This is a genomic window from Kiritimatiellia bacterium (assembly GCA_018001225.1).
In the GTDB taxonomy this organism is placed as follows: Bacteria; Verrucomicrobiota; Kiritimatiellia; order CAIQIC01; family JAGNIJ01; genus JAGNIJ01.
The window spans coordinates 1-57,671 of sequence record JAGNIJ010000005.1 but is presented as its reverse complement, the minus strand read 5'-3'; the positions used below and the strand labels follow the sequence as shown (position 1 = coordinate 57,671).

The 57,671-nt window shown below is 68.0% G+C and carries 46 protein-coding genes (1 of these 46 running past the window's edge); 18 read left to right on the top strand and 28 right to left on the bottom strand.

The features are described 5' to 3' along the window. Both KA248_03020 and KA248_03015 read left to right on the top strand, forming a co-directional pair. A protein-coding gene (locus KA248_03020) for a YihY family inner membrane protein (protein MBP7828871.1) crosses the window boundary here: on the top strand, nucleotides 1–1,005 show its 3' portion. Its footprint begins 324 nt before the window's first position; the window shows 1,005 of its 1,329 coding nt (coding positions 325–1,329); its start codon lies beyond the left edge, outside the window; its stop codon occupies nucleotides 1,003–1,005. A gap of 169 nt (nucleotides 1,006–1,174) precedes the next feature. Beyond that, nucleotides 1,175–3,115: an ATP-dependent helicase gene (locus tag KA248_03015; protein MBP7828870.1), complete on the top strand. Its 1,941-nt coding sequence runs from the start codon at nucleotides 1,175–1,177 to the stop codon at nucleotides 3,113–3,115. Between the two features lie 353 nt (nucleotides 3,116–3,468). On the opposite strand, the gene KA248_03010 is transcribed toward KA248_03015, so the two are convergent. Next, nucleotides 3,469–4,386 (bottom strand): hypothetical protein, encoded by a 918-nt coding sequence (locus tag KA248_03010; GenBank protein MBP7828869.1) that lies wholly within the window; start codon nucleotides 4,384–4,386, stop codon nucleotides 3,469–3,471. A 363-nt stretch (nucleotides 4,387–4,749) separates the two neighbouring features. Between KA248_03010 and KA248_03005 the strand changes: the two genes are divergently transcribed. Continuing rightward, nucleotides 4,750–12,363, top strand: coding sequence for a hypothetical protein (locus tag KA248_03005; protein MBP7828868.1), 7,614 nt, complete (start codon nucleotides 4,750–4,752; stop codon nucleotides 12,361–12,363). Nucleotides 12,364–12,378: 15 nt separating this feature from the next. On the opposite strand, the gene KA248_03000 is transcribed toward KA248_03005, so the two are convergent. Continuing rightward, the gene (locus KA248_03000; GenBank protein ID MBP7828867.1) at nucleotides 12,379–15,033 is read right to left on the bottom strand and encodes a hypothetical protein; all 2,655 of its coding nucleotides are present in this window, start codon (nucleotides 15,031–15,033) and stop codon (nucleotides 12,379–12,381) included. A gap of 135 nt (nucleotides 15,034–15,168) precedes the next feature. On the opposite strand from KA248_03000, the gene KA248_02995 reads away from it, so the two are divergent. Then, on the top strand, nucleotides 15,169–16,773 hold the full coding sequence (locus tag KA248_02995) for a CTP synthase (protein ID MBP7828866.1): 1,605 nt from the start codon (nucleotides 15,169–15,171) through the stop codon (nucleotides 16,771–16,773). A 103-nt stretch (nucleotides 16,774–16,876) separates the two neighbouring features. After that, complete coding sequence (gene carA, locus KA248_02990; GenBank protein ID MBP7828865.1) at nucleotides 16,877–18,043, top strand: glutamine-hydrolyzing carbamoyl-phosphate synthase small subunit; 1,167 nt, start codon at nucleotides 16,877–16,879, stop codon at nucleotides 18,041–18,043. A 42-nt stretch (nucleotides 18,044–18,085) separates the two neighbouring features. Here carA and KA248_02985 read toward each other — a convergent pair whose 3' ends face one another. Then, nucleotides 18,086–19,195 carry a trypsin-like peptidase domain-containing protein gene (locus KA248_02985; GenBank protein MBP7828864.1) on the bottom strand — a complete coding sequence of 370 codons (1,110 nt, stop codon included), beginning with the start codon at nucleotides 19,193–19,195 and terminating at the stop codon, nucleotides 18,086–18,088. A gap of 97 nt (nucleotides 19,196–19,292) precedes the next feature. Here KA248_02985 and KA248_02980 point away from each other — a divergent pair, with 97 nt between their 5' ends. From KA248_02980 to KA248_02950, 7 genes are all read left to right on the top strand, one after another. After that, complete coding sequence (locus KA248_02980; protein ID MBP7828863.1) at nucleotides 19,293–20,303, top strand: glycosyltransferase; 1,011 nt, start codon at nucleotides 19,293–19,295, stop codon at nucleotides 20,301–20,303. A 120-nt stretch (nucleotides 20,304–20,423) separates the two neighbouring features. After that, nucleotides 20,424–21,197, top strand: coding sequence for a glucose-1-phosphate cytidylyltransferase (gene rfbF, locus KA248_02975; GenBank protein ID MBP7828862.1), 774 nt, complete (start codon nucleotides 20,424–20,426; stop codon nucleotides 21,195–21,197). A 13-nt stretch (nucleotides 21,198–21,210) separates the two neighbouring features. After that, a complete protein-coding gene (locus KA248_02970; protein ID MBP7828861.1) occupies nucleotides 21,211–22,269 on the top strand; it encodes an SDR family oxidoreductase in 1,059 nt (352 codons plus the stop codon). Beyond that, nucleotides 22,262–22,711: a dTDP-4-dehydrorhamnose 3,5-epimerase family protein gene (locus KA248_02965; GenBank protein ID MBP7828860.1), complete on the top strand. Its 450-nt coding sequence runs from the start codon at nucleotides 22,262–22,264 to the stop codon at nucleotides 22,709–22,711. The genes KA248_02970 and KA248_02965 overlap by 8 nt, the downstream gene beginning before the upstream one ends. A 13-nt stretch (nucleotides 22,712–22,724) precedes the next feature. Beyond that, on the top strand, nucleotides 22,725–23,678 hold the full coding sequence (locus KA248_02960) for an SDR family oxidoreductase (GenBank protein ID MBP7828859.1): 954 nt from the start codon (nucleotides 22,725–22,727) through the stop codon (nucleotides 23,676–23,678). Further along, a complete protein-coding gene (locus tag KA248_02955) occupies nucleotides 23,675–24,544 on the top strand; it encodes a glycosyltransferase (protein MBP7828858.1) in 870 nt (289 codons plus the stop codon). The genes KA248_02960 and KA248_02955 overlap by 4 nt, the downstream gene beginning before the upstream one ends. A 50-nt stretch (nucleotides 24,545–24,594) precedes the next feature. After that, nucleotides 24,595–28,077, top strand: a complete 3,483-nt coding sequence (locus KA248_02950; GenBank protein MBP7828857.1) for a prolyl oligopeptidase family serine peptidase — start codon at nucleotides 24,595–24,597, stop codon at nucleotides 28,075–28,077. Here KA248_02950 and KA248_02945 read toward each other — a convergent pair. Genes KA248_02945 through KA248_02935 form a run of 3 tightly spaced genes read right to left on the bottom strand, consistent with a single transcriptional unit; the run spans nucleotide 28,071 to nucleotide 31,773 of the window. Beyond that, nucleotides 28,071–29,081, bottom strand: a complete 1,011-nt coding sequence (locus tag KA248_02945; GenBank protein ID MBP7828856.1) for a glycogen-binding domain-containing protein — start codon at nucleotides 29,079–29,081, stop codon at nucleotides 28,071–28,073. The genes KA248_02950 and KA248_02945 overlap by 7 nt on opposite strands. After that, on the bottom strand, nucleotides 29,078–29,758 hold the full coding sequence (locus KA248_02940) for a response regulator transcription factor (protein ID MBP7828855.1): 681 nt from the start codon (nucleotides 29,756–29,758) through the stop codon (nucleotides 29,078–29,080). Before KA248_02940 ends, KA248_02945 begins: the two co-directional genes overlap by 4 nt. After that, nucleotides 29,755–31,773 (bottom strand): HAMP domain-containing histidine kinase, encoded by a 2,019-nt coding sequence (locus KA248_02935; GenBank protein MBP7828854.1) that lies wholly within the window; start codon nucleotides 31,771–31,773, stop codon nucleotides 29,755–29,757. Before KA248_02935 ends, KA248_02940 begins: the two co-directional genes overlap by 4 nt. A 92-nt stretch (nucleotides 31,774–31,865) precedes the next feature. Between KA248_02935 and KA248_02930 the strand changes: the two genes are divergently transcribed. Continuing rightward, the gene (locus tag KA248_02930; protein ID MBP7828853.1) at nucleotides 31,866–34,262 is read left to right on the top strand and encodes a metallophosphoesterase; all 2,397 of its coding nucleotides are present in this window, start codon (nucleotides 31,866–31,868) and stop codon (nucleotides 34,260–34,262) included. A gap of 109 nt (nucleotides 34,263–34,371) precedes the next feature. Next, complete coding sequence (locus KA248_02925; GenBank protein MBP7828852.1) at nucleotides 34,372–35,034, top strand: hypothetical protein; 663 nt, start codon at nucleotides 34,372–34,374, stop codon at nucleotides 35,032–35,034. 65 nt (nucleotides 35,035–35,099) lie between these two features. Here the strand turns inward: KA248_02925 and KA248_02920 are convergent, their stop codons facing one another. From KA248_02920 to KA248_02895, 6 genes are all read right to left on the bottom strand, one after another. Beyond that, a complete protein-coding gene (locus KA248_02920) occupies nucleotides 35,100–36,386 on the bottom strand; it encodes an insulinase family protein (protein ID MBP7828851.1) in 1,287 nt (428 codons plus the stop codon). Continuing rightward, on the bottom strand, nucleotides 36,377–37,102 hold the full coding sequence (gene hisA / locus KA248_02915; protein ID MBP7828850.1) for a 1-(5-phosphoribosyl)-5-[(5-phosphoribosylamino)methylideneamino]imidazole-4-carboxamide isomerase: 726 nt from the start codon (nucleotides 37,100–37,102) through the stop codon (nucleotides 36,377–36,379). Before hisA ends, KA248_02920 begins: the two co-directional genes overlap by 10 nt. After that, nucleotides 37,099–37,719: an imidazole glycerol phosphate synthase subunit HisH gene (gene hisH / locus KA248_02910; protein ID MBP7828849.1), complete on the bottom strand. Its 621-nt coding sequence runs from the start codon at nucleotides 37,717–37,719 to the stop codon at nucleotides 37,099–37,101. Before hisH ends, hisA begins: the two co-directional genes overlap by 4 nt. Before the next feature lie 92 nt (nucleotides 37,720–37,811). Beyond that, entirely contained in the window at nucleotides 37,812–38,402 is a 591-nt protein-coding gene (gene hisB / locus KA248_02905; protein ID MBP7828848.1) for an imidazoleglycerol-phosphate dehydratase HisB, read from the bottom strand. 92 nt (nucleotides 38,403–38,494) lie between these two features. Then, the gene (locus tag KA248_02900) at nucleotides 38,495–40,525 is read right to left on the bottom strand and encodes a cache domain-containing protein (GenBank protein MBP7828847.1); all 2,031 of its coding nucleotides are present in this window, start codon (nucleotides 40,523–40,525) and stop codon (nucleotides 38,495–38,497) included. Then, nucleotides 40,522–41,229: an AAA family ATPase gene (locus KA248_02895; GenBank protein ID MBP7828846.1), complete on the bottom strand. Its 708-nt coding sequence runs from the start codon at nucleotides 41,227–41,229 to the stop codon at nucleotides 40,522–40,524. The genes KA248_02900 and KA248_02895 overlap by 4 nt, the downstream gene beginning before the upstream one ends. A 225-nt stretch (nucleotides 41,230–41,454) precedes the next feature. Here KA248_02895 and KA248_02890 point away from each other — a divergent pair, with 225 nt between their 5' ends. Beyond that, nucleotides 41,455–42,456, top strand: a complete 1,002-nt coding sequence (locus KA248_02890) for an SGNH/GDSL hydrolase family protein (protein MBP7828845.1) — start codon at nucleotides 41,455–41,457, stop codon at nucleotides 42,454–42,456. A 34-nt stretch (nucleotides 42,457–42,490) separates the two neighbouring features. On the opposite strand, the gene KA248_02885 is transcribed toward KA248_02890, so the two are convergent. Continuing rightward, nucleotides 42,491–43,717 carry a hypothetical protein gene (locus KA248_02885; GenBank protein ID MBP7828844.1) on the bottom strand — a complete coding sequence of 409 codons (1,227 nt, stop codon included), beginning with the start codon at nucleotides 43,715–43,717 and terminating at the stop codon, nucleotides 42,491–42,493. A 62-nt stretch (nucleotides 43,718–43,779) separates the two neighbouring features. After that, a complete protein-coding gene (locus KA248_02880) occupies nucleotides 43,780–46,791 on the bottom strand; it encodes a hypothetical protein (protein ID MBP7828843.1) in 3,012 nt (1,003 codons plus the stop codon). A gap of 103 nt (nucleotides 46,792–46,894) precedes the next feature. Between KA248_02880 and tsaE the strand changes: the two genes are divergently transcribed. Both tsaE and tsaB read left to right on the top strand, forming a co-directional pair. Next, the gene (gene tsaE, locus KA248_02875) at nucleotides 46,895–47,335 is read left to right on the top strand and encodes a tRNA (adenosine(37)-N6)-threonylcarbamoyltransferase complex ATPase subunit type 1 TsaE (GenBank protein ID MBP7828842.1); all 441 of its coding nucleotides are present in this window, start codon (nucleotides 46,895–46,897) and stop codon (nucleotides 47,333–47,335) included. Next, nucleotides 47,332–48,042, top strand: a complete 711-nt coding sequence (gene tsaB / locus KA248_02870; GenBank protein ID MBP7828841.1) for a tRNA (adenosine(37)-N6)-threonylcarbamoyltransferase complex dimerization subunit type 1 TsaB — start codon at nucleotides 47,332–47,334, stop codon at nucleotides 48,040–48,042. The genes tsaE and tsaB overlap by 4 nt, the downstream gene beginning before the upstream one ends. Here tsaB and KA248_02865 read toward each other — a convergent pair. The 14 genes from KA248_02865 to rpmE all read right to left on the bottom strand — a co-directional run bounded on the left by KA248_02865 (nucleotide 47,987) and on the right by rpmE (nucleotide 56,780). After that, the gene (locus KA248_02865) at nucleotides 47,987–48,997 is read right to left on the bottom strand and encodes a lytic transglycosylase domain-containing protein (GenBank protein ID MBP7828840.1); all 1,011 of its coding nucleotides are present in this window, start codon (nucleotides 48,995–48,997) and stop codon (nucleotides 47,987–47,989) included. The two genes, tsaB and KA248_02865, sit on opposite strands and share 56 nt — an antisense overlap. A 43-nt stretch (nucleotides 48,998–49,040) precedes the next feature. Further along, nucleotides 49,041–49,427 (bottom strand): type II toxin-antitoxin system VapC family toxin, encoded by a 387-nt coding sequence (locus KA248_02860; protein MBP7828839.1) that lies wholly within the window; start codon nucleotides 49,425–49,427, stop codon nucleotides 49,041–49,043. After that, the gene (locus KA248_02855; protein ID MBP7828838.1) at nucleotides 49,424–49,678 is read right to left on the bottom strand and encodes a hypothetical protein; all 255 of its coding nucleotides are present in this window, start codon (nucleotides 49,676–49,678) and stop codon (nucleotides 49,424–49,426) included. The genes KA248_02860 and KA248_02855 overlap by 4 nt, the downstream gene beginning before the upstream one ends. 86 nt (nucleotides 49,679–49,764) lie before the next feature. Further along, nucleotides 49,765–50,193, bottom strand: coding sequence for a YraN family protein (locus tag KA248_02850; protein ID MBP7828837.1), 429 nt, complete (start codon nucleotides 50,191–50,193; stop codon nucleotides 49,765–49,767). Between the two features lie 118 nt (nucleotides 50,194–50,311). Further along, nucleotides 50,312–50,974: a ribonuclease HII gene (locus tag KA248_02845; protein MBP7828836.1), complete on the bottom strand. Its 663-nt coding sequence runs from the start codon at nucleotides 50,972–50,974 to the stop codon at nucleotides 50,312–50,314. 19 nt (nucleotides 50,975–50,993) lie between these two features. Next, the gene (gene rplS / locus KA248_02840; GenBank protein ID MBP7828835.1) at nucleotides 50,994–51,347 is read right to left on the bottom strand and encodes a 50S ribosomal protein L19; all 354 of its coding nucleotides are present in this window, start codon (nucleotides 51,345–51,347) and stop codon (nucleotides 50,994–50,996) included. Next, on the bottom strand, nucleotides 51,344–52,060 hold the full coding sequence (gene trmD, locus KA248_02835; GenBank protein ID MBP7828834.1) for a tRNA (guanosine(37)-N1)-methyltransferase TrmD: 717 nt from the start codon (nucleotides 52,058–52,060) through the stop codon (nucleotides 51,344–51,346). The genes rplS and trmD overlap by 4 nt, the downstream gene beginning before the upstream one ends. Nucleotides 52,061–52,066: 6 nt before the next feature. Further along, on the bottom strand, nucleotides 52,067–52,297 hold the full coding sequence (locus tag KA248_02830; protein ID MBP7828833.1) for a KH domain-containing protein: 231 nt from the start codon (nucleotides 52,295–52,297) through the stop codon (nucleotides 52,067–52,069). A 10-nt stretch (nucleotides 52,298–52,307) separates the two neighbouring features. After that, a complete protein-coding gene (rpsP, locus tag KA248_02825; protein ID MBP7828832.1) occupies nucleotides 52,308–52,574 on the bottom strand; it encodes a 30S ribosomal protein S16 in 267 nt (88 codons plus the stop codon). A gap of 75 nt (nucleotides 52,575–52,649) precedes the next feature. Beyond that, a complete protein-coding gene (gene ffh / locus KA248_02820) occupies nucleotides 52,650–53,978 on the bottom strand; it encodes a signal recognition particle protein (GenBank protein ID MBP7828831.1) in 1,329 nt (442 codons plus the stop codon). A 24-nt stretch (nucleotides 53,979–54,002) separates the two neighbouring features. Beyond that, entirely contained in the window at nucleotides 54,003–54,455 is a 453-nt protein-coding gene (locus KA248_02815; protein ID MBP7828830.1) for a hypothetical protein, read from the bottom strand. Next, the gene (gene prmC / locus KA248_02810; protein MBP7828829.1) at nucleotides 54,452–55,315 is read right to left on the bottom strand and encodes a peptide chain release factor N(5)-glutamine methyltransferase; all 864 of its coding nucleotides are present in this window, start codon (nucleotides 55,313–55,315) and stop codon (nucleotides 54,452–54,454) included. Before prmC ends, KA248_02815 begins: the two co-directional genes overlap by 4 nt. Before the next feature lie 15 nt (nucleotides 55,316–55,330). After that, nucleotides 55,331–56,413 (bottom strand): peptide chain release factor 1, encoded by a 1,083-nt coding sequence (gene prfA, locus KA248_02805; protein ID MBP7828828.1) that lies wholly within the window; start codon nucleotides 56,411–56,413, stop codon nucleotides 55,331–55,333. A gap of 160 nt (nucleotides 56,414–56,573) precedes the next feature. Next, nucleotides 56,574–56,780 carry a 50S ribosomal protein L31 gene (gene rpmE, locus KA248_02800; protein ID MBP7828827.1) on the bottom strand — a complete coding sequence of 69 codons (207 nt, stop codon included), beginning with the start codon at nucleotides 56,778–56,780 and terminating at the stop codon, nucleotides 56,574–56,576. Nucleotides 56,781–56,999: 219 nt separating this feature from the next. Here rpmE and KA248_02795 point away from each other — a divergent pair, with 219 nt between their 5' ends. Continuing rightward, nucleotides 57,000–57,626, top strand: coding sequence for a peptidyl-prolyl cis-trans isomerase (locus tag KA248_02795; protein ID MBP7828826.1), 627 nt, complete (start codon nucleotides 57,000–57,002; stop codon nucleotides 57,624–57,626). Nucleotides 57,627–57,671: the final 45 nt, after the last annotated feature.

Genomic DNA, 57,671 nt, shown 5'->3' with positions numbered 1-57,671 from the left:
GACAACATGCGGAACATCGCGAACGCCACCAACTTCGCGGCCATGGGCTGGGTCGGCCTGGTCGTCGTCCTGTTCACGTCCCTGCTCGTGCTGGGCAGCATGGAGATCTCGTTCAACCGCATCTGGGGCGTGCGGGTTAATCGCGGCGTGCTCCGCCAGGTGGCCAACTATGTCAGCATCCTGGTGCTGGTCCCTCTGCTGATCGCGGGCGTGGGGACGGCCGAGGCCAGCCTGCGGGGAGGGTTGCTGCGTCTTCCCCCGCCGTTCAGCGCCATGGCCGGATGGGTGCTCGGGCTGGCCTCGGTGCTGACCACGTGGCTGACCTTCTGGTTCATGTACGTCCACCTCCCGAACACCAAGGTAAGGACCCTGCCGGCGCTCATCAGCAGCCTGGTCGGCGCCGTGCTGTGGCTGGTCTGGCAGAAGGCCTACATCTCCCTCCAGGTCGGCGTGGCCCGCTACAACGCGATCTACGGCACGTTCGCGTCGGTCCCGATCTTTCTCGCGTGGCTGTACACGAGCTGGGTGATCATCCTGCTCGGGGCCGAGCTCGCCTTCGCCCTCCAGAACTCCGCGACCTACCAGATCGAGCGGGCCGCCGAGAACGCCAGCTCCAACGCGCGGCTGATCATCGGGCTGTCCGTCCTCCTCCGGGCCGCCCAGGCGCTGGCCGGCCAGGCCGCCCGCTTCGAGACGGCCGCCTTCGGCAAGGAGCAGCGCGTGCCCGTCCGCCTGCTGAACGACATCGTCCGGCTGCTCGTGCGCAACGGCTTCCTGGCGGAGACCACTGACAAGCCCGGCAGCTACGTCCTGCTCCGGGCGGCCGACGCCATCCGGGTCAAGGAGGTCGTGGACGTTATTCTCCAGGACGGGGCGCGCCCCGAGGCGCTGGGCCTGGCGCACCGCCATCCGGCCATCGAGAAAGTCCTGGCCCAGGTCGAGTCCGGCATGGACCAGGGACTGCAGAGCATGACGCTCCGCGAGTGCCTCAACCCCGCGGCGTGAAGGCCGCGGGGGAAATCCGGAATCCGAATGTCGAAATCCGAAACAAGGATCGAAACCCGAATGCTCGAATTGGGAAATAATGTTTTTTGGACGTTTTCCGCCATTGAAACATTCGGATTTGTTTCGGATTTCGATATTCGGCATTCGAATTTTCCGCTGGAGGCGGACCATGCCTCCCATTGATTTCGAGAAAGACCTGAATGCCGAGCAGCGCGCCGCGGCCCTCGCGCCGGACGGGCCGGTGCTGATCATCGCCGCCGCCGGCACGGGCAAGACCCGCGCATTGACCTACCGCGTCGCCCACCTCGTCGAGCGCGGCGTAGATCCGCGACGCGTACTGCTGCTGACGTTCACCAACCGGGCGGCGCGGGAGATGCTCGACCGCGCCCGCCTGCTCGTCGGCGAGGGCGTCGGAGGCCTGTGGGGCGGCACCTTCCACCACATGGCCAACCGCATGCTCCGCCGGCACGCCGGCGCGCTCGGGTACCAGCTCGACTACACCATCCTCGACCAGGACGACGCCCGCGGCCTCGTCCGCGAGGCCGCCGGCGCGCTCGACCTGCTCGGCAAGCACTTCCCCAAGCCCGACGTCCTCTTGAGCGTCTTCAGCCTTGCCGCCAACAAGGAGAAGACCGTCACGGACGTCGCCGGGACCTGGTTCAAGAACCATCCCATCGAGATCAACGACGTCGTGAGGGTCCATGAATCCTATGTGAAGCGCAAGCGGGCGCTCCAGGCCATGGATTTCGACGACCTCCTCGTCAACGGGCTGCGGCTCTTCCGGGAACAGCCGGACGTCCTGGCCCGCTACCAGGAACATTTCCTGCACATCCTCGTGGACGAGTACCAGGACACCAACCTGATCCAGGCCGAGTGGGTGGACCGGCTCGCCGAACCCCGCCGCAACCTCCTCGTGGTCGGCGACGACTTCCAGAGCATCTACTCCTGGCGCGGCGCGGACTTCCAGAACTTCCTGCGCTTCCCGAAGCGCTATCCGGAGGCGACGGTCATCCGGCTGGAGACCAATTACCGCAGCGTGCCGGGCGTCCTCGAGGTCGCCAACGCCTGCATCGCGGGAAACCCGGAGCAGTTCCAAAAGACCCTGCGCGCGGTGCGCACGGAGGACACCCGGCCCGTCCTCGTCCGCATGTACGGCGGCGAGGAACAGGCGCGCTACATTGTCGAGGCGCTCAAGCGCCTGCGCCGCGGCGGCGTGCGCATGGACCGCGTCGCGATCCTCTACCGCGCTCACTTCCACGCCATGGAACTGCAAATGGAACTCGCCCGCGAGAAGATCGCGTACACGATCACGTCCGGCGTCCGGTTCTTCGAGCAGGCCCACGTGAAGGACGTCTGCAGCCTGCTGCGCCTGCTGGTCAATCCCGGCGACGAATTGGCCTTCCAGCGGCTGATGGGCCTGCTGCCCAAAATCGGGCAGAAAACGGCCGCACGGATCTGGGAATTCCTCGGCAAGCGCTGCGACCTGCGCGACCCCGCCCAGACCGCGCGGCTGCGGGAGAAGCTGCCCGCGGCCGCGCGCGAAACATGGAAACAGATCGAGCCCCTGGCCGCGGCCTACGTCGAGGAGCATCTCGACGAAGATCCGGGCGAGGTTCTGCACCAGTTCATCGAGGCCTTCTACGACGACTATGCCGTCGAGACCTTCGACAACGCCGAACGGCGCCTGGAGGACCTGGAGGCGCTGATCGACTACACCACCAAGTTCGAGAGCGCCGAGGCGTTCTTGAGCGAGACGGCGCTGATGACCAACCTCGACGCCGAGGCGGACAATGTCCAGGGCGAGCCGGAGAACTCGATCAAGTTGAGCACGATCCACCAGGCCAAGGGCCTGGAGTGGGACGTCGTCTTCATCCAGTGGCTCGCCGAGAACATGTTCCCCTCCGCGCGTGCGATGGAGGATGCCGGCGGCCTATCCGAGGAGCGCCGCCTCTTCTACGTCGCCACGACCCGCGCCCGCGACCAACTCTTCCTCTGTGTCCCCGAGATGCGCCGCACCCGCGACGGCGGGGCCATGTTCTACGCCCCGTCCCGCTTCGTCCGCGAGCTTCCCCCGGGGCTGGTGAAGGAAGAGCACGTGGGGTTTATCTGACGGGGTCGCCAAAACCCAAGGGGACAGAGGGAACCCAAGGGGGAGAACCCAAGGGGGACAGAGAATCTGGAGAACCCAAGGGGACAGAGAATCTGGGGTATAGCGGACAGAAGAAGGGACAGAGAAATCGGAGGCCGGGAACCCGGGAACGGAACAGAGAAGGCCCGCGACGAGACAGGAAGAGAAGGTTAGCCTAAGCTGGCCACAAAAAGCAAAGAAGTCTAGCGTGAAGTCAGGATCGTGCCCGCAGCCGGAGATACAGGCGCTTCTAGATGCAAGGTTCCCGCCTCCGGCGAATGAGCCGGCCGCTTGCGCCAAGCCGCATCGACTACGGATCCATGCTTCCTGTCCGGTCAACCGGAGCGAGCCCATCTGATCTGCGGCCATACAAACAGGAGCGCCTCATCGCCTTCTCCGGAATGCGCTATACGCGGTGGCGTACTGTCCCGGCGAGCACATCTCATAACCTCACGCACAAACAACTCCGAGCCAATCACCAGTCCACTGGTCCAGTGACGAACCCGGCGCCAGATCGTTAGAGAGAACGAGCGCTTTTCATGCTCGCGGTCGGCTTTTTCAGCCAAGGCCCGATCCAAGTGATCCCTTATCTCTGCCAGGCGCTCCAGACCGAACAATCTACTGAGCATGGGCACCATGACGGTCAAAACGTTCTCTTCGAAAGGATGGCATCCCGTCTGGTGCCAGATGCCATGGGAACAGAAGCGATAATCCGCGACCGTCTCTACTATCCCGGCACGTACTGGGTTGTTTTCGATGTAGGTCCAGCAGGACCAAACTGCGAGGCCACTTTCCAGAATCGTGTTCTTGAATCGGTCAGCCCATAGGGAGCCACGCCTGCGAGGAGCACGGGTGCGATTATACCAGGCCGTGAAAAGATGCTGGAGATGGCGCATGAACCAACTGATATCCCGACAACGGGCTTGCCACTGGCGACATGCGGAACCGTGAGGCTCTATAGTGCGCGTCCCGTCATGAAAAGCGCCATAGCGCTGGCATGTTTCTTCAGGCCCGGGTTCTTCTGTTGGGGCGTATAGAAGAAGGTGAAAGTGATTGGACATGATCTGGTAGGCAGCGACGCGAACAGTGTACAACTTGCTTACCCGGATCAGGATGCGAACAAACATCTCCTTTTCAGCATCGCCCAGGGGGCGATCGAGCGATGAACCGGCAACGCGATTGAAGCAATGATGCCAAGTATCCGAACTATCCCTTCTGATTCGTGTTTTTCTCATACCTTCCGCTTCTTTCACTTGGCCATATCGTTCAGCCCCAATCATAGAAAGGAACGAACACGCTCCTTTTCCGCAAGAAAGTTGAAACGCTGCTCACTTTTCTATCCCCTAACCTCGTCCCCCAACCTCTCTGTCCCCAGGCCTTTCTTTCTCTGTCCCCAGTCCTTCTGTCCCCAGTCCTTCTGTCCAGTCCTTTTTTTAATGCCACAATTATATTGTATCTGATTGGCGTAAAATATGTTCTGACACTTTTTTGCTATAATTTAATCGATTTAGTAAAACGCTTAACAATATTCTTGCGGTGGCGTATTATTAAACTCATTAGAGGGAGTGGCTGGCGCTCACGTCCGCTCTTCTTCGTTCACCAAGGGATAGGCAAGAATGAGCCGCAACACATTGCTTAGATGGATGGTAGCCGGGTTGGGCGCGCTGCTTCTGGCGGCCAATGCGCGGGCCGAGGTGATGGTCCAGTGGTTCAATACGACCTGGCGCGAGATGATCGAGAAGATCCCGCTGATGGCGGAAATCGGCTACGGCTCCATCTATGTCCCCGTGCCCAACAAGGGCGGGAGCCAGTGGTCCGTCGGCTACGACCTGCAGGATCGTTTCGACCTCGGCGACCAGGACCAGAACGGAACCATCGCAACGAAATACGGCACGAAGCATGAACTGGTCCGGCTGGTGGAGATGGCCCACCGCTTCGGTATTCGGGTCTATTTCGACAACGTGATGAACCATAATTCGTTCGGCGTGCCGGGCTACGACGAGAACACGCCGATCACGCTCTACCCGGACATGCTGCCGGAAGATTTCCACCTGATCCAGACGGGCACCCACTTCTGGAGAAAGTCCGGCGCCATCCAGCAGGTTCACTACGACACCGGCGACCACGGGGCCATCCAGCATTACACGTTGAGCGACCTGACCGACATCTCCAACGAGTCCGGCAACTGGGACATCCCCGGCCCTGACCTGTCGTTCGTCCGCCAGCCTGCGGAGCCGGACAAGTACCCGGACCTGACCGACCCAGACAATTACATCCAGGACGCCGACGGAAACCGGGTATACAAGTACAGCATCACCAACCGCTTGTCCGGCGACCCGGTCAGCGAGGACGTGAACGCCTACCTCATCCGCGCCGCGCGCTGGACCATGCACGAGACGAAGTGCGACGGGTTCCGGTTCGACGCCGCCAAGCATGTGATCCCGGACTTCTTCGGCGAGTGGAAGGGCGTCGGAAACTGGGGCAGCTACCTCGGCTACTGCGGGGCGATCCAGGCGGAGTTCGACATCCTGCACGGCTTCAACGACGGCGACACGCGCAACTCGCTGTTCGACGAGGACGCCCCGCGGGACGACGCGATGCTCTTCGGCGAGGTCGTGCCGCACAGCAATATCGATCTCTACGACTGGGTCCGGCGCGGGATGCGGTTGCTGGACTTCGACTACGAGGGCACCGCGTCGCACACGCTGGACGGGTGGGGCAACGAGAAGTACGCGGGCAACCTGCAGAGCATGGGCCGGCTGGGGCCCGACTACGGCGTGATGCAGCCCATGAACCACGACCACCCGCAGTTCGCGGACATGGACATGTTGAGCACCTGGATGATCCTGCGCGACGGCATCGCGCTGGTCTACACGGACGGTAACAACCATTCGCTGCCGGACCAGTGGGGCCGCGTGTTCCCCGAGCACGGCCAGGGAAATTTCCTGGGGCAGTACCAGAACCCGAACGTGATCGACCGGCTGCCGATGCTGATGGACACCCCGGGCCCGGAGAGCGAGATCTCCCGCGCCATCTGGATCCACCAGCAGTTCGCGCGCGGCTGGGACGACAACAAGTGGTCCAGCGACGACGTGGTCGTGAACCAGAAGGTCTACTCGCATAACTACAAGGGCACGAGCTACAACAACAACGAGGGCGCGGTCCTGCTGGTCGCCATCAACAACGACAAGTACAGCGGCCAGACGCACTACGTGAATCCCTTCACGCACTTCCGGCCGGGCACGCTGCTCTACAACTACGCCACTCGGCACAGCGGCTGGGACCAGGACGAGTGGGTCCGCGTCGGGACAGATTGGAAGGTCAACTTGCGCGTGCCGCCGGGGCACTACGCCGCCTACAGCATCATGGTCCCGGGCCGCACCGCCGTGGAGCCCTCGTCGCCCATCCTGATCGAGCAGCCCGCCGGCACGCTGGTGGACCTGATCCCGGTGATCCGGGTGGACGGGCTGCACGGCGACGAGGACTGGGACGACGACGGGATCCCGAACGACGAGGACCCGGGCTACATCCAGCGCGTCGCCGGCAGCGACCCGATCCGTTTCGTCTCGCGCTCGGACGGCCTGACCGTGTCCGCGATGATCCGGCTGGACGAGGGGATGGATGTCAACGGCGACGGGCTCGACAACCCGAAGGGCCAGGCGACGGACGTGTACCTCGGCTACGAGCCGATGACGTTCCGGTTCCGGCGGCTGGGCGAGACGTACTTCGGCATCTGGGATGCGCTGGTCAGCGACATGGATTCCACGGAGGGGAACGAGGCCGATTTCTGGGTTCGCCACAACTACGAGTCCGAATACGAGGTCACCAACGTGGCCGCGACCGCCTTCGACGAGGGCTACCACATGGTCCGGACGCGGCTGTTCCGCAAGCGGCTCGGCGGGCCGAACGACGGGTGCGACCTGTACAACACCTTCACCAAGACCTTCTACGTGGACCGTTTCGCGCCGACGGGCGTGTTCGGCTACCCGCGGACGGGCGAGACGTTCTGGAGCCGCGAGTACGGCATGGCGTTCCGCACCGACGACACGGTGACGAAGGTGCTGGTCCACATCGACGACAGCGACCCGGCCAACGACGACGCCGTCACCGGCCTGCCCAACGGCAACGGCACGAGCACCAACGGCGTGGACCCGGCCTGGGAGCCGGCCGTCGCCTCCGTGCCCAATCCCGGCGACTCGCACCTCGCGCAGTACGCGACCAATTATCCGAAGGAATGGCGCTTCACGTACCGCGACATCCCGTCCAGCGGCAGCGCGACGATCCAGGCGAAGCTGCACGAGGATTCGTCGGCCGCCGATCCCACCCGGATCACCACGCTGACCTCCACCCACGCCTGCCGCGCCCCCGACGCGCGGTTGCACATCGCGTGGCCGCCGCACGGCAGCACAATCAGCTTCACCGACTACGAGATCGTCGTGCAGTTCACGGATTGCCGGGATGGCGGCGCGGTGTGCCTCTCGACCAATCCCGCTAATTTCTCGGTGCTGATCGACAACTCGTTCCAGCCGCGCGCGGGCTACGTCCTGCGCGACAACCAGGGCGGGGACGGGTTCGGCGAACTCCGGCTGGCCTGGAGCAACTTCAGCGCGGGCACGCACACGATCCTGGCGTTGTACGAGGACGACGACTACGAACTGCAGGCCAGCGCGGAGGTGCGGACGACCGTCGAGCGCAGCCTGGCGCGGTTCATCGAGCCCCCGCCGCTGGACCTCAACGGCAATCCGTACACGATCGTCGCGCCGTACCCGCCGCCGCCCTTTGACACGACGATCATCGCGGAAACCAGCCCCGACGTCCGGAGCCTGCGCGTGGAGATCGACGGCGGGACGTGGGGCGGCGCCGCGACGCTGGTCTCCAGCAACGCGACGGCGAAGAGCTGGAGCTTCGCGTGGAACGGCCTGGGCGTAGAGGACGAGGGCGCGCACGCGCTCGCGCTCTACGGCGACACCGACGGCAACCCGGCCAGCGACGAGGTCGAGGCGCACCAGACCACGCACCTCGACTTCCGCCAGACCGTGGAGGAGGACGACGCGGACGACGACGATGACGACGGCGGGCTGACCGACTGGGAGGAGACCGTCGCCTACGACCTCTTCACCGACAAGCCGCTGGCCACGGACTGGAACAACGGCGACGTGCACCGGTACTACTTTGCGGGACGCACGGACGCCCTTTCGCCCGACACCGACGACGACGGCCTGCCCGACGGGCTCGAACTGGGCCTCGCGAGCCCGCTGAACCCGGCGGCGACCGACCTGGCCGCCGATACGGACGGCGACGGGTTCAAGAACTTCCTGGCCGATCTCGATCCGCCGCTCTTCAACACGGACGACAACAGCGGGCACCCGAACCACGTCGCGGGCGGCGACCGGCTGATGCGCATCGCCGGGAGCACCACCGACCCGCTGGAGGCGGATTCCGACGGGGACGGCCTGTACGACGGCATCGAGGACGCCAACCGCAACGGCCGCGTGGATGCGGGCGAGACCGATCCCAACAATCCCGACACGGACGGCGACGGCAAGCTGGACGGCACGGAGGACGTCAGCCATGACGGGCTGGTCGCCGGGGACGTCAACAGCAACCGCGTGTACGACGCCGGCGAGGCGTGGCTGGAGACCGATCCGCTGAACGCGGACACCGACGGGGACGGCCTGCCGGACGGCTGGGAGAACCGGTCCTGCCTCTCCGCGCTGGACAGCGGCACGGATGATCTCTCGACCCCGGCGGCCGGCGACGGGACCGTGGACTTCGGGCCCTCGGGCAACCCGGACCTCGACGCGTTGAGCAACCTGCAGGAATACACAGGCGGCACCGATCCCTGCTACGCGGACAACGGCCAGGCGCAGCCGGGCGACAAGATCACGATCGGCGCGGGCAAGTCGCTCGGCACGCTGGCCGGGGTGGACGTGTCCGAGCAGTTCATGGACTGGACGGCCGATGACTGCCACACGCTGGACGAGGTGCACGGCGCCGGCAACCTGCGGGAGCGCGGCGACGTGTATTTCTGGGATGACGACTACGACATCAGCCGCGATCTCGTGGCGTTCTATTCACGCGACGGGCGCGACCTGGGCGAATTCTACTTTCGGCTGGATTTCCACGACCTCCAGTACCAGGCCGAGGAAGGCCACATGGATTTCTACATCGTCATCGACACCGGCAACACGTCCACCGGCGAAAAAGCCCTGCCGGACAGCGTCAACTGCGCCAGCGACATGGGCTGGGAACTGGTCGTGGCCGTGTACGAGACAGGGATCGCCAACGTGCTCGTGGACCAGGATCCGCTGCTGAACACGGTGAACAGCTGGGACGACCTGTCGGCCCACGGCGTGGTTTCGCGGCCGGACTTCATCCGCGGCGTCAGCTTCCGCGCCGACTACGACGCGGTGGAACTGGCCATCGACCGCGCCGCGCTGATCGAGGCCGGCTGGAACGGCATCAGCGAGTTGAACTACCAGGTCTACACCACGCGCGACGGCACGCAGGACAGCCCGCGCGGGCCGGGCGACGTCGGCGGCACGAGCGACCTCGCGGACGCGATCCTCGACGACGAGCGCGGCAGCGACGACGGCGTGCTGAACGGCTGGATCTCGCAGGGCTGGAAAGCCAACCGCGCCAAGCTGGCGGTGCTGCTCCACGGCAACCAGCCCGCCGTGCCCTCCTCGGAGATCCAGAAGCAGATCCGCAGCGGCACGGGCGATTCGGCGGCGGGCTACTTCCGGGCGCTGGATGCAAACGAGTTCTTCGGCCTGCCGCTGAACCTGCGCATCTCCGGACAGTTGGCATCGACGATCGAGTGGGCCGCGAGCGATAGCGAGCCGCAGAAGGACGGGCCGGCGTTCAACGCGCGCATCCGGCGGCTGGTCCGCGAGGGGCAGGCCGCGCTGCTGGCGGGACCGTACGCGGAACAGGCGCTGCCATTCTTCAGCTCGGTTCTGAACCAGGCGTCGCTGGAACTGGGGAACCAGGCGCTGAACGCGATCTACGGCACGTCCTTCCCGAACTGGTGGGACGTGCATTTCTACCCCGAGCGCATGATGGACGGGCCCACGCTGACGCAGCTGGCCGGGCTCGGCGCCTATTTCGGGGTCGTGGACCAGTACACGCACCTCTACAACTGGTTCGGCCGCGAGGCCGCGCTCAAAGAGGAGGGCTTCAAGCTCAACGAGGTCAACGGGGTCAAGCTCTTCGCCATCAACCAGCAGGCGGCCGACGACATCTTCGTCCGGCACGACGGCGGCTTGAGCCTGGGCCTGCGCGGACTGCTCTCGAAGAAGGCCAACGAGTGGTGGGCGCGGGAGCAGGCGGTGGTGATGTTCAGCCTCTGGGAGAACTTCGGCAACGCCACCAACGCGGCGGCGTACGACCGCAACCTGGACTGGATCGCCAACCACCCGTGGATCCAGGTCGTCACGCTGGAGCAGATCGCGAAGGGCGAGGTCGACATCACGGGCGACGGGACGGGCGATCACTGGCCCACGGTCGGGCGCGGCAGCGGCCTGGCCTTGAGCCCGCAGGCCAACGACTACGTGCACTTCTCCAGCGGCTCGGACTTCATGAGCTGGTATAACGGCAGCGCCAACGAGGAATCGCTGCGCGACCGGAAGTTCACGGTCGAGGGCGCCGCGCAGACGGTCAAGACATTCGGGGACGCGGACACGGCGGGGACGATCCTCGGGGACGCGTGGGCCGCGGTGGCCGGCGCCGGGACCAGCCGCGAGGGGCTGCTCGGGCGGATGGCACTGTTCCAGGGCCTGTGGGAGACCGCGTTCCACAATGAAGACGAATCCGATCGCAGCCGGTGGAGCTACGGGGCCTACAAGCATCCGGACTCCAACTACGACACGCTCGCCGGCTTCGCGCTGACGGCGCAGGCGCAGGCGCGGCTGGGCGCGCTGTACGGGCGGGTGGCGCAGTGGGCGGCGGCCCTGCCGGCCGGCGCGACCAACACGGCCGAGGACGTCGACCTCGACGGCGAGAGCGAGTACCTGCTGTACAACCAGCGCGTGTTCACCGTGTTCGAGGACAACGGCGGGCGGATGATCGCCGCGTTCGTGCGCGACCCCGCCAGCGGGCGCGTCTTCCAGGGCATCGGCAACACGCTGGCCTATGCCGAGGGCGAGAGCGAGGACGAGGGCGTCAGCAACCTCGACGGCTCGGGGAATCCGCTGGCCAGGCGCACCTCCGCGCTAAAGGACTGGTGGGCCGCCGGGCCGAACACCAACGGCTACGTCAACGGCCTCTACGCCGCTACCGCCGTGGCCGGCGGCTGGCGCCTGACGTCGGCCGACGGGAAGATCCAAAAGACCGTGACGCTGGCCTCGGCCACGGCCACGACGTTCGAGGTGCAGTACCAGGTGCAGCCCTCGATCACGACGCTCTACGTGCGCCACGGCCTGGCGCCGAACCTGTACAGCCTGGCGCTGAACGGGCAGAAGTACCTGTCCGGCCCGGCCGACGCCGGCGGGCGGTTGACCCTGGCGCAGGACGACCGCGTGGACACGGTGGCCGTGTCGATGGGCTACGCCGACGCAGGGCACGGCGCGGCGTACAACCCGGCGGCGGTGGATCACGGCGGCGCGTTCGCCTCGCGCAACATGCGCAACCAGACCCAGGTCCAGCAGATCGAGTTGTCCGGCAGCGGCACGTTTGCCTTCGACATCCGGCTCTCGGCCGGGCGGACCGACACCGACGGGGACGGCACACCGAACGAGACCGATACCGACGACGACGACGACGGATATTCGGATGTGATCGAATTGTACGTGGACGCGCTCACCGGCGAGCGGCAGTCCGATCCGTGGGATGCGGGATCCATGCCGCCCGACCTCGACGGCGACGGGATCACGGACGCGCTGGACGCGGACCGCGACGGCGACGGCATCCCGGACGAAGAGGAACTCCTCGCCGGCACGGATCCGCGTGACGCCGGGTCCCTGCTTGCGCTGCACACGATCCTGCGCGCAGCCGGAGGCCATGTACGAATCGAGTGGCCGACCATCGGCGGCAAGCGGTACACCGTGGGCTATGCGCGGAACGTCCCCGGCCAGGGTCTGACCTGGTACGACATCCCCGAGGCCTCGTTCCAGGTCTGGGAAACGGACGTGGCCGACGACGAGGCGCACACCGAGGGCTTCACCGATGACGGCACCTTCACGGGCACCCCCGCGCCGGTGGCCTACCGGGTCAAGGCGCATGCGGACTGAAGCGCGGACCGCGCCTTAGGGCGGGGGCGGCGCGAAGGGCGCGGCCACGCGGTAGAACTTCAGCCGGTCCGCCGACGCGCCGAAGTCCATCTGCGCGTTGGCCGGCCCCATCACATACCCGCCGAAGGCTTGCCAGGCGATGTTGGTGTCGTTCAACCGGTTGGTTGTCGACTGCGCCTCGTACACCACCCCGGTCTCGGCGGCCCATAGAATCCGCGCCGTGGTGCCGCTTCGGACGAGGTTGGTGATGACGATGTCCACGGTGGGGCCGGGTTGGTAGATGGTGATCCAGTAATCCTCCACCTCGCCGTCGGAGGCCAGTCCCGTCGGCAGTAATCCGCCCATGCTGCTGAAACGCAGGCGGACGGCTGTCTGGCCCACGCCGACCGCCGCCGGCACGGCGGCCGTCACGATGTTGGCGCCCTGGGCCAGGGCATAGCTCGCGCAGATCTGCTCGCCGGCATCCGACCAGTCGCCGTCAAAGGCGAAGTCGATCCAGGCATCCAGGTAGCCGTTGGTAGAGGCCGTGACGAGGAGCAGGTTGGTGCGCCCCATGACGAAAGACCCCGAGGGGACCATGCCGTCCTCGTCGTCCAGGTTGCTCAAGTCATCGCCATCGGCGTTCCCGGAGGGCATACCGTCGGGATCCAGGTCGGGCGAAACCACGCCCAGCCAGTACGCGGAAGGAACCCGATGCCGCGCGCCGTCATTCGCCAGGAGGGTCGGATAGGACAAGCGGGCGTCGCCGAAATCGAGGGCCTCCAGGCGCACCTCGTAATCCTCGACTTCGCCGTTGGTCTCCGCGCCCGTGAACGCCGGCAGGACCGGGGCGTGCGTCGTGAAGCGCCAACGGGAATGCGGGCCGCCGGCCACGAGGGCCGGCGGCAGAGGGACAGTCACGGGCAGCAGGTTGATCCCGGCGCCCAGCGGCCGGTTGACGAACACCTGCTCGCCCGGGTCCAGCCAGCTCATGTTGCTGTTCCAGTCGATCCAGGCGTTGAGATAGCCCGGGACGGAGGCGACCACGCTCACCGTGGCCGTCGCGCCGGCGACAAACACCGCGGGCAGCGTCACCCCGTCCTCGTCGTCCAGCCCCGCCGGCGGGTTCAGGTCGTCGCCGTCCGCGTTGAGGGTCGGCTGGCCGTCCGGCTCGGTATCCACGAGCGCGCCCATGAACACGCCGGGGATGACGGCATGGCGCGCGCCGTTCTGGACGAAGCGGGTCGGATAACCCGCGCCGATACCGCCGCCGTCCCATGCATCGCCGTAATCGAGGCCTTCCTCGAGTTCCTCCTGAAGGGTCACCTGGTAATCCTCCACCTCACCGTCGCTGACCAGGCCGGTGTAGCTCATCGTAATCTGCTGGGTCGTAAACCGGAACCGGGTAAAAGTCGTCCCGGGCGAGGCAGCGGCCGGAATGCTGAAAGACAGGAAGTTGACGCCCACGGTCACGGCCTGGACCGCCAGGATCTGCTCGCCGGCGTCGGCCCAATCGCCGTCGATGTTGAAATCCATCCAGGCCGACACGTAGCCGCCGGTGGAGACGGTGACGTCCGCCTGGCCGGCTTTGCCGATGATCAACGACTTCGGGAACACCACGCCGTCCTCGTCGTCGAGGTTGCTGTTGTCGTCGCCGGTCGCGGTCGAGTCCGGCTGACCGTCGGACTCGCCGTCGATCAGCAGGCCCATTTGAATGCCCGCGACGATGACATGCCTCGCGCCGTCGTTCGCCAGCAGGGTCTCGTAAGTCGGGTCGGGCGCGTCGCCGAAGTCGAGCTGCTCCTCGGGGGTTTCCTCCGCGTTGTGGAACACGGACACGTCGCTGCTTCGGAGCGGCGGCTCCGGGTTGGCTCCCGAGTCCAGTGCGATTTCGTCGATCCAGGTGCTGATCTTCAACGAGGTCGCGCGGTTGGCCAGCACGTCCAGTTGTTGGTCAAAGGACTGTTGAAGCACGGGATAGCGGGTATCCAGGGGCGGCATGCCGGGAAATTGCACGCTGAAATCCATCTGCCGCGTGGAGAACTGTCCCTGCGGGATGTCCCCGAAATCCCAGGTCGGCACGTAGTAGTTGCCGGCCGGATGGTGCTGCTCGTTGGGATCATCCGGGTTCCAGCAGTACCAGGCCGCCTGGTCCTCGTTGTCGGCGATGATGTACGGCGGGCGGTCGCGATAGGGTGAATTCCACAGTGCCGGCAGGTTGGCCAAGTCGGTGATGGCGAACTCGGCCGCGAGCTTGGTGTCGTACATCGGGCCCAGGTAGGCGAGCGTGCCGGGAAGGAGCAGGGATTCGCCGTGGCTGTTGTTACCGTTCCACGGGAACTCCGTTTGGCTGGTATCGTTGTTGATCGTCGCGACGATGCTGAAGGCGGTGATGTTGGACGCCGGGTCGTACGCGATGCTGCTGACGTAACCTGCAATGGCGGCCGGTCCGCTGCCCCCGCCGAGCAGTTCGTCGTAGAACTCGTGCGTGCGGACGGTCTCGATGCCGGAACTGCTGCTCCGGAACCATTGCCCGGTCACGGCCGGGGCGTCTCGCGGCGGACCGGTCAGGATCGTGGCATCCATGACAGGCGGTTTGGTGACCGGCAGGGACGGGCCGGCCAAGGCCGCGGCCGGCCCCAGGACCAGGATCAGAACCGAAAGCCCGATGGAAAACATGATTTTTTTCATGGCTCACCTTCGCGTTACGGGTCTCCACAAAAAGGATAACCGCGCCGCAAAGAAGCTGTCAATCAGATTTGCCTTGAGAACAGTCCGGGGTTGTGGTTACGTACCGACCCGTCATCGGCGAGGCGGCGTGCGTCCATGGCAAACTACATTTTCATTACCGGCGGCGTGGTCTCCTCCCTTGGTAAAGGGTTGACAGCAGCCTCGTTAGGTCGGCTGCTCATCAGCCGCGGCCTCTCCGTCCGCATGCTCAAGGTGGATCCCTATCTCAATGTCGACCCCGGCACGATGAGCCCGTACCAGCATGGCGAGGTCTTCGTGACGGACGACGGGGCCGAGACGGATCTGGATCTCGGTCACTACGAACGGTTTACGGGGCAGCCGACTTCCAGGAAGAGCAACTTCACCGCCGGGCGCGTGTATTGGGAGGTGCTCAAGAAGGAGCGGCGCGGAGACTACCTCGGCGGGACGGTCCAGATGATCCCGCACATCACCGACGAGATCAAGAGCCGCATCCGCGCCCTCGACGAAGCCGGCGTGGACGTGGTGCTCTGCGAGATCGGCGGCACGGTGGGCGACATCGAAGGCCTGACCTTCCTCGAGGCCATCCGGCAGATCGGGCTGGAGGAAGGCCGCGAGCGGACGATGTACATCCACCTGACGTACGTCCCGTTCATCCGCGCCGCCGGCGAGGTGAAGACGAAGCCGTCCCAGCAGAGCGTCGCCCGGCTGCGCGAGATCGGCATCGTGCCCGACGCCCTGATCTGCCGGTGCGAGGTCCCGCTTTCCGAGGACGTCCGCAAGAAGCTTTCGCTCTTCTGCAACGTGCCGCTCCACGCGGTGATCGAGGAGCAGGACGTCCGCCACACGATCTACGAGCTGCCCCTGGTCCTGGCCGAGCAGGGCCTGGACGAGCTGGTCCTGGTCCGGTTCGGCATGGCCCGCCCCCCGGCGCGCCTGGCGCCGTGGCGGAAGCTGGTCGACGGCATCGTCCACCCCGAGGGCACCGTCCGCATCGCCGTGGTCGGCAAGTACTCCGAGCTCCAGGACGCCTACAAGTCGCTGTTCGAGGCCATTCACCACGGCGGCTTCGCCCACCGGCGGCGCGTGGAGCTCCTGAAGATCGCCGCCGAGGAGGTGGAGGCCGGGCAGCATCGCAAGGCCCTGCGCGGCGCGGACGGGATCCTCGTGCCGGGCGGCTTCGGCACACGCGGCATCGAGGGCAAGGTCGAGGCGATCCGGATCGCCCGCGAGAACGGCATCCCGTTCCTGGGCATCTGCCTGGGCATGCAGTGCGCCGTCATCGAGTTCGCCCGGCACGTGGCGGGCCTCAAGGGCGCCCACACGACGGAGATCGACAAGCAGGCCCCCCACCCCGTCATCTGCCTGATGGAGGAGCAGGAGGCTGTCGTGGACCTCGGCGGCACGATGCGGCTGGGGTCGTGGCCCTGCCGCCTGAAGAAGGGCTCCCGCGCGGCCCGGGCCTACGGCGCCGCGGAAATCGCCGAGCGGCACCGCCACCGCTACGAGTTCAACAACAAGTACCGCGCCGAACTGGAGAAGAAGGGCCTGCGGCTCTCCGGCCTGTCGCCGGACGGGCGCCTCGTCGAGGCCGTCGAGCTGAAGGGCCACCCCTGGTTCGTCGCGGTCCAGTTCCACCCGGAGTTCAAGTCGCAGCCGCTCGCGCCGCACCCGCTCTTCAAGGCGTTCGTCGGCTCGGCATGTAAAAAAAAGAGCGGATGAACCACGGAGGACACAGAGGCCGCGGAGAAACACGTTCGGGCACACGAGATTCGACTGTGCCTGTTTCCCCCTCCGCGTCCTCCGTGGTAGAGATCGGATTCCCATGAAAGCACTTATTGCACTTGAAGACGGGACCTGCTTCGAGGGCCGGGCGTTCGCCGGGGGCGGCGAGGCATACGGGGAACTGGTCTTCAACACCTCGATGACCGGCTACCAGGAGATCCTGACCGACCCGTCGTACCACGGGCAGATCGTCACGCTCACCTACCCGCTGATCGGCAACTACGGCATCAACGCCGAGGACGTCGAGTCCCCGCGCGCGCAGGCCGCGGGCCTGGTCATCGGCGAGTGCAGCCGCATCCCGAGCAACTGGCGCGCCACGCAGCCCCTCCCGGACTATCTCGCCGCGCACGGCATCCTGGGCATCGACCACGTGGACACCCGGGCCGTCACGCTGCACATCCGCTCGCGCGGCGCCATGAAGTGCGTGATGTCCACCACCGACCTCGACCCGGCCCGCCTCGTGCAGAAGGCCAAGGATTCGCCCGGCCTGGTCGGGCGGGACATCTGCACCGAGGTCAGCACGCCCAAGGCCTACACGTGGCCCGGCCCGCACGAAACCCGGGCCGCGTTTTCGACCATTCGCTCGGACGGGCTGAAGGCCTATGACAGCGTGTTCGCCACGCCTCCGGCGGAGCCGCGGTGGCGCGTCGCGGTGATGGACTGCGGGCTCAAGCTCAACCAGCTCCGGCTGCTCGCCCGGCTCGGTTGCCGGTGCGAGGTGTTCCCCAACTCCACGCCCGCGGCGACGATCCTGGCGTCGAAGCCGGACGGGTTCTTCATCTCCAACGGGCCGGGCGACCCGGAGGGCGTCCCGCATACCGTCGCCGAGATCCGGAAGATCGTCGAGACCGGCCTGCCGACGTTCGGCATCTGCTTCGGGCACCAGCTCCTCGGGCTCGCGTTCGGCGGCCGGACCTACAAGCTCAAGTTCGGCCACCGCGGCGGAAACCAGCCGGTCAAGAACCTGCTCACCGGCCGCGTGGAAATCACCTCCCAGAACCACGGGTTCTGCGTGGACAAGGATTCGCTGGACCCGGCCAAGGTCGAGACGACGCACATCAATCTCAACGACCAGACGTCCGAGGGCCTGCGGCACCGGACGCTCCCGGTCATGGCCGTGCAATATCACCCCGAGGCCTGCCCCGGCCCGCACGACTCGACCTACCTGTTCCAGCAATTCATCGGGCTGATGGATTCCCGGCCATGATGGTTGTTCCAACGGGAGCCGGGATCGCCGATCCCGGCCACATTACGGCGCGCGCTGGGTGAAATCGGGCATGGATTCGGTCACGATCTCGAATGTCATGTCCTTGTCTTCGCGCTGGACCTCGAGGGTCACCGTGTCGCCGGCATGGCGCTTGAAGATCTCCCGCTGCACGGCCCGCGGCGTGGCGACGGCCACGCCGTTGACCTTGAGAATCAGGTCGCCCTCCGCCAGGCCGACCCGCGAGGCCGGCGTGTTGTTGAAGACCTCGAGCACCCGCACCCCGGCGTCGCGACGGCCGGACCGGCGGGTCCGCGGCGAATCGCCGACCTCGCCCATCTGGATCCCGATCCACGGGCGCTCGACCTCGCCGCGCTCGATCAACTGGTCCGCCACGCGCATGGCGAGGTTCACCGGCACCGCGAAGCCGATCCCGATGTTCCCCTGCGCGTACGGGCCGCCGGTCTGGATCATCGCGTTGATGCCCACCATCCGCCCGTCCACGTCCACGAGCGGCCCGCCGCTGTTGCCGGGATTGATCGAGGCGTCGGTCTGGATGAAATCCTCGTACGGCAGCCGCCCGACGGATCGGCCTTTCTGGCTCACGATGCCGAGCGTGACGCTGCTGTCGAGGCTGAACGGCGAGCCGACCGCGATGACGAACTCGCCGACGCGCAAGGCGTCCGAGTCGCCGGCCTCGACGGCCGTGAACTTCGCCCCGTCCGGCGCCTTGATCTTCAGCACGGCGAGGTCGGTCAGCGGATCGCGGCCGACGAGGGCCGCGGGGTACTTCGTGCCGTCGTCGAGGACGATCTCGACCTGCTGGGCGCCGGCAATGACGTGGTGGCTGGTCAGGATGTAGCCCTCGGGCCGGATGATGACGCCGGACCCCTGCCCCGCGAGCCGCTCGGGGATGCCGTAGAGCGTCCCAAAGAACAGGTCGCGCGCCGGGTGGTACACGGTGGATTCGGTGCGAACCACGACCACGGCGGGCATGACCCGCTCCACGGCGTCCGCCACCGCCGTACCGAACTGGCGGGCGGCGGAAGGCCCCGCCGCGAACGTGGAAACCGCGGAAACCAGAAACAAGCCGACCCATGGGAGCCAAGCTTTTGGAGGGCGGAGCTCCCGCGACGCCGCTGAATGCATCCTCATGTCTAGCTATCCTTTCCACCCATAGACACCCCGGCCCCGCCCGGCGTTCAGCTTTCGGCTTGTCCGCCCCGCGGTTGTTCTCCATGATTCGGCCACGATGCCCGCCGATCCATATGTCTTGAGCGTGGTGATCCCGACGCGCGGCCACCCGCAGGTGATCCGGGCGCTGGAATCGTTAACGCTGGCCCAGGGCTTCCACGGTCTCCTGGTCCTGGTCTGCGGCCCCCTCGAGGATCCGGCCGTCGCGGCGCGATTCAAGGCGTTGCAGTCGGCACATCCCAATCTCGTGAACCCGGAGGAAACACGGGCCTTCACCGCGCTGCCCGACAAGCGCAATGCCGGCTGGAAACACGCGACCACGGAGATCGTGGCGTTCCTGGACGACGACGTCATCGTCGAGCCCGCCTGGGCCCGGGAGATCGTCAAGCCGTTCGACGATCCGGAGGTCAAACTCGTCAGCGGGCCGGGGCTGATTCCGCCGGAGCTGCCCCTGGGCGCCCGGCTGGCGGGCCTGGCACTGTCGTCCGGCGCGGCGGGGTACGTGGCGGGCCGCTACCGGCCGGAGCACGACCACCCCCGGCGCATCCGCTGGTCGAGGATCATCGGCTGCAACATGGCCCTGCGCCGGGCGTTCCTCGAGGAGATCGGCGGGTTCGCGCCGGACTTCGAGGCGGGCGACGAGATGTTCGTATCGCACGAGACGTTCCGGCGGGGGCATGCGATCGTCTTTACGCCGGCGGCGCGGGTGGATCACTATCCCCGGACCCGCCTCGCGCGTTTTCTCCGGCAGGTCTTCGGCTACGGCGTCGCGCGCACGCGCCTGATCCGGCGCGGGGTGGAGGTCGAGCCCGCGTCGCTGATCCCGGCCCTGTGGGTCATTAGCCTGCTCGTGTGCGGGGTCGGGGCCTTTTTCCACCGGGCGTTCGGTTGGCTGCTCGGGCTTGACCTGGCCCTGTACTTCGCCGCCCAGGCGTGGGCCACGCTGCGGATGGTGCTCCGAACCCGGCGCGCGGCGGACCTCCTGCTGCTGGTCCTTATCCCCGTCATGCATTTCACGTACGGCGTCGCGGAAATTTTTGAGTTTTTTGTCCCGAACCGTGTCAAATAGACCGGCGGGCACCCCCTGCGGAACAGCAGGCTCGTAGCGCCTGCTGTACAGCGGGGGCGAAACGCCTTGCCGGGCCGGCGGGGGCTTGGTATTCGTAAGAGCAACTCGGACGAACACCTTATGAAAGTCGTCATCCTGGCGGGCGGACGCGGAACACGGCTGGCGGAGGAAACCGCGGTGATACCCAAGCCGATGGTGGAGATCGGCGGGCATCCCATCCTCTGGCATATCCTGCAGGGCTACGCCGCGCACGGGTTCAAGGACTTCGTGCTGGCCCTCGGGTACAAGGGCCCGATCATCATCGATTACTTCCTGCAGTACAAGTACCGCAACAGCGACCTGCTCGTGAGCCTGGCGAGCGGCGAGGTGCAGTACGAGAAGGCCGCCCCCGCGGACTGGAACGTCCGGCTGATCGACACGGGACTGGACACGGACACCGGCGGCCGGGTGCTCCGCCTGGCGCCCTACCTGCGCGGCGGCGGGACGTTCATGCTGACCTACGGCGACGGCGTGTCGAACGTCGACCTGAAGGCGCTGCTCGCCTTCCACCGGAAGCACGGCAAGCGGGCCACGGTGACCGCCGTCCGCCCGCCCGCGCGGTACGGCACGATGAAATTCGACGGCGACCAGGTGGTCGAGTTCATGGAAAAGCCCCAGACCGGCGAGGGCTGGATCAACGGCGGGTTCTACGTGTTCGAGCCGGACCTCCTCGACTACCTCGAGGACGACCTGACCATCCTCGAGCGCGAGCCGCTCGAGCGCCTGGCGGCGGACGGCCAGCTCATGGCCTACCGCCACGACGGGTTCTGGCAGTGCATGGACACCCTCCGCGACCGGAAACGGCTGGAGACGCTGTGGGAATCCGGCGCGGCGCCGTGGAAAACCTGGCCCTGACCCCCGCGCGACCATGAAGGTACTCGTCACCGGCAGCGAAGGCTACATCGGCTCCGTCCTCACGCCCCTCCTCCAGCGGGAGGGCCTCGACGTCACCGGGCTGGATACGGGCTTCTTCCGCGAGGCCGCGTTTGTCCCGGCCGACACCCCGCCGCCGCCGCTGCTCCGGAAGGACACCCGCGAGGTCACGCCCGACGACCTGCGCGGCTTCGATGCCGTCGCGCACCTCGCCGACCTGTCCAACGACCCGATGGGCGAACTCAAGCCGGAGATCACCCGGGCCATCAACCACCGCGGCTCGATCGCCCTCGCCCGCGCCGCGAAGGCCGCCGGCGTGCCGCGCTTCGTCTACAGCTCCTCGTGCAGCGTGTACGGCGTCGCCACGACCGAGGAGGTCGCGGAGGAATCGCCGGTCAACCCGCAAACCGTCTACGCGGAATGCAAGGTGCTCGTGGAGGAAGAGCTCAAGCTCATGGCGGACAATGCCTTTACCCCGGTGCTCCTGCGCAACGCGACGGCCTACGGCGCCTCGCCCCGCATGCGCTTCGACCTGGTGCTCAACAACCTCTCCGGCTCCGCGTGGACCGCGCGGGAGATCCGGCTGCAGAGCGACGGCACGCCCTGGCGGCCGCTGGTCCACATCCGCGACATCGCCCGGGCCTTTCACCTCGCGCTGACCGCGCCGGCGGAAGCCGTCCGCGGCGCGGTCCTGAACGTCGGCGGCAACGACCAGAATTACCAGGTCCGAACCATCGCCGACATCGTCCGGGAGGCGTTCGACGGCTGCCCCGTCGCGCTCACGGGCGGCGGCGCGGATTCGCGAAGCTACCGGGTCCGGTTCGACCGCATCCGCCGGGTCCTGCCGGAGTTCCGGTGCGAGTGGGACGCGCGGCGCGGCGCGCGCGAACTGCGCGAGGCCTTCGAGCGCGTCCGGCTGGACCGCGACGGCTTCACCTCGCGGCACTACACGCGGCTCAAACAACTGAAATACCTCGTGGAGGCCGGCCGGCTGGACGGCGCCTTCCACTGGACGCCGGAAACCCCGAACCCGGAAGGAGCGCGCCATGATTGACGGCATCCGCATCACGCCCCTGCGGCAGATCCCCGACGAGCGCGGCAAGATCATGCACATGCTGCGGGCCAACGACCCGCACTTCGAGAAGTTCGGCGAGATCTACTTCGCCACCGCCTACCCCGGCGTGATCAAGGGCTGGCACCTGCACAAGCGCCAGACCCAGAACTATGCCTGCCTCCAGGGCATGATCAAGGTCGTTCTCTACGACCCGCGCCCGGACTCGCCGACGAAGGGCGAGGTGCAGGAGGTGTTCATGGGCGAGGACAACTACCTCCTGCTCACCATCCCGCCCGGGATCGTCAATGGCTGGAAATGCATCGGCACGAAGACCGCGCTCCTCGCCAACTGCGCGACGGAGCCGCACGCCGCCGGGGAAATGGACCGGATCGATCCGTTCTCCCCGGACATCCCGTACCGGTGGGACATCAAGATGCAGTAAGGGCGGCCCGGCCATGAACGTGTTGATCACCGGCGCCTTCGGCTACCTCGGCGGGCGCATCAGCCGCCACCTCGCGGACCAGGACGGGCTGTTCCTTCGACTCTGCACGCGTCGGCGGGATTTCCCGGCGCCCGACTGGCTGCGGAGCGGGGAGCTCGTTCCCGCCGAGTTTCCCGGCACCGATCCGGCCGCGCTGTGCGAAGGCGTGAACGCGGTCGTCCACCTCGCCGCGCTCAACGAGAACGACTGCGCGGCCGATCCCGCGAGGGCTTTCCAGGTCAACACGGCGGGCACCTGGGCGCTGCTGCAGGCGGCGAGGAAGGCCGGCGCGGAGCGGTTCATTTTCTTCTCCACCGCGCGCGTGTACCGCGAGCCGCTGGAGGGGCGCGTCGACGAGACCCAGGCGCCGCGCCCGGTCCACCCCTACGGCACGACCCACCGGGCGGCCGAGGACCCCGTGCTCGCGGCCCACGACCGGATGGAGTTGTGCGGCGTCGTCCTGCGGCTGTCCAACGGCTTCGGCGCGCCGCTGGACGCCGCGGTCAATCGCTGGACGCTGCTCGTCAACGACTTGTGCCGCACCGTCGTGCGCGAAAAGAGGATCGTCCTCAAGTCGCATGGGCTCCAGCCGCGCAACTTCATCACCTTGGAGGACGTCGCCCGGGCAGTGGAGTATTTCCTCGGCCTGCCGCGGCCGGCCTGCGGCGACGGCCTGTTCAACCTCGGCGGCGAGGCCTCCGCGAGCGTCCTCGCCATGGCCCAGCTCGTGGCCCAGCGCTGCAAAGAGGTCCTGGGATTCGAACCGCCGATCGAGCGGCCGGTTCCAAAGCCCGACGAAGCCGTGCCGACGCTCGACTACCGGATAGACAAGCTGAAATCCACGGGCTTTGCCTTGCAAGGGTCGTGGGAGCGCGAGGTGGACGATACGCTGCGCCTGTGCGCGCGGGCGTTCGGGGGGCCGGCGTGAAGATCAGCGGGTTCACCTTCATCCGCAACGGCCACATGCTGGGCTTCCCGTTCGAGGAGTCCATCCGGTCTGCCCTGCCGCTGGTGGACGAGTTCATCGTGGCCATGGGCGAGTCGCAGGACGACACCGAGGCGCGCCTGCGCGCGATCCGCGACCCGAAGCTGCGAATCATCCCGACGACCTGGAACGAGCGCATCCGGAGCGACCTCGGCGTGAAGGGCTTCGTCTACGGCCAGCAGAAGTCCATTGCGCTGTTCAACTGCACGGGCGACTGGGCGTTCTACCTCGAGGGCGACGAGCTCATCCACGAGGACGACATCCCGAAGATCCGCGCGTCCATGGAGCGGCACCTGGACAACCCGCGGGTCGAGGCGCTCTACTTCCGCTACCTGCACTTCTACGGCAACGGCCAGACGCTGGCCTCCTCGCCCGCCTGGTACCGGCGCGAGGTCCGGATCCTGCGCAACACGATCCCGGCGTGGGCGCCCAAGGGGCTGTTCTTCATCACCTTGACGTCGCCCAAGGGCGGGCGCTACCCGCGCGCCGCCGACAGCGACGGCACGATCTACCACTACGGCTGGGTGCGCTCCGAGCAGCAGATGATCGAGAAGTTCGAGCAGGTCGGCAAGTTCTGGCCGGGCCGGAAGCCCGAGATCAAGCTCGACGAGATCGATCCGCAGTCCTTGAAGCCGTACACGGGCACGCATCCCGCGGCCATCCGCGACTGGCTTCCGCCGGGCCAGGGCCTGTTCCAGGCCAACCCGAACCACGTCCTGACCCGCCGCGAGCGTAAGAATCGCTGGGTGGCGCGGTTGGAACGCCTGACCGGGCTGGATTTCTCCAAGAGGCACTTCTACTTCGCCTGACCAGACGCCTGAACCCCGAGTCGGCCGCGGGGTATGTTTTCACGCACCCGGTGAACACTGTGAAAGGATTCCTGCGCACTGGCTTGATCGCGGCCTTCCTCTGTGGAACAGGACTGCTTGCCTCCGCCCGGATGTGGCCGGATTCCTCGGCCCGCATCGTGGTATTTTCCGACCAGCTTCCGCCCGGCCTCACGGCTGCCCAGCGCCAGTTCGCCGCGACGAACCTCGCCGGCACCCAGAAGATGCGGCGCACGGACATCCAGGCCCTCCGCGTCTACAACACGAATTTTCTCTGCCTCCATTACCAGCTCGGCGTCGGCAACGGGCCGGAGCTGTTCCTCGACGGCGACGCGTGGACCTCGGACTGGAGCTTCGTGACGACCCAGACCAACTGGTTCATGCTCAACGCGCAGACCCAGCGCGTCTACCACACGACGTGGAACTGGTACCTGATGGACTGCACGTACACTGGCGGCCTGCCGCGCACCGGATTCCCGAATTACTGGATCACCACCTGCCTCGCCCGCATCCGGTCCACGGAAGGCGACGGCGTGTTCGCGGACAGCTTCACCCAGGACGCCTACTCCTTCGGGTTCTGCAACCCGACCCACCCCTGGATCGAGGATCTCGGCCTGTGCGTCAGTAACTGGATCCCCGCGCTTCATTCGTTCGGCGGCGCGTGCAAGGCCGCGTTCGAGGCCGATCCCGGCGGCTTTCTTTACCTGCCGAATCTCGGCGGCCTGATCACGAGCTGGGACCCTACGGATTTCGGGCTCGGTCACGGCGGCATGATCGAGGGCTTTTGCTACTGGGGCACCGGCAACTATTTCAGCGGGGACGACTGGCGGTTGCAGATGGACCGCGCCCTCGCGCTGGTCCGCACCGGCAAGACGGTGATCGGCCAGAGCTACCCGGACACCTCCGCGTACGCCGACCGGATGTTCGCCGTCGCGAGCTACCTCCTGATCAAGGGTGCGCGGACGTACCTCTGCCTGCTGACCACCGGCGACGTGGCCTTGGAGTACTACCCCGAATACACGATCGCCCTCGGCGGGGCCACGTCGCCCCCGCCGGCCTCGACCGCCGCGGCCTGGCACGCGCCATGGGGCGTGTACCGGCGCGGCTACACGAACGGGTGGACGCTCGTGAACCCCGGCGGCAGCGCCGCGGCCATCCCCAACCTGGGCGGCACCTTCTACCGCGTCACCGCGAGCGGCGGCGGCGCGGTGGACGGCGCGGGAAATTACGGCGGCAGCCTTTCGTACACGCCGGTCACGTCACTGACCGTGGCGGCCTACTCGGGCGAGGTCCTGCTGTTCCAGTCGCAGGCGCCGAGCAACACCCAGCCGGCGGCGCTGTCCGCCGTGCACCGCTCGGGCCAGACGTTCCTCACGTGGCGCGAACGGAGCGACCTGTCGGGCGAGCGGTACCGCGTGTACCGGCACACCGCGCCGATATCGGCGACCAACCTGTCCCAGGCCGTGCCGCTCTACACGCTGCAGAAGGGCTCCGCCCGCTTCCACGCCAACCGGTACAACGTCGGGGGCGGCGGCACGTGGGCGCCGCGCTACACCGAGCGTTTGGTGATCACCAACGGCGGCCCGCAGCTCGGCGTGAGCACCGGCCTTTTGGTCTGGACGCTCGCGACCAACGATTTCGGCGGCGGCACGACCGGCGACGCGTACTACGCGGTCACGCTGCTGATCGGGGCGGCGGAGAACACCGGCGACTTTTCCGCGGCGAACAGTATCGGACCGGTCGCGGAGGGCGTGGCCGATCCCCTGCCGGTGCTGCTCACGAACTACCCCGCCGTGTCGGGCGGCGGGGCTGTGCGTATCTACATCCAGTACATGGACCTGCGGAACTGGAATCCGACCTTCCACGCGCCTCACGCGCGCAACGGCTGGTACGGGCAGGGCGGACTCGATCCGGCGGTTACCGGCGCGATCCAGTACGCCTACGATTACGCCGTGGTCGAGCCGTCGTGCGTGACCAGCCCCGCGCCGGCCTACGTCAGCCTCCACGGCTGGGCCGGAAACACGTACGGGCCGGTCACGGCCGACCCGGACGCGTACGACTGGTGCTGCTACAAGATTTTCCCGACCGATGTGAGCGAGACCTGGTTCTTCGGCTTTGCGCGAAACTGCGATTACCGGACGGACGCCGATCCCGCGGCCGGCGATACGGTCGAGAACTTCACCGAGCGCCGGGTCCTGCGCATGCTGTACGACCTCGTCCGCCAGCCGCCCGGCCCGCCGGTGGATACGAACCGCGTCTACGTCTTCGGCGGGTCCATGGGCGGCAGCGGCGCGCTGGCACTGGCCCTGCGCTATCCCCACGTCTTCGCGGCCGCCTACGCCAGCCAGCCGATGACCGACTACTCTACGCAGGGCGACGCGGGCGGCACGCCGTGGAAGAACGACATCGAGTGGAAATGGGGAAACGTTGTTCTAAACCTGCCCGCGCGCAGCGACGCGCCGGGCGGCTGGGCGGACGCGCTGAAGCCGTTCGACGGGACGGGCGTCTGGACGTGGCAGAACCACCGGCGCACCGCGTCCAATGCCGTCGCGCGGGCCACGGCGCCGCTGGGGATCGGGCACGGCACGAACGATTTCATCATCGAGTGGCCGACGCAGGGCGGGCCGGTGTACCCGGCCTTCAACACGGGACGGCGCTGCTGGGGCGGCGCGGTCATTGACGCCGGGCACTCCTGGATGGGCTGGAACGGCCTGCCGCCGACGATCGCCCCGGATGGCTCCCTGGCGCCTTTCCAGCGGTTCACCGCGCGCAAGGACGAATCCGTGCCGGGTTTAAGCAACGCGGAAGGCGACGCCCCGCTCCCCCCGGCCGGGCCCGGCGGCTACAACCAGGAAGTAGACTGGTCGGCGAGCTGGTACGATTGGGATGGCGCGCCCACGGACACGACCAACCGGTGGCAGGTCAGCCTGCGCAGCCTGAACGGCACCACGCAAACCGTGGATGTCACCGCGCGCCGGCTCCAGCGCTTCCCCGTCGCGCCGGGGACGCGCGTGCTGTGGAGGAATCTCCTGGTCGCCAACGGAACGACCTCGCAGGTCGGCGTCGCCGCGGCGGACGGCGAGGGCCTGATCACAATCCCGCAGGCGCGGGTCACGCCCGGCGGCAACCGTCTGCGGCTGGACGCCGACGTCGGGCCCGACAGCGACGGCGACGGTATCCGCGACTACTGGGAGGATGCCTTCGGATTCAGCAGCGCCGACACGAACGACGCGGTGTCGGACGCCGACGGCGACCGGTCGCCCAACCTCGACGAGTACCGGGCCGGCACCCTGCCCCGGGACGCCGCCTCGGTGTTCCGCATCACCCGGTACGACGACGCCGGCCTCGCGTGGCGCGGCGCTCCGGGCTTCCGCTACGAGGTGGAGACCACGCTGGCGCTCGCCACGCCTTTCGCGGGTTACATCGCCGTGACCGCGGCCGCGTCGCAGGCCGAGGCGGTTGTCCCGTTCGGCGACAGCACGTCCCGGTTCTGGCGCGTGCGGGTTGACTATTGACGCGGCCGCCCGGCGTACCGCGGATCGTTTTCGTCGAAGCGGAAGACGACGTCCTGTTCCGCATCGAGCCGGAGCACGGTATTGAATCCGCCGCGCTCGTCGTCCTGGAACTCGTCGCCGCGGACGTCGCAGAGCCAGCGCCGGTAGTGGCCGACCATGAACTTGTAGTGGTGCACGCCCGCGGGCAGGCGCTGCGTGATCCTCCACACGCCGTCGTCGCCTCGCGTCATGGGCAGGTTCTCGGTCCAGTCCTGGAGCCAGTCGCCGAGCAGGTAGACCTGGTGGACGTCCTCCGGGAGCTGGATGCGCTCGAGGCGGACGGGCAGGTCGAGGCCGTCTTTCATTTCGGGCAGCAGGATCAGCCGCTGGCGGTGGCGTTCGTAGACCGGCGTGGAGATCACCAGCTCGTATTCGCCCGCGGGCAGCGGGCAGGCAAAGCGGCCTTCCGCGTCCACGTCCGCGTACCAGACCGGCCGTTCGACGGGCCGCTCGTCTTCAGAGGCCCGGCCCTCGACGCGGAGATGAACCGGCGCGGGCCGGCGCCCGTCCCACGTTTCAATGGATCCACGCAGGGTCACCCGCGCCGCGTTCCGGGCCTTCTCCCAGCGCGCGAGGGCCGACGGGGCCTTGCGCCGGAGCAACTCCGCCACGGCCCGGGTATCGTCGCCCGCGAGGGCCAGCAGTTTCGCGGCGGCGGCGTCCACGACCCGCGCGTCCGGGCTGTCAAGCAGGGCCTCCAGCATCGCCCGGCCTTCCGCGTCGCGGCCCTCCCCCAACCGGCAATACGCCAGCCGCAGGCGCGCGGATTCCCGCAAGGCCGGGGCCGCCCGTTCGTCGTTCGCCAACCGCTCGTAGCGCTCCGCCGCGGCCGCGAAGTCGCCCGCCCCCTGCTCCAGGTAAAAGGCTTCCTCCCAGGCCACGGCGGGGACGTCCTCCGCCCGCGCGGGCACGGTCAGCGACGCGGCAAGAAGCGCAAAACATATGATCTGCAGGCTCGTTTTCATGGCTCGAATTTGTATCCGTAGGTGCGCAGGGTCAGCAGGTGGGCCGGCCGGCGCGGGTCCTTCTCGATCTTCTGCCGGAGCACGGTGACGAACCGGTCCACGGTCCGGTCCGTGCCCTCGTAGTCCAGCCCCCAGACCCGGTCGAGGATCTGCTCGCGGCTCAACACGCGCCCGGCGTTCAGCGCCATGAACTCCAGCAGGCCGTACTCGCGCGGCGTCAGCGGGACGGCCTCGCCGTCCCGGCGCAGCGTCTTGGCCTGCACGTCCAGCACGCAATCCCCGAAGGCTAGCTGCGGCGTCGCCGGCGCGGCGGACGCGCGGTGCAGCAGGGCCTGCATCCGGGCCGCGAGCGTGTCCACCTTGAACGGCTTGCGTACGAAATCGTCCGCGCCGACCTGGAAGCACAAGAGCTCGTCCTCGTCGGCCGTGCGCGCGGTCAGGATAAGGATGGGCACATTCACGTTCAGCTCGCGGAGCCGCCGGCACACGTCGTAGCCGTTCAGCCGGGGCAGCATGAGGTCCAGCAGCACGAGGTCGGGCTTCACCTCGCGGGCAATCCGAAGGGCCGTCACGCCGTCGCCCGCCGTGACCACCTCGTATTCACGCTTGCGCAGTTCGAGTTCAAGCCCCGTGCGCAGGGCCACGTTGTCTTCGACGACCAGGACGCGCGGCTTCACGGCCCCGCCCCCCCGCCCAGCGGCAGTCGGATTTCGAAGGCCGAGCCCTCCCCGGGCCCGGAGCGGACGCCGATGCGCCCGCCGTGCGCCCGGACGGCGGCCTGCACGATGGCGAGCCCCACGCCGATGCCGCCGACGCGCGCGGCCAGCGTCGTGTCGGCGCGGTAGTACGGCTTGAAGATGTGCCGCAGGACCTTGGGCGGCATGCCGATCCCGTTGTCCGTCACGGTCAGCACCGCCTGCGCGCCCTCTCGCCGCAGGCCGACGGCGATCCGCGGCGCCTGCTCGCTGTATTTCACCGCGTTGTCCAGCAGGTTCAGGAGCGCCTGGCTGATCGCCTGGGCGTCGAACCGTCCCGCGTAGTTCCCTGGCGCCACGTCCACCCGGACCGCGTCCCCGGCGCCGGACTCCACGGAGAAGAGCCGCGCGGCCTGCCGGACGATATCATCCAGCCGGCCCTCGCTGAACGCCGGGCGGCGGGCGGCGCGACGGCCCCGCGCGTAGGCCAGCAACCGCTCGACCAGTTGCTGGATCCGTCCGCTTTCGGAACGAAGCAGCCCGGCGACCTGCCGGCGGGTGGGCTCGTCGAGGGCCGAGTTCTCCAGGGACTCGGTAAGCACGGAGATCGCGGCCACGGGCGTGCGCAGCTCGTGGCCGACGCGGTCCAGCATGTCGGCCTGCAGCTTCGCGAGGCTCGCCGAGCGCCCGACCCGGTAGAGCATCGCGCCGAGCCCGGCCAGCAGCCAGGCCACCGAGAGGCCGAAGGTCCACGTCAGGTAGCGCGTCCGCGAGGCCGCGAGCCGGCGGAACAGCGACGAGGAGTCGAGGTCGTACCGCACGATCACGAGGTCCAACGGGGCGGGAAGCGTATGCGCCAGGACGGAAGGCCGGTCCGGCGCGGCGCGCGGCGCGCCGGCGGCGGTCCAGTCCAGCGAGCCGCCGTGGGCGTCCGTGAACCGCCGGAAGACCGGCCCCAGGACCTGGGACACGAGGCCCGTCGCCGAGACTTCCCAACCGATGCGCCGCCCGTCCTCGAGCGGCCGCGCCAGGTCCACGAGCAGCATGCCGGCCGGGCCGGGCGCGGGACCGGACGGCACAACGCGCTGGAGCGGCAGGTCGGGCCACGCGGTGAAATGAAAGGGCCCCTCCCCGTGTTCCTGGATCAGCCGATCGATCCGCTCGAACCAGCGCGCCGCGCGATCGAGCCGATCCAGGCGCGGATCGCCGCCGGGCCGCCACCGCCGCAGGAACACCGCCAGGAAGGCCGGCTCGCCGCGTCGCGGGAAACGGTCAGGTCTCCCGAATTCCTCCAGTGCGCGATCCGCCCAAACCGGGACGCGGTCGGACAGGCCCGCCACCGCCGCGGCCTCCAGGGCACGCAGCGCCGCGGGCAGGCGCGCGGCGCCTTCATCCCGCGGCGCGTTCCACCACTCCTCGTACAGATCGAGCGCAGCCTCCGGCCGGCCGCGCGTCGCCTCGCGCGCGGCCGTTTCGGCGAGGACCGAGGCGCGGACCTCCGCGGGCAGCGGGGACGACGCCAGCACCTCGCGGTAGAGCTTCAGCGCCCGCTCCGCGTCTCCGGCGGGCGCGCGCCGCGCTTCGAGCAACCGGCCGCGGGCGGGATGTCCGGCCGACAGGTCGGGCCGGTCGCCGAGCGTCGGGGCCGCATACGGCCGGTAGAGCACCGGCTCGCCCGGTTCGAGGAAGAAGACCGTTTCGACGAACGATTCCGCCGCAGCGCGGTTTTCCAACACCTGAAGCAGTTTCGCCCGGGCCTCCAGCCCGAGGGCCGCCAGTTCCGCCTCGCAGGCCTCGCGGTACTGGCGCGCCGCCGCGGCCCGGACGCTGCGGACGTGCTGGTGCGCCAGGAGGACCAGCGCGGCGCAGGGCACGACGACGAGGACCAGCAGCAGGAACAGCGGCCGCCGGGCGTCGTGGCGAAGATACAGATCGGACACGGGCATCTCCATCGTCTCCCGCGGGTACCGGACCCGCGGCCATTCTGACGGGCTCATGTTACCGGATTGTTACCGAAAAAAACAGCGCGCGGTAATAATCGGGTAACGTGCCCGCGCGAGGCTTCTTGGCAGAGAGGAAGGAGCCTGCCATGAAAAAGGAAAAACGATTGACCGTTCTCGGGCTGGCCGGCCTGATGCTGTTCGGCCTGGCGGCGGAGTCCCTCGCCGTCTCGCTCACGCGCGGGCCGTACGTGCAGATGGGCCACTTCACCAACCAGGCGACGATCGTGTGGTATACCGACTCCTCTTCCGACAGCTGGGTGGACTACGGGCTGACCGAGAGCTATGGCTCGTTTGCCGGCGGCAACACGGGCACGCGGCACGAAGTCACGGTCATGGGGTTGCAGCCGGGGACAAGCTATTATTACCGCGTGCGCAGCGCGGGCGTGAACCTGGCCGCGAGCCGATTCAAGAGCGCGAAGGCCCCCGGGATGCCGTTCCGCCTCGCGATGTTCAGCGACTCCCACTACGGCAACACGGCGGGGCTCGGCGCCCGCATGGCCCTGTACGATCCGGATCTCATGCTGGCGGCGGGCGACATCACCGACGACGGGCTTGTTTCGGAAATCGACAACAACGTCTTCTCCGGCTTCTCCGGGCTGATGAGCCGCATCCCGATGTACTGGACGCCCGGCAACCACGACACCCGGGATGACTTTGCGGCGTGCCGGGAGGTGTTCACCCTGCCGGGCGACGAGCGAAGCTATTGGTTTGAGTACGCCGACGCGCAGATCGTTTCGCTGAACGCGGAGGGGCTGCCCGGCCCGGCCTGGCTGGACGGGGCGCTGGCCGCGTCCGCCAAGCCCTGGAAGATCGTCTTCTTCCACGAGCCGGCGCGCTCGCCCGCCGCCGGACACGGCGAAGAGGAAACGATCCGGGACCAATACGTTCCCATCATGGAGCAACACGGCGTCCAGCTCGCGCTCGCGGGCCACAATCATTTCTACTGGCGCAGCATCCCGCTCAACGGCGTGTCGCACCTGATCACGGGCCGCGCGGGCGACCGGACCCGCGACCTCGGCGAGATGCCCTGCTACTCGCAGGCCGGCATGGACGGGAGCGTGGCCAAGTCCTTTGCCATCGCGGATTTCGACGGCCCGTACATGCAGATCCGCGGAATCAAGGAGAACGGCGACGTGATCGACGACATGGTACTGGACCGCGAATGCGCGTTCGTCCTGGACGGCGCACTGGACGCGTCGGCCGTGCCGGTCGCCGCCCGCGCCGGCGGGCAGACGATCTGGGCGGCCGTGGCGGGCCGATATCTCTACCTGGCGACGGAGGACGCGGGCGAGGGCTCCGATGCCTACATGTTCGTGTCGGATTCGACGGGCGGCCTGGTCGCCAGCCCATGGGCCAAGGCCGGCTCCGTGATGGCCTGGGACGCCTTCCTTGCCGACGAGGACGGCAGCGCGTACAGCGGCTGGTTCACATCACTCGGAGCCCCTTTCAACGATTTACTCACGGCGCGCTCGGCCACGCCCTGGTGCAACGGGGCCGTCCTGGAAGGAGTCATCGATCTCCACGAGGCGTACGGCGGCGTGCCGGAGACCCTCTATCTCGCCGCGGCGGCGTACGCCACGGCCGACGGCGGCGCGCTGGTTCCCGCCTCGCAGTGCCCGGCCGGCAATGCCAACGGGGACATCGAGGCCGGCGAGTTCCTGGCCGTGAACACCGCCGACCTTGTTCAGCCATTCGTATTGGACGGGGCGGCCGATCACGAGGACTATGTCGTCGCCGATAACAACGGCATGAAATTGTGGGCGGCGGTCCACGGCGAGACGCTTTACGTGGCCACCTGGGCGGCCGGCGATTCCGGCGGCCCCAACGATCATTTCATTTTCGTCAGCGACACGCCCGGCGCGGCCGCACCCGCCCCCTGGGCCAAGGCGGGCCAGGTCGCCTTCAACGAAACGGCCAAGCCGTTCCTCGCCGACGAGGGCGCCGGGAACTGGGTCGCCTGGCACAACGGCGGCGCCTCCGCGCGGCAAGCCGCGGCCGCCGTCAACTCGGGCCAACTGGAGGGAACGATCAACCTGATCGAGGCGTTCGGCGTAGTGCCGGAGACGCTGTACATCGCGGTCGCGCCGTACGCCACGGCGGACGCGGGCGCCCTGTACGCGCCGTCCCAGGTGCCGGAAGGCGATGGGAACGGGAATATCGACGCCGGCGAATTCCTCGCCATCCCGGTGGCCGCGATCCGGGACGCGAACCTCGACGGGAAGCTCGACATCCTCGACCCCAGCCACGGGTTCGTCATGCGCTCGACCGAGCGGGACGGGGGCGCGGCGCCGTATTCCGTCCGATGGCCGTCGCAGCCGGGCCGAAGCTACCGGGTGCAGAGTACGGACGACCTGAAGCAGCCCTTCGCGGACCGGTCGGGCGAACTGCCGGCGGGGCAAGGCCAGTTCACGATGACCTACTCGGACACCGCGCCGCCGGCGAGCGGCCGGCGCTTCTACCGCGTGCAGCTTCTGGACCCGTAGGCCCGGGAACTGCAAAACCGCCCGGCCCGCTTGAAACGGCGCCGGAGGTGGGCTACGTTTCGGCGCCATGTGGCCTGCAACCCATTGAACAGACAATAAAAGGCGCGCCATGCCTCCTTCCCGCTATTCCAGCCGCGTCGTTTCTCTCGAGCCGCTGTCGGATTCCGGCTATCTCCTGACCTTCGAGCGACAGGGCCTCGAGTTCGAGGCCGGGCGGCTGATCACGATCCACGGCCGCGTCCCGACGGAGGACCGCAGCTACACGATCGCCAGCGGCGAAAAGGACGAGCATCTCCAGGTCCTGTTCCGGCACATCCCGGCGGGCAAACTGACGCCGCAGCTGGTGCAGAAGAAGCCGGGCGACCCGATCGAGTTCTCCGGACCGTTCGGCGAGTTCACGGTGCGTGACCCGGCGCACCCGGTGGTTTTCATCGCCACGGGCACGGGCGTCGCGCCGTGCCGGGCCTATCTCCGCAGCCATCCCGGCCTGCCGCTGACGCTGGTCCACGGCGTGCGCGTGGCGCAGGACCTGTTCTTCCGCGGGGAATTTGAAAAGGCGCGCTACCTGCCCTGCGTGACGCGCGAGGAGGGCGCGGGCTTCCACGGCCGCGTGACGGAGTTCTTCAAGACGTTCGATTTCGACCGCGGGGCGCACTTCCACCTGTGCGGCGCGAACGAGATGATCTTCGACATGCAGGTCTTCCTGATGGGCGCCGGCGTGGCCGAGTCGAACCTCTTCACCGAGGCGTACTACTACCGGTTGCACTCGTAGGGGGGACACGGCTCGCCCTCCATCAACAGACAGGATGTGGAGGGCGAGCGTCCCCGCGAGCCGAGTCAACCCAGCCGGGCGATCTTGTGGCGGATCATGTCCGTGTGGCGGGTGGCGTCGCCGGGGGAGACCATGGCCACGCTCAAGCGGCGCGGATTCAGCACGGCGCGCGCGACGGCCTGGATGTCGCCCGTCGTGACGGCCTCGAGCCGCTCCAGGACCTCGGCGGGCTGGATCAGCCGGTTGTAGCACAGCAGGTTTTCACCCACCCACATCATCTGGTTGCTGGCGCTCTCGAGGCCGATGCGGAGCTGGCCCCGCGCAAAATCCTTGGCCCGGCGCAGTTCCCGCTCGCCGACGGGCTCGCCGCGGAACTTCCCGATCTCCGCCAGGACCAGGTCGAGCGACCGGGAGACCCGCTCGCGGTCCACCCCGGCCTGCACGCAGAGCAGCCCGGTCTCGTCGAACAACTGGACGCTGCTCTGGATGGAATAGGCCAGCCCGTGTTTCTCCCGCACGATCTGGAACAGGCGGGAGCTCATGTTTTCGCCCAGGATGATGCTCAACAGCTTCAGCGCGTAGCGGCGGGGATCGTGCCGGCCGAACAGGCGGAAGGCCAGGGCGATATGCGGCTGCTCGACTTCCTTGGCGTGCACGGCAACGTCCCGCTGGCGGACGGTCCGGTCCGCCCGCCGGCAGGCCGGGGGCGCCTTGCGGGGCAGGCCGGCGAGCGCCCACGCGGCGCGGTCCACGCATTCCGCGTGGTCCACCTTGCCCGCCAGCGCGACGAGCGTAGTGCCGGCGACATAGTGCCGCGCCTTGAAGTCGAGGAGGTCCCGGCGCCGGATGCGCCTCACGCTCTGCTCCGTGCCGACCAGCGGGCGGCCGAGCGGATGATCCACCCACGCGAGCGAGCCCAGGATCTCCTGCACAAGCTGGTGTGGCTGGTCGCGGTACATCGCGATCTCTTCCAGGATGACGCCGCGCTCCTTCTCCAGGTCGGCCGGATCGAACCGCGGGCGCCGGTACATGTCGAAGAGGATATCGAAGGCCTCCCATTGGTACTCGGCGGCGATGCGGGCGTAGTAGCAGGTCGATTCCTCCTGCGTGAAGCCGTTGAAATAGCCGCCCCGCCCCTCGATGGCCTGCGAGATCGCCCGCGCGCTGCGGGTCGCCGTGCCCTTGAACAGCATGTGCTCGATGAAATGGCAGACGCCGGCCTGGCGGCCGGATTCGAAGCGGCTGCCCACCCCCGCCCAAATGCCCATGGCTACGCTCTCGAGCCCCGGCATCGCGGCGGTGGCCACGCGCAGGCCGCCCGGCAGCGTGGTCGACTCGAAGTTCAGGCGCACGCGGCCTCCCGGAGTTCGGCGAGCGTTGCGCGCCCCTCGTAGAGCGCCTTGCCCACGATCGCGCCGGCGAGGTGGGGCCGCCCCAGCCCCCGCAGCGCGCGCACGTCCTCCGCGGACGTCACGCCGCCCGAGGCGATGACGTCGCAGGCCACGGCCGCGCACATCGCGTCCATGGCGGCCGCGTTGACCCCGGCCAGCATCCCGTCGCGGGAGGTGTCCGTGTAGATCAGGCAGCGGATGCCCATGCCCTCCATCCGCCGGGCCAGGCCCGTCGCCGTCATCGCCGTGGTCTCCGTCCAGCCCTTGACCTGGACCCGCCCGTCCCGGGCGTCGATGCCCACGGCCAGGCGGTCGCCGAACCGGGCGGCCAGCGCTTGCACCTGCTCCGGTTCGGCGCAGGCGCGCGTGCCGAGGATCGCCCGGCGCGCCCCGGCATCGAGCACCGCCTCGACATCCGCGTCCGTCCGCAGCCCGCCGCCGAATTCGATCGGGATGGCGATCGCCCGCGCGATCGCGCGCAGCACGGCCAGGTGCGCCGGGCGCCCCTGGAAGGCGCCGTCGAGGTCCACGACGTGGAGCCATTCCGCGCCCTCGTCCCGCCAGCGCCGGGCCATCTCGACCGGGTCGTCGGAATAGACCACGGCATCGTCCGCGCGCCCCTGCCGCAGCCGCACGCAGCGCCCGCCTTTCAGGTCGATCGCCGGGAGGATGATCATCGGCGGTCCGCCCAGCGCCCGAAGTTGCGCAGCATCTGCAACCCGTTTTTCTGGCTCTTTTCCGGGTGAAACTGGACGGCCAGGACGTTGTCCCGCCAGACGGCCGAGGTGTACTCCAGCCCGTACCCGGTCGTGCCGGCGTCGACCTCCGCGCTCGTTTTCTCGGCGTAGTAGGAGTGCACAAAATAGAAGTACGCGCCGTCCGGGATCTCCCCGAACAGCGGGCAGTCCGGGCGGAGCTGGCAGACGCGGTTCCAGCCGATCTGCGGCACCTTCCACTCCGGCGGCAGGTCGAACCGGCGCACCCGGCCCGGGAGGACGCCCAGCCCGGCCACCCCGGGGGATTCCTCGCTGCCCTCGTACAAGACCTGCAAGCCCAGGCAGATGCCCAGGAACGGCCGGCCGCCCGCGATCCACTCTCGCACGGCCTCGACGTAACCGTGCCGTACGAGATGATCCATGCAGTCGCCGAAGGCGCCGACGCCGGGCAGGATCACCGCGCGGCAGGCCTTCATCTCCTCCGGCCGGGCCAGGATGGAAAACGGCAGACCCAGGAAGCGGCAGGCGTTGCTGACGCTGCCCAGGTTACCCATGCCGTAGTCGATGATGCCGATCATGGTGACTGCTCGAAGTAACGTCCGCCTGCTGTAGTGGCGCGTCTGTGACGCGCCTGGCGGCTCATAGAGCCGCCGCTACAACATGGGCCCTTTTATATTTTTCCCTTGCTGGACGGGACGCCTTTCACCCGCGGATCGCGGGCGCAGGCCGTGCCCAGCGCGCGCGCGACGGCCTTGAACACGGATTCATAGATGTGGTGCGGCTCCTTCCCGTACATCGTTTTGATGTGCAGGTTCATTCTCCCCTGGACCGTGAACGCGCGGAAAAACTCCTCGATCAGGCCGAGATCGAAATCCCGGATCTTCCGCTTCCGCGGCTCCACCTCGTAGACGAGGTACGGCCGGCCGCCGAGGTCCAGGGCCACGCGGCTCAAGGATTCGTCCATCGGCACCACGGCCCAGCCGTAGCGGACGACGCCCTTGCGGTCGCCGAGGGCGCGGTTCAGCGCCTCGCCGAGCACCAGCCCGACGTCCTCGACGGTGTGATGATAGTCCACGGCCAGGTCGCCCTTGGCGCGCAGCTCCAGGTCGCAGAGGCTGTGCCGGGCGAACAGCTCCAGCATGTGGTTCAGGAACGGGATGCCGGTGCGGACGCGCGCGAGGCCCTCCCCGTCGAGGGCGAGCTTCGCCCGGATGGAGGTTTCCCGCGTCTCCCGGTTGATGACCGCCGCTCTCTTTTTCATGTGCGCCTTTCGCCGGGCGAGGGCCCGGACTGCGGCCCCATTATAGGCCGCGGGGGGCTGGCGTCAAACCGGGGTGAGGCGGGCCCGCCGCGCTACGCCCCCGAGCCCGTCCGCCGGACGCAGAGGATGGCGATATCGTCGGACTGCGGGGTATCGCGCACAAAATCCTTCACGCCGCTCATGATGGTCTGCACGATCCGGGCCGACGCATCGCACGCGCGGCACCGGGCGAGCAGCGCCTCCAGGCGCGCGTACCCGTACAATTGCACGTTCCGGTCCGTGGCCTCCGTGACGCCGTCGGTGAAAACAACGAGGCCGTCGCCCGGCGCAAGCTGCACCCGGCGGGATTGATAATCGGCTTCCTCGATGACCCCGAGCGGCGGGCCGGGAGGCAGGGCCAGCAGCCGGCAGCCGCCGATCACGGGCATCACGAACGGCGGCAGGTGGCCGGCGTTCGTATAGACCAACTCCCCGGTCCGGGTATCCAGGATGCCCATCCAGGCCGTCAGGAACATGCACAGGTCGTTGCCCTGCAGCAGGTCCCGATTCACCATCCTGAAAATGACATCGGGCTCGACGGATTCCTTGATCGCGATGTGCCGCAGCAGCGCGATGCTCCGGGACATGAACAGGGCGGCCGGGACGCCCTTGTCCGAAACGTCGCCGACCACCAGGGCCAGGCGGTCGTCGTCCACGAAGAAGAAGTCATAGAGGTCGCCCCCGACGTCCCGGGCAGGCACGAGTTCCGCCACCAGGTCGATCTCCCGCCGCTCCTTGAGTTCCGCCCCGTGCCGGGGCAGCATGTTCATCTGGATCTCGTGGGCGATCCGCAGCTCGCTCTGCATACGCTCCCGCGCGGCGATCGTCTCCTTCAGGTTGGCCAGGTATTCCTTGAGCCGCTGCTCCATGCTGCTCATGGTGGCGGCCAGGCGGCTGACCTCGTCGGGGAACGTGATGGCGAGGATTTCCTTCGCCTCGTCTTCCGGCATCGCGAAATCGCTGGCCTGGAGCCGGTCGGCATGGCGCGTGAGCCGGGCCAGCGGACCCGTCAGGCGCGAGACCAGGAAGCAGGCGCCGATCATGCTGAACAGCACGATAAGCCCCACGTACAGGGCCTGCCGCGCGATGATCCTTCGGGCGGGCTTCTCCATTTCGTCCTTGTACACCGACGAGGCCAGGTACCAGTTGAGCGGCTCGAATTTCTCGACGTGCGCGTACTTGGTGTACGCGTAATGCCCCGGGTCGCCCGGCTTGTCCCACTGGTACTGGTACGGCGCCCCGGGATTCTCGGCGGCCCGCACGAAATGGGTGAAGAGCGACCTCGCGACGGCGGTGTCGACGGACGTCATCGACGGGTGGATCAGGAACCGCCCGTTTTCGTCGAACAGGAAAAAGTAGCCCGTCTCCGCCACCTTCACCTGGCGGAACGTCGTCTTCAATACCTCCATGATCTCGTCCATCCGCCGCGCGGCGTCCGCGTCGATGTCGTCGATGTAGACCCCGGTGCCCACGTACCAGCCCCAGTTCGCGTAGGGCTGGAAATACAGCAGTTTCGGCACCGGGTTGGTCTCGCCGCGCCGCGGCCAGGCGATCGTGCAGCTCCATTCACCCGCTTGAAAGATCTCCGACTCCATCGTCGCCAGGATGGGCCGGCCCAGCGAGTCGCGGGTCGCCGACATGTCGCGCCCCCGCACGGCCGGATCCGGGTGCGAGACGGCGCAGTGGTTGGTGTCGTAAATGATGAAGTAATCGTCGTTGCCGTAGCGGAACTCCTGCACGGTTTCCAGGGCCCGCTGCCGCGCCTCCGCCTCGCTCATGGCGCCCTGCCGGTACAGCTTGTGATACGCGTCGATGTGCGAGACGACCACGCTGGTCAGGTTTCGCAACTGCTGGTGGTACCGCTCCATCGCGTACCGGCGGAACGCCTCGAGGTCCTTGTACTGGCTCGCGACGTTCAGTTTGACCACCCGGAGGACGTTCAGCGCGGATTCGTCGCCCGAGGCCAGCATGGCCCGGGTCACCTCCGCGCGCTCGAAGAGCATGAAGGCGACGGCCGTCACCAGCAGCACGCCGGTCACCATCAGCACGATGAGCAGCTTGAAATTGCCGAAGAATTTCATCATCCGTTCTCGCGCGAAGGGGCCAGGAACGGCCGCGGGTCTTCCATGAAGGCCCGGTAGAAGCGGTAATGCTCCGTGTCGCGGTAGTCGACCGGCCGGATGGCGGGCCCGTCGAAGCCGTAGAGCCGCGCGCCCGGGCAGGCCATGAGAATGGGCGAGTGCGTCGCGATGACGAACTGCGCGTGCCCGTCGAGGCTCATGGCGTGCAGCAGCCGCAGCAGGTCCACCTGGCCGCGCGGGGTCAGGGCCGTCTCGGGCTCGTCCATCAGGTACAGGCCCTTGATCCGGTAGCGGGCGCGGAAATAGGCCATCAGCGACTGCCCGTGCGACTGCGTCCCGAAGGCCCGCGGCCCGAAGAACTCCTGCATGGCCTCGTCGCGGTCCGCGACCTGCGCGAAGTTGAAGAAGGTCTCGGACGAGAAGAACGAGCCCGGCACCGGGTCCCGGCTCCAGCGCAGCTCGACGGCGCGGAGGAACGCCTCCTCGTCGGCGGTCGTGTCCGCAAACCCGCCCCAGATGAAGATCCCCGCGTTCCGGCACAGCGCCCGCAGCAGGGTGGACTTGCCCGAGCCGTTCTCCCCGACGAAAAACACCACCCGGTGGTTCAGGTCCAGCTCCAGCGTGTTCAGGAACGCGGGCAGGTCGAAAGGATAGCGGTCCCGCGCCGGGTATCGCTCGGGCCGGAATCGAATCCGCTCAAGGTGCATGGGCCTCCGCCATGGCCGGCATCTTCGCATCCCGCCCGACCATGTCGAGCCCGAAGCAGCCGTTCGCACTTCGGGCTGAACAGCCGGCTCGTAGCGCCTGCTGTACAGCGGGGGCTACGACCCCGCTGCGGTTCTCGCCGAAAAGCGCCGCCCTGCGAACGGCCTAAGTCCGCAGGTTGCCGGCTTGACTTGCGGCCCGGCCGGTGCGACCTTGCCCGGCCACCGATGAAACGTCTTCTCCAGCGCATGGGGCTGGCGGCCGGCGCGCTGCTCGCCGCGCTCCTGCTGGCCGAGCTCGCCGCGCGGGTGTCCGGCCGGGCGCCCGAGATGAGCCTGATCTCCGTCGGCCGGTTCCAGCTTTCCCCCAATCCGAAGCTGGGCTACGAGCCGGTCCCCGATTTCGAGTATCACGGGAAACAGCTCTACTACTTCGAATTCCGCGGCCGCAGCAACCGGCTCGGGTTCCGCGACCGGGACCGCGAGCCCGCCAAGCCCGCCGGGACCTACCGCGTCCTGGTCCTGGGCGACAGCATCACGATGGGCCTGGGCGTGGACCGCACGGAAGACGTCTTCACGCACGTGCTGGAGCGGGAACTCCGCGGGCGGGGTTTCTCCGCGGAGGTGCTGAACTTCGGGGTCAGCGGCTACAACACGCAGCAGGAGGTGGAGATCCTCGCGGACAAGGGGCTGGCCTTCGCGCCGGACCTGGTGATCCTGGCCTACTGCCTGAACGACACCCTGCAGATGAACGGCGGGATCATCAGCCAGCTCCGCGAGCGGGAGAGGCAGGCGCCGGGCGTCGCCCACTACCAGCTCGCGCCCTGGCTCGCGCGCAGCGCCCTCTACCGGCTGATCCGCGCCCGGTTCTACTCCGACCGCATCGTCGAGAAGCGCGTGCAACACTACCGCGACCTCAAGGCCGACACGGTGGAGCCCAGCCTGAAAAAACTCCGGCGGCTGGCCGACGAGAACGGCTTCGAGGTGCTCGTCGCCGTGCTGCCCGCGGACCAGGACCGCGGGAGCCCGGAACAGTACGCGCAGATCGCGGAGCGGGCGGCGGCCCAGGGGCTCCCGCACCTGGACCTGCGCGCGGCCTTCGAGCAGTGCGCCGCCGCGGGCGAGAACCTGTACAACGATTCGTGGCATCCCTCCGCCGCGGGCCACGCCTGCCTCGGCCGGGCCCTGGCGGAGCACCTCGCGGCCAGCGGCAAGCTGCCTCCCTTGTAGGGGCGTCGCTTGCGCAGCGTCCCTTGCATGGCGCTCAAACGGGGGCCGGCGCCGGCTCGCGGAGGTAGTGCATGACGGGCACGAGGGCCTGGTTGGGATCGCCGGAGCCGTCGTAAAAGAGGCACACCACCGGCGCCCCGGTCTCGCGCTCGATCTGCGGAAAGATGCTCGTCGTGATCGTCCCCGGCATGCAGAACATCGGGCTGGCGTTGACCACGGCCCGGGCGCCGTCCCTGCGGACAAAAAGGACCGCCCGGCCCAGCGTGAGGATGGATTCCCCTTCGAACTGCCACGGCAGGTATTTCGCCCCGGCCTCGATCACCTCCGCGATCGGATGCTCCTTGCGGTCGTGCAGGACCGGCTCGGCCACCTCGTAGTAGTGATGCTCCCACTTCTCGAAGAACAGGTTGCGTTCGAGCCAGGTCCGCAGGTTCTCCAGGCGCGCCCGGAGCCCGCTCGTGCTGCCGGCGACAAGGGTCTGGAGATAGTTCGTGTAGAGGATCCACTCGGACACGGGGGCCAGCCATGCCTCCCCGCCCAGTTCCTCGATCCGCCGGCAAACCTGCCCGTTGATGAACGGGTCGCACCGGACATAGATCTCGCCGACCACGCCGACGAGCGGCTTTTTCTCCGGCCGCCGCGCGATCCGCGCGACCTCGTCCACCAGCCCCGCGAGCAGCGGGGTTACGGGCCCGACGTCCTTCTGCTCGAGGGCCTTCTCGAGGCGACGCAAACCCTGCTCCAGCGTCTCGTCCGTCTCGCCGGCCCGCTGCTCGTAGGGCCGGACCTTCATGCCCAGCTTCCGCAGGATGTCGCCGACCACGGCGGCGTGCCAGAGCCGCATCCGCGCCCCGCTGTCGAGGCCCGCGTAGGCGTTCTCCGCCGAGGGGCTCAAGATGCGGATCCCGCCCCACCCCTGCTTCTCGAAGATGATCGAGTCCAGCTTCGCGTACTGCCCGAACCGGCACGGCCCGCAGGCCGTCGGCATGAAGAAGATCACGCGCTCGGGCGGAAGCCGGCGGTCCTCCATGGCCTTGACCAGCGCGCCGACCGTCAGCGGGCACGGCACGCACTCGCCGCCGGACGTATGCTTGTGCCCGAGGGCCAGCGTCTCCGCGTTCTCCTCCAGCACGTGGGCCTCGTAGCCGATCGACCGGAACACGGCCGCCAGCAGCCGCGCGCAAAAGGGATCCATGGGCGGAACAAAAAGGGTCCGGCCCTCGCCGGGGCCGGTCACGCGTTGTTCTTCGAGGTTGGGCATGGGGGAGGTGTTAGGGTTCAGGGTTCAGGGTTCAGGGTTCAGGGGGAAAGGCCCCCCACTATTCACAATTCACTATTCACTTCCTTCACTTCCGGCCGCGGGATTTTGCTCCACGAATGGAAGCTCTCCAGGGCGGCCTCGATGCGCGTCAGGTAGCCCGCGTCCGCGCCGTGGCCGTCGAACTGGAGGCACAGGTACGGCTTGCCGGTCCGGCCCATGATCTCCTTGAAGTACGTCAGGATATAACTGTCCGGCCCGCACATGAAATTCGTGAAATACACGCCGAAGAGCCGCGGCGAACGGGCGACGTACTCGGCCGCCGCCAGGATTTTCTGGCCGTAGTGCCAGTACATGTTGCTGTGCGCGGGCAGAATGTCGGCCATGTCGAACGGGAGCATGTCCTGGTAGAGAACGTGGTAGCCCATCTCGGCCACCTTGCGGGGCAGGTCCAGCGTCAGGCCGGGATCGGTCGTGTTGTAGGGGCGGCCGAAGCAGACGAGGCCGAGCGCGTTGTCGCGCTCGATCTTCTCGAGGGCGGCGCGCCCGAGGGCCAGGCCGTCCTCCCGGAAGGCCGACTGGGCGGACTCCCCCGCGCGCAGCGCGCGGCGCACCGCCGCGGCATCCACCCCCAGGGGCTCGCCCACGGCGCGCCAGACGGAGGCGACCCGCTCCTCCTCCGGCCGGCTCCAGTCCATCACCGGGGCCAGGAGCCGCGGGCCCAGGTTCAGGCCCTCGATGGATTTCAACACGCCGGGATGGGCCTGGACGTAGCAGCAGAAGTGCGCGTCCGTGAAGCCCTCCGGCACCGGCTCGCGCAGCATGTGGGGCACGAAGAGGTAATCCACGCCGGAATCCTCCAGCAGGGCCCGGGCATGCCCGTGGCTCATGACCACGGGCGCGCAGTATTCCGCCGTGGTGATCTCGCCGCCCCGGTGGAGGATCTTCTCGGACGACAAGGGCGAGTACACCACCTCGGCGCCGAGCTCGCGCAGGAAGGCCCGCCAGAACGGGTAATAGCCGTACGTGCCGAGGCTGCGCAGCAGCCCGACCCTCGGGCGCGCGCCCCCGCGCGCCGGCGCCGCGGTCGGCTTCACCCCGTTGGCCCAGGCGGATGCCCGCTTCTTCCAGAACTCGTACGCGGTGAGATCCTTGACCCGCATGCGCTTCTCGCCGTAGTCGCGCCCGCACTTGAGCCCCCAGGCGACCACCTCCTGCCCGGCCCGGATGATGGAGAGGTTGCAGAGGTTGTGGCACAGGTCGCACACCTCGCGGTCCACCGTCACCTTCTCGTCCGCGAAGGCCAGCCCCTTGAACCGGGCGGAGCGCGCCGCCTCGGGCACGCGCTCCCGGGCCAGCAGGGACATCCCGAGCGAGCCCGTCAGGTGGCAGTACGGGCTGACCGCGATGGGCTTCTGGAGCTCGACCTCGAACGCGGCGACGAGCGCCTTGTTGCGCGCGGTGGCGCCCTGGAAGTAGATGTGGTCGCCGATGTGCAGCCCGCCGACGACCTTGTTGAGGTAGTTGTCGCGCACGGAGTGCAGGACGGCGGCGGCGATCTGGTCCTTGCTCCAGCCGCGCGCCATCAGCAGGTCCAGGTCGCGCTCCATGTAGACCGTGCAGCGGTCGGAGGTCCGCGGGCAGGGCTTGCCCATCGCGCGGCCGGCGTACTCGGAGAGCGGGATGCCCAGCTTGTGGGCCTGCTCCTCGATGAAGCTGCCCGTGCCCGCCGCGCAGACGTAGTTCATCACGGAGTTGTACACCATGCCGTTCTGGAGCTGCGTGAACTTGGCGTCCTGGCCGCCCAGCTCGATGATGCTGTCCACCTCCGGGTCGATGAACACGGCGGCGCGCGCGTGCGCGGTGATCTCGTTCATGGCCAGGTCCGCGCCGATGACCTCCTTGATCATCTTGCGGCCGGAGCCGGTCGTGCCGACGCCCCGGATATCCAGCGCGAAGCCGCCCCGTTTCTCCATCTCGCGGAACGCCTTGAACACGAGCTGGACCGCGCGGATCGGGTTGCCGGCGGTCTTGCGGTAGACCCATCCGACCACGCCGTTCCGCTCGTCGAGCACGGTCGCCTTGGTGGAGGTCGAGCCGATGTCGATGCCAAGCGCCACGCGCACCGCCCCGTGCCGGGGGGCGGCGATGGCGACCTCGCTGTCGTCCTCGTTGATCCAGTGATCGTGCCATGTGAAATCCGGGTAGCGGGAAAGCGTGAGTTCAAGGGGCGCGCGCAAGGCCTCCGCCGCGGCGTCCGACGTCTCCGCCCGCGGGGCCAGCCGCTCCAGCCAGTCCGGCGGGACCGACGCGGCCGCGCCCTGCTGCCGGGCGACCAGCGCCGCGCCGTAGGCCCCCGCCAACTCGGGGGAGGAGGGCACCACGGTCTCGACGCCCAGCTTCTCGCGGATCGCCCCCACGACCACCGAGTTGCGCGCCATGCCCCCGATCAGCAAGGTCTTGCCGATCAGGGCCCGGCCGTCGAGCAGGCCGTCCACCGTGGAGGCGCCGAGCCCCACGCACAGCCCGGCGGCGATGGCCTCGACGGAGAAGCCCTCCTGCTGCAGGTGGATCATGTCGCTCTTCGCGAAGACGGCGCAGCGGGTGGCGACGCCCGGCGGCCGCCCGCTGTAGCACATGGCGCACTGGGCCAGCTCGGCCGGGGGAATCTGGAGGCGCAGCGCCTGCTGGTCCAGGAAGGCCCCCGTGCCCGACGCGCAGGCGCTGTTGATGCTCGATCGGCGGTAGTGGCCGGTCTCGTCGAGTTGGGTCAGGCTGAAGGAGCCGCCGCCGATGGACAGGATGTTGCGCGCGTCGGGCGCGAGCCGGCGCGCGGCCTCCACGCCCGCCACGATCGAATCCAGGCAGGGGCCGGGCAGGGGGACCGCCTGCCCGCCGGAACCCGTCCGGGCGATCGCCCGGATCTCCCCGACCGGGAAGCCCTCCAAGAGCCCGCGCACGCACTTGAGCGGCTCGCCCTGGTGGCGAAGATACTCCCGGCGAACGAGCTCGCCGGACTCGTCGACCAGGACGATCCCGACAAACAAGCTGCCGATGTCTACTCCCAAGTACGCCATAAATCGATGGTTTCTCCGGACGACGGGCGCCGAGGCCGTGCACGAATCCGTTTTCAGAATAGAATATATTAATATACCATTCTTTCTTTAAAGAACCAAGCCCATGAACCCGCCTGCGCGACAGTGGATCTCGAAGGGCCCGGAGGACACGTTCCGCCTGGCGGCCGACCTCCTTCGGGAATTGACGCCCGGCAGCGTCCTGGCCCTCCACGGCGAGCTCGGGGCCGGCAAAACCACCTTTGTCCAGGGCCTGGCCCTGGCGCTGGGCATCGAGCGGCCCGTCGGCAGCCCGACGTTCACCCTGATCAACGAGTATCCCGGGGCCCTTCCCCTCTACCACATCGACCTGTACCGCGTGCGGAACTCCTCGGAGGCGCTGGGGCTCGGCCTCGACGAGTACCTGTACGGCCGCGGCATCGTGGCCATCGAGTGGGCGGAGCGGATCGCCGACCTGCTCCCGGCGGACACGCTGCATATGCGGTTCCAACCCGGCGAAACGGAAGACGAACGATTCATCACGTTGAGCGGAGGACGCCATCCGTGAACATCCTGGCCCTGGACCTTTCCTCGCGGCGGGGCAGCCTGGCCCTCCTTTCGGACGCGGAGGTCCTGGCGGAATGCGAGGTCACGGAGGAGCGCCGCAGGACCCGGGGCCTGTTCCGCCTGTTGCCGGACCTGTGCCGCGCGGCCGGCGTGGAGCCGGAAGCCCTCGATCTGTTCGCGCCGGGGCGGGGCCCTGGGGCGTACACCGGCCTGCGCCTGGCCATGACCGTGGCGCAGGCGTTGGCCCTGCCCGGGCAAAGGCGGGTCTACCCGGTCGACAGCGGCGAGGCGCTGGCCTGGGCGGTGATGCAGGAGCAGGACGCGGGCTCCGTGGCCGTGCTGGGCGACGCGCGGCGGGGCCAGGTTTGGATCGGCGCGTTCGAGCGAACGCCGGACGGGCCCCGCGCCCGCGCGCCGTGGTCCGTGGCCGCCCCCGCGGAGGCGGCGCGCCTCGCGCCGGAAAACGCCGTGGCGGTCAGCTCCGATTGGAGCGCGCTATCCGCCCGTCCCGAATTCAATGCGTTGCGATCGCTCCGCTGGATCGGGCAGGATCTCTTTCCGCGGGCCCGCGGGGTGGGGCTCCTGGCCCTCGACCGCTTCTCGCGCGGCGTGGCCGCGCCCCCGCCGACGCCCATCTACATGCATCCGGCCGTCAGCGCCGCGACGGCGGCCCCCACTGCGCCCAATCCTTCTTCTCCCGAAGCTTGATCGTCGCCTGAATCTTGGGCACGTACATCTGCGTTTCCGTCGGCAGCCGGTCCTGTATGGCTTCGAATGTCCTGGCGGGCGCTGTCTTCAGCAATTTCCCCACCCGTCCCTCGCCGGCGTTGTAGGCCGCGAGGGCCAGGGGCCAGGAGTGGAACAGGCCGTGCAAATACCGGAGGTACTGCGCCGCCGCCCGCGCGCTTTTTTCCGGCACGAGCCGCTCGTCCTTCGGCTTGAGCGACAGACCGAACCGCTGCGCGGTGGCGGGCATGAATTGGAACAGGCCCGCCGCGCCCACGGGGCTGCGCGCCTCGGGGTTGAACGAGGACTCGACCTCCGCCAGCCAGATCAGCTCGGGGGGCATGCCCTCGGCGCGAAAGATCTCCTTGAGCCGCGGGGCCAGGGCCGCCGCCCGCGCCGGCGCCGGCCGGCCGGCAAGTTTCTGCTCCCACTTGGCCTGGCTGGCCGCGCTTTCCCTGCGCCGCGTCTCCACGGCCGGGGGCGGCGGCGCGGGTTTCGGCCGCGACGGCGTTTTAAGTTCGCCCCGCTTCGGCGGCGGCGGCGGCGGGGGCCGGGGCCCGGGCGACGGCACCTCGCGAACCAGGACCTCGGCCATCTCGAAGTAGTCCATGCGCTGCTGCAGCCAGTCGGCGTAGGATTGGCCTTCCGGCACCATGCGCAGCATCTCGATGGCCGATTCGGCCGTGGGCTTCAGCCACGCCAGGTCGTCCAGCGAACCCGATTCCAGTGTCTGCGTCAGGCCGGTCCAGAAGCCGCTCCACGTCTCCGGGGAAGGCCATTCGAACTGATCCAGCAGGTCGGCGGGAAGTTGCTCCCGGGCGATCTCTTCGCCCACCCGCACCGCCTGTTCCAACCAGTCGGACGGGATCTGGGCCAGGGCCGCGGAAACGGAAAACAGCGCCCACGCCGCCATGACGGTGAGTCGGCCTCTCTTCATTGCCGGATTAGACATTCTGCGGAACCCCGTTATTCAAGTGGCTTCAATCCAACCGGGCCAACTGGGGCAGCGCGTCGAAATGTGCATCCCGGCTGTACAGGAGCAGGTTATGCTGCTGCACCAGCGCCGCGATCCAGATGTCATTGGTCGGGATGGGCGTGCCCTGCTTGCGGAGTTGAACAAATAGCCGCGCATAGTGGAAGGTGGTCTGCTCGTCGGCCAGGAGCACGGCCACCCGGGGCCTGTTCAAGAACGTGTTGAGCACGCCTTCATTCCGGCGGGCCAGGGTCCCGCAGGCGAAGCCGGCGCGCAACTCGGCCAGAACCGGAAAAGGCATACAGATGCGGGACGCGGTACGGAAACGTTCCACCGCGCCTTCCTCTCCCTCGCAAAAATCGCGATAGCGATTGGTGTCGATGGCGATGATCATTTCCACAAGTCCGGATCCACCCGGTCCATCATCTGCATGGCCTTATCGAACTCCGGGTCTGCCACCCACGTGCCCGCCAGGTCGTCCAGATCGCGATGGACCACGACCTCTTCACCGAGCCCCAATCCTCGCGACAAGGCCTCCAGGGCGGCGGTGTTCAGGCTGGTTCCGTATTGCGCCGCCCGCTCCCGAAGCCGTTGATCCACGCGGGGTGGAATGTTCCGGAGGGTGTATTGCTCTTTCTTTTTCATTATGCCTTCATGCTATGCCTGCATTGATGGCATGTCAAGAATACACAAAGCCTTCATGCAGGCTGATGCCTGTTTCCGTCTCACGCCTACCACGGCGCGCGGTAGGGAGGCGCCAGCGTGAAGGCGTTGGGGGTATGGCGGATGTGCGGCGCTCCCTCTCCTTCCTTTCCGATCACCTCGACGACGTCGAAACGGAAGTATCCGGGTTTCCGGCGCAGGCGCGACAGGTACCGGACGGCGGCGCGGGACAGGGCGTGGCGCTTGCCGTCCTTGACCGACGCGATCGGCGCGCCAAAATCCTCGCTCGCGCGGGTCTTGACCTCGACGAAGACCAGCGTGTCGCCGTCGCGGGCGATGAGGTCGAGTTCATCCCGGCGGCCGACGCGGAAACGCCGCGCCAGGATGCGGAAGCCCAGCCCGCGCAGGTGCCGCTCGGCCTGCTTCTCGCCCCACCGGCCGGCGCGATGGCGCTTGTCCTCGGGCTTGCCGCTCGTCTTTTTGAAGGGCCACCACATGGGGGACCGGATCAGGTACTTTGACCTGTGATTCGGCTCGCCGGAGGCTCGCCCTCCAGCAGGAACAGGATGATGGAGGGCGAGCGTCCCCGCGAGCCATGAAGGGTCACTGTTCTCATCATCGCCGGATGGATTCAGGATCGATCGGTTCAGTGGAAAAGGGAAGCACCAACTGGGAGACCGGCGCGAAGGAGCGGCGGTGGCAGGGCGAAGGCCCCAGCCGGCGGAGGGCCTCCAGATGCTCCCGCGTGCCGTAGCCCTTGTGCCGCGCCAAGCCATAGCCGGGATGGAGGCGGTCCAATTCCTCCATCAACCGGTCGCGCGTGACCTTGGCCACGATGCTGGCGGCGGCGATGGAGAGGCTCAAGCCGTCCCCGCCGACGACGGCCGTGGAGGGGCACGGGAGGCCGGGCACCGGCAGGCCGTCGACGAGCGCGTGGTCCGGGAGGGCGGGCAACGCCGCGAGCGCCCGGGCCATCGCGAGGTGCGTGGCGCGCAGGATGTTGAGCCGGTCGACCTCCCCGACCTCGGCCCGGCCGACGCCGATGGCGATCCCGGGGCGCGCCGCCAGCAAGGCGAAGAAATGCTCGCGCTTCGCGGGGGACAGTTTCTTGGAATCGGTCAGCCCGGCGAGTTCGCCGCGCTCCTGGGCGACGAGATAAGTCCTGTCGAAGATCACGGCCGCGGCCATCACGGGCCCGGCCAGCGGGCCGCGCCCGGCCTCGTCCACCCCCGCCACGCGGGCGCAACCGGCGGACCAGGCCTGACGCTCGAAGCGCAGCAAGCCGCGCCCCTTCCGCTTACGTCGCGGTTTCGGTCACGCGCGATTTCTTGCCGGTGGCACGGCGCAGGTAGTAGAGCTTGGCGCGGCGAATCCGGCCGTGCTTCTCCACCTCGATCTTCGCCACGCTCGGGGCGTGCAGCGGAAAAACGCGCTCGACGCCCTCGCCGTAGGAGATGCGCCGGACGGTGATGGTCTCCGTGGCGCCCGTTCCGTCGCGGGCGATCAGGGTGCCGGCGAAGGCCTGGAGGCGTTCCTTGTCGCCTTCCTTGATCTTGACCTGGACGCGCACCGCGTCGCCGATGTGCAGGGTCGGCGCGGCTTCCTTGCGCGCCTGTTCGAGACTGATCTTGTCCAGCATCTTCGCTCTCATCCGTCACCTCTTTTTTTCAATTCCTCGTCCCCGCCGCCCAGCAGGTCCGGACGGCGTTCGCGCGTCCGCTGCAGCGACTGGCTCCGCCGCCACCGGCGGATTTCCTCGTGGTCGCCCGAAACCAGCACGTCGGGCACCTTCATCTCCCGGAACTCCGGGGGCCGCGTGTACTGCGGGTATTCCAGGCAGCCGTCGCTGAAGGATTCCTCCTCCGTCGCGCCGGCGCCGCCGAGCACACCCGGCCGCAGCCGCACCACGGCGTCCACGACCACCGCGGCGGCGAGGGCGCCGTTGGTCAGCACGTAGTCGCCGATGGAAATTTCATCGGTGACCAGCGCCTGCCGCACGCGCTCGTCCACGCCCTCGTAATGACCGCATATAAAGATCAGGTGCGATTCTTCGGCCAGCTCCCGGGCCGCCGCCTGGTCGAACCGCCGCCCCTGGGGCGTCATCAGGATCACCCGCGCGCCCGCGGGCCCCAGCGACTCCACCGCTTCGAAAATCGGCCCGGGCTTCATCACCATGCCCGGCCCGCCCCCGTAGGGGCGGTCGTCCGTGGTCCGGTGCGCGTCGCGCGTGAAATCCCGCAGGTTGACGACCCGGAACTCCACCGCGCCCGACCGCGCGGCCCGCTTGAGCATGCTCTCGCCGAGGAACCCTTCCAGCATCCCCGGGAATATGGTCAGGATGTCAATCTTGAGCGACGCACCCATGCCCGCTCACTCGACAACCTCCAGCATGGCCCGCTTCCCCTGCCGGGCGGCCGCCGTGCTCACCAGCGTACGGATCGCGCCCACCGTCTTGCCGTTTTTCCCGATGACCTTGCCGACGTCCTCGGGGTGGCACCGCAGCTCGAAGATCACCGTGCGCTCGCCGTCCACCTCGGTCAGGCGGACGTCCTGGGGATGATCCACCAGGGCGCGGACAATATACTCCACCAGTTCCCTCATGACCCCATCCTCACGCGGGGGCTGCAGCCCGCCGCTGCGCCGCCCGGTTTTTCTTCAGCAGGCTGCGAACGGTATCGGACACCTGCGCGCCCTTGCCGGTCCAGTACTCGATCCGCTCGGACTTCAACTCGTAGTTCGCGCCCTTGCGCTTCGGATCGTACCAGCCGACGGTTTCCAGAAAACGCCCGCTGTTCGGACACCGCATGTCCGTGACCACCACCCGGAAAAAGGGCTGCTTGTTGCTGCCCATTCTCCGCAATCGAATCTTGACTGCCATAGCTTCCTCCCGGCACGCCCGCCGACGCCACCCGCGCAGGGGGCGTCCGCCTTGAACGTGACTGGTTTTGATACCCTACCGGCCCCTTCGGAGCAACCTTTTTTGCATGTGCTTGAACTGCCGCGCCATGCGCCGGGCCTGTTCGTACTGGTGGAGCACGGCGTTCACGTCCTGCACCGTGGTCCCGCTCCCCGCGGCAATTCTCCGGCGACGTCCGGCGTTCAGGATGTCCGGATTCCGCCGCTCGCCCGGGGTCATGCTGCGGATGACCGCCTCGGCCCTCTTCCACTCCGCGGCCACCTGCCCGGCCTGCTCCGGCCGAATGCGGCCGCGCAACATATCAGCCCCCGGCATCATTTCAAGCAGATTCTCCATGGGGCCCAGCTTCTTGACCTGCTGGATCTGCGCCAGGAAATCCTCCAGGGTGAAGCGGTCCTCCAGCAGGCGTTCCTGCATCCGCTCCATTTCCTGTTGATCCACCGTCTCTTGCGCCTTTTCGACGAGGCTGATGATGTCCCCCATGCCCAGGATCCGCGAGGCCATCCGGTCGGGGTAAAAGGGCTCGAGGTTTTCCAGCCGCTCCCCCGTCCCGGTCATGAGCACCGGGCAGCCGGTGACCGCGTGGACGGACAGGGCCGCGCCGCCGCGCGCGTCACCGTCGAGCTTGGTCAGGATCAGGCCGGTCAGCCCGACTTCCTTGTGGAACGTCTCGGCCACGTGGACGGACTCCTGGCCGATCGCCGCGTCGAGCACCAGGACCACGTTGGCGGGGCGGACCGCCGCGCGCAAATCACGGACCTCGGCGACCAGTTCCGCGTCCAGTTGGGACCGGCCGCCGGTATCGAAAAGCACAACGTCGCACGCTTCGCGCCCGGCCCGATCGAGGGCCCGCCGGCCCAGGGCCGGCAGGCCCTCGCCCGGTTCCGGCGGGCAAAAGGCCGCCCCGGCCTGCCCCGCCAGGATGCGGAGTTGGTCCACCGCGGCCGGGCGGCGCAGGTCGCAGGCGGCCAACATCACCGACCGGCCCTTTTTCTTCCAGAACCGCGCCAGCTTCGCCGCCGTCGTGGTCTTGCCCGCGCCATGGAGACCCAGCAGGAGCACCGAGGCCGGGCGGCCGGATAGATCGAAGTCCCGGTTCGCGCCGCCGAGCAGCGCGACCATCTCGTCGTGCACGATCTTGATCATCTGCTGGCCGGGCGTGATGCTTTCCAGCACCTCGCGGCCCATGGACTTCTCCTTGACCCGGGCGATGAAATCGCGGGCGACCTGGAAATTGACGTCGGCCTCGAGCAGGGCCAGCCGGACCTCGCGCAGCGCGTCCTGCACGTTGCGCTCCGAGAGCTTGCCCAGGCCCCGCCACTTCCTGAATAGGCCCTGCAGGGCGCCTGTGAGTTTGTCGAACATGAGGCTTCCAAGCTTGGAGAACCGCTAGGGCGTCGTGCCGGAAGGCGCGTTGGTCGCCCCGGCCTCGACACGGATCAGGCCGCGCCCCTCGCACCGCGAGCAGAAATGCGCGCCGTCGGGCTCATCCCAAATCCGGCCCATGCCGCCGCAGGCCGGGCAGATCACATCGCGGTCATCCACGCGGCGGATATATCCCCCGCCCCGGCCCTGGCAGACCGGGCACAGGATTCGCTGCCGCGGGTCCGCGCCGGACTGGATGAAGCCCATCTGGCCGCACAGCTCGCAGGGGAGGCGCTCGACGTACCAGGACCCGCTCAACCGGAACAGGGATTGCTTGTTCTGCCCGATCCATCGCCACTGGAGCACAGCCACGAAGAAAAGAACCGGCAGCAAGATGGCCACGGTCAGCTGCTGGCGGCGGCCGAACGAAGAACGGTGCCCCAGCAGGGGCCCGGAAAGTCTCCTGTAAGTCTTCATTCCTTTATCCCCAGCGCCACGCGATCCCGATCCGAAAAATCCCGCCGGATTTCCCCCGCGACAAAGCCGGCATCCTTCATGAGCCGCCGCACCCGCTCCGCCTGCCCCTCGCCGATCTCCAGAGCTACTATCCCCCGCTCCTTCAAGGATGTAAAGGCCTGCGGCAGCAGCCGCCGGATCACCGCCAGGCCGTCCGCGCCTCCGTCGAGGGCGCCGCGCGGTTCGAAATCGCGCACGGACCGGTCCAGTCCGGCCCAATCGCCGGCGGGCACGTAGGGCGGGTTGGAAACCACCGCGTCCAGCGAGCCCGGCGGAACGCCCTCCAGCAGGTCGCCTTCCTCGAATTCGATCCGGCCTTCCAGTCCGAGGGCCGCCGCGTTTTCCCGGGCCAGGTCGAGCGCCGCCGGGCTGCTGTCCCGGGCCAGGCAGCGCGCCCCGGGCCGCTTCGACGCCAGCGCCAGCGCGATGCAGCCGGTCCCCGTGCCCACGTCGGCAACAACAGGCCTGCGGTTCGCCGCCCAGAGCGGCGGGTATTCCAGGACGGTTTCCACCAGGAACTCGGTCTCCGGCCGCGGGATGAGCGCCCGGCGGTCGGTCTTCAGGACCAGGCCCATGAATTCCGCGTCGCCCAGGACGTACTGCAGCGGCTCGCGCCCCGCCAGCCGCCGGACGTAGCTTTCGAACGCGGACAGGGCGGACGCGGGCACGGCCTCGCGGAAACGGAGCGGCCATTCGAGCCGGGGAAACCCGAGCGCGCGGCTCAACGCCCACTCGGCCTTGAGCCGCGCCTCGTCAAGGCCGGCCGCCTCCAGGCTTCGCGCGGCGGAGAAAAGGATGTCGGCCACGACAGGTTCGGACACGCGGGCTCCCGGGGATCAGGTTTTCATCAACTGCTGGATTCTCAAGCCGACATCGTGCTCGCGCAGGGCCTCGACCACCGGCTCCAGGCCGCCTTCCATCACGCGGTCCAGCGTGTAGATCGTCAGGTTGATCCGGTGGTCGGTCAGCCGGTTCTGCGGGAAATTGTAGGTGCGGATCCGTTCGCTGCGGTCCCCCGAGCCCATCTGGCTTTTGCGCTCGCTGGACAACCGCGCCTGCTCGGCGAGGCGCGCCTGGTCCAAAATGCGTGCGCGCAGCACCCGCATGGCCTTCTCGCGGTTGCGCTGCTGGGAGCGCTCGTCCTGGCACGTGACCACGGTATTGGTGGGCAGGTGGACGATGCGCACCGCGGAATCCGACTTGTTCACGCTCTGGCCGCCGGGCCCCGAGGCGCGGCAGTACTCGATTTTCAACTCTTCCGGCTTGATCTCCACCTCCACCTCTTCCGCCTCTGGCAGCACGGCGACGGTCGCCGCGGAGGTATGGATGCGCCCGCCGGCCTCGGTCACCGGGATGCGCTGGACGCGGTGCCCGCCGCTTTCGTAGCGCAGGGTACGGTACACGTTCCGGCCCTCGACGGAGAAGATGATCTCCTTGTAGCCGCCCAGGCTCGACGGGCTGGCGTCGATCAGGCCGGTCTTCCAGCCGCAGCGCTCGGCGTACTTGGTGTACAGGCGGTACAGGTCGCCCGCGAAGAGCGCCGCCTCCTCGCCGCCGGTGCCGGCCCGGATTTCCATGATGGTGTTGCGGCTGTCGGCGGGGTCGGGCGGCAGGACGGTCTCGAGCAGCGCGCGCTCCGCCGGCGGCAGCTCGCGGTCCAGGCGCCCGATCTCGGCGCGGGCCATCTCCAGGATATCCGGGTCGCCCCCCTCCTGCCGGAGCAGCGCCTCGCTGTCCTCGCGCTCCTTCCGCAGCCGGAAGTACACGTCGGCGGCGCGGCGAATCTCCAGCAGGCGCGCGTGCTCCTGGAGCAGTTCCTGGAACCGGCGCTGATTGGCCGCCGTCGCGGGATCGGCCAGCAGCGATTCGATCTCCGCCAGCCGCGCCAGCCATTGCTGAACATGGGCCTGATCCATCATGTTCCTTTGCCACCCCGGACAAGCAGAAACCGCGGATTACACGGATGGCGCGGATCTTCTCTCCCGGCTATCCGTGTTATCCGTGCCATCCGCGGTCTCCGGACTCGGAAACAAAACGGGCCAGTCCTGTCCGACGACACGACTGGCCCGCGCAAGGAAGCTAGCGAGCAGGCTTGGCGTAGCGCTTGCGGAAGCGCTCGATGCGCCCCTCGGCGTCCAGGATCTTGGCCTGGCCCGTGAAGAACGGGTGGCAGCGCGAGCACGTGTTGATGTGCATTTCGCGCACGGTGGAACGGGTCTTGATCACGTTCCCGCACGCGCAGGAAATCGTGGCCTCCCCGTACTCGGGATGAATATCCTTTTTCATAACGCTCTCACAACCCTCGTGTTCCGGCCGCCCCGCGCGGCCGGGTTTTCGGACGAAGAGCGTGTACCATAGCGCCCGCCCCGCCGCAGTTCAAGGCCCTTTTTTTCCCATTTTCAGGCCTTTTCCCGCGTTCGTCCAACTTGCCTGCCCCGCCCGGGTCACGTAGAATGCCCGGGAGTTCCGTTGTTTCGTTTCAACGCATAAACACAGGAGTCCATCATGAGGTCCATCCTTACCCCGTTCGGCCTGTTCCTGGTCCTCGGGTTCGCCGCCAAAGCCCAGCCGCCTGCGGAGCCACCCGCCGCACCCGAGGAAACGTCGCCGCCGGAAACGGCCCCCGCCGCCGCGCCCCGGGTGAAACTCCAGACCAGCCTGGGCGACATCGTGATCGAACTGGACGCCGCGAAGGCGCCGCTTTCGGCCGAGAACTTCCTGAAGTACGTGGATGACGGGCACTATAACGGGACGATCTTTCACCGCGTGATCAACGGCTTCATGATCCAGGGCGGCGGCTTCACCAAGGACATGCAGCAGAAGCGGACCCGCGAGCCGGTCCGCAACGAGGCGGCCAACGGGCTCAAGAACGCCCGCGGGACCCTCGCCATGGCGCGCACCCCGGATCCGCATAGCGCGACCGCGCAGTTCTTCATCAACGTCGCGGACAACGCCTTCCTGGATCACACGTCGCCCGACCCGCGCGGCTTCGGTTACTGCGTCTTCGGCCGCGTGGTCGAGGGCATGGACGTGGTGGACCAGATCAAGGCGGTCCGTACCGGCCAGGCCGGCCCGCACGGCGACGTGCCGGTGGAGCCGATCGAGATCGTGGAAGCCGTCCGCCTGCCCTAGGGCTTCTTCTGTAGCGGCGGCTCGGCGAGCCGCCTCCGCGCTTCG

Bases quoted from the DNA above. Each gene is read 5' to 3' on its own strand.
- KA248_02865 (MBP7828840.1), bottom strand. From the start codon at position 48,997: ATGAAGAGAGGCCGACTCACCGTCATGGCGGCGTGGGCGCTGTTTTCC.
- KA248_02815 (MBP7828830.1), bottom strand. From the start codon at position 54,455: ATGAAGACTTACAGGAGACTTTCCGGGCCCCTGCTGGGGCACCGTTCT.
- KA248_03000 (MBP7828867.1), bottom strand. From the start codon at position 15,033: ATGAAAAAAATCATGTTTTCCATCGGGCTTTCGGTTCTGATCCTGGTC.
- prfA (MBP7828828.1), bottom strand. From the start codon at position 56,413: ATGATGGATCAGGCCCATGTTCAGCAATGGCTGGCGCGGCTGGCGGAG.
- carA (MBP7828865.1), top strand. From the start codon at position 16,877: ATGAAAGCACTTATTGCACTTGAAGACGGGACCTGCTTCGAGGGCCGG.
- KA248_02900 (MBP7828847.1), bottom strand. From the start codon at position 40,525: ATGATGAAATTCTTCGGCAATTTCAAGCTGCTCATCGTGCTGATGGTG.
- KA248_02890 (MBP7828845.1), top strand. From the start codon at position 41,455: ATGAAACGTCTTCTCCAGCGCATGGGGCTGGCGGCCGGCGCGCTGCTC.
- rplS (MBP7828835.1), bottom strand. From the start codon at position 51,347: ATGAGAGCGAAGATGCTGGACAAGATCAGTCTCGAACAGGCGCGCAAG.
- KA248_02965 (MBP7828860.1), top strand. From the start codon at position 22,262: ATGATTGACGGCATCCGCATCACGCCCCTGCGGCAGATCCCCGACGAG.
- KA248_02795 (MBP7828826.1), top strand. From the start codon at position 57,000: ATGAGGTCCATCCTTACCCCGTTCGGCCTGTTCCTGGTCCTCGGGTTC.
- KA248_02935 (MBP7828854.1), bottom strand. From the start codon at position 31,773: ATGAGCCCGTCAGAATGGCCGCGGGTCCGGTACCCGCGGGAGACGATG.
- hisH (MBP7828849.1), bottom strand. From the start codon at position 37,719: ATGATCGGCATCATCGACTACGGCATGGGTAACCTGGGCAGCGTCAGC.
- KA248_02885 (MBP7828844.1), bottom strand. From the start codon at position 43,717: ATGCCCAACCTCGAAGAACAACGCGTGACCGGCCCCGGCGAGGGCCGG.
- KA248_02925 (MBP7828852.1), top strand. From the start codon at position 34,372: ATGCCTCCTTCCCGCTATTCCAGCCGCGTCGTTTCTCTCGAGCCGCTG.
- hisB (MBP7828848.1), bottom strand. From the start codon at position 38,402: ATGAAAAAGAGAGCGGCGGTCATCAACCGGGAGACGCGGGAAACCTCC.
- tsaE (MBP7828842.1), top strand. From the start codon at position 46,895: ATGAACCCGCCTGCGCGACAGTGGATCTCGAAGGGCCCGGAGGACACG.
- KA248_02995 (MBP7828866.1), top strand. From the start codon at position 15,169: ATGGCAAACTACATTTTCATTACCGGCGGCGTGGTCTCCTCCCTTGGT.
- KA248_02960 (MBP7828859.1), top strand. From the start codon at position 22,725: ATGAACGTGTTGATCACCGGCGCCTTCGGCTACCTCGGCGGGCGCATC.
- KA248_02980 (MBP7828863.1), top strand. From the start codon at position 19,293: ATGCCCGCCGATCCATATGTCTTGAGCGTGGTGATCCCGACGCGCGGC.
- KA248_02860 (MBP7828839.1), bottom strand. From the start codon at position 49,427: ATGATCATCGCCATCGACACCAATCGCTATCGCGATTTTTGCGAGGGA.
- KA248_02945 (MBP7828856.1), bottom strand. From the start codon at position 29,081: ATGAAAACGAGCCTGCAGATCATATGTTTTGCGCTTCTTGCCGCGTCG.
- rpsP (MBP7828832.1), bottom strand. From the start codon at position 52,574: ATGGCAGTCAAGATTCGATTGCGGAGAATGGGCAGCAACAAGCAGCCC.
- KA248_02830 (MBP7828833.1), bottom strand. From the start codon at position 52,297: ATGAGGGAACTGGTGGAGTATATTGTCCGCGCCCTGGTGGATCATCCC.
- KA248_03015 (MBP7828870.1), top strand. From the start codon at position 1,175: ATGCCTCCCATTGATTTCGAGAAAGACCTGAATGCCGAGCAGCGCGCC.
- KA248_02930 (MBP7828853.1), top strand. From the start codon at position 31,866: ATGAAAAAGGAAAAACGATTGACCGTTCTCGGGCTGGCCGGCCTGATG.
- trmD (MBP7828834.1), bottom strand. From the start codon at position 52,060: ATGGGTGCGTCGCTCAAGATTGACATCCTGACCATATTCCCGGGGATG.
- KA248_02850 (MBP7828837.1), bottom strand. From the start codon at position 50,193: ATGTGGTGGCCCTTCAAAAAGACGAGCGGCAAGCCCGAGGACAAGCGC.
- KA248_02985 (MBP7828864.1), bottom strand. From the start codon at position 19,195: ATGAGGATGCATTCAGCGGCGTCGCGGGAGCTCCGCCCTCCAAAAGCT.
- KA248_02855 (MBP7828838.1), bottom strand. From the start codon at position 49,678: ATGAAAAAGAAAGAGCAATACACCCTCCGGAACATTCCACCCCGCGTG.
- KA248_02895 (MBP7828846.1), bottom strand. From the start codon at position 41,229: ATGCACCTTGAGCGGATTCGATTCCGGCCCGAGCGATACCCGGCGCGG.
- KA248_02880 (MBP7828843.1), bottom strand. From the start codon at position 46,791: ATGGCGTACTTGGGAGTAGACATCGGCAGCTTGTTTGTCGGGATCGTC.
- ffh (MBP7828831.1), bottom strand. From the start codon at position 53,978: ATGTTCGACAAACTCACAGGCGCCCTGCAGGGCCTATTCAGGAAGTGG.
- rfbF (MBP7828862.1), top strand. From the start codon at position 20,424: ATGAAAGTCGTCATCCTGGCGGGCGGACGCGGAACACGGCTGGCGGAG.
- hisA (MBP7828850.1), bottom strand. From the start codon at position 37,102: ATGATCATCCTCCCGGCGATCGACCTGAAAGGCGGGCGCTGCGTGCGG.
- KA248_02970 (MBP7828861.1), top strand. From the start codon at position 21,211: ATGAAGGTACTCGTCACCGGCAGCGAAGGCTACATCGGCTCCGTCCTC.
- KA248_03005 (MBP7828868.1), top strand. From the start codon at position 4,750: ATGAGCCGCAACACATTGCTTAGATGGATGGTAGCCGGGTTGGGCGCG.
- rpmE (MBP7828827.1), bottom strand. From the start codon at position 56,780: ATGAAAAAGGATATTCATCCCGAGTACGGGGAGGCCACGATTTCCTGC.